The sequence below is a fragment of the Pseudomonas chaetocerotis genome, assembly GCF_015712105.2.
Taxonomy (GTDB): domain Bacteria; phylum Pseudomonadota; class Gammaproteobacteria; order Pseudomonadales; family Pseudomonadaceae; genus Aquipseudomonas; species Aquipseudomonas chaetocerotis.
In genome coordinates this window covers 1-51,423 of record NZ_JACFYX020000007.1, presented here as the reverse complement: position 1 = coordinate 51,423, position 51,423 = coordinate 1, and the positions used below count along the sequence as shown (strand labels likewise).

Genomic DNA, 51,423 nt, shown 5'->3' with positions numbered 1-51,423 from the left:
TGCCGCCTGAACGTCTGCCGGCGCAAGCCGATATGCAGGTCTGGATGAAGGCTGCCAATGACCTCGAGCAAACCGGCAATGCCCAGACTGCGCGGCGTGCCTATCGCCGTGCCACCGAAGCCTGGCCGGAGCAGGCGCTGCCTTGGTTCGCCCTGAGCAACAGCCGCTATGCCGAGGGTGATCGCAAGGGCGCCGAACAGGCATTGCGTGAGAGCCTGGAGCGCGAGCCGGATTTCGCTGCCGGTTGGTTCAACCTGTCGCAGGTGCTGGGCGAGCAGGGTTGTGCCTCTGAGGCGCACAAGGCACAGGCCTGTGCGCAGCGGTTGGCACCGGATGATGCACGCTTCGCTGCACCGCCAAAGACCCGTGATTCCGGTGGACAGTGCCAGGCCTTGTCGGTCTGCCCATGATGCACATGAAAACGGCGCCCGAGGGCGCCGTTTTCATCGATGTGCAGGCTGATCACACGCCGAGCTTGTCCCGCAGCGTGTAGTACCAGGCGCCGATGGCGCTGAAGGGGACCTGGAACATCCGGCCGCCCGGGAAGGGGTAGTGCGGCAAACCGGCGAAGGCATCGAAACGCTCGGCCTGGCCGCGCAGCGCTTCGGCGAGGACCTTGCCCGCCAGGTGCGTGTAGGTCACGCCATGGCCACTGCAGCCTTGCGAGTAGTAGATGTTGTCGCCGATACGGCCTACCTGTGGCAGGCGCGACAGCGTCAGCAGGAAGTTGCCAGTCCAGGCGAAGTCGATCTTCACGTCCTTCAGTTGCGGGAAGGTCTTGAGCATCTTCGGTCGGATGATCGCCTCGATGTTGGCCGGGTCGCGCGCGCCATAGACAACGCCACCGCCGTAGATCAGGCGCTTGTCGCCGGTCAGACGGTAGTAGTCGAGCAGGTAGTTGCAATCCTCCACGCAGTAGTCCTGCGGCAGCAGGCTGGCAGCGACTTCGTCGGACAGCGGCTCGGTGGTGATCACCTGCGTACCGCACGGCATCGACTTGGAAGCCAGCTCCGGCACCAGATTGCCCAGGTAGGCGTTACCGGCGACCACCACGAACTTGGCCTTGATGCGGCCTTCCGGGGTATGCACCACCGGGTTGGCACCGCGCTCGATACGCGTAGCAGGCGACTGTTCATAGATCACGCCGCCCAGCGACTCCACCGCAGCGGCTTCGCCCAGCGCCAGGTTCAGCGGATGAATGTGACCGCCGCTCATGTCCAGCATGCCGCCGATATAGTTCTCGGTGGCGACGACTTCGCGAATGCGCTTGGCGTCCATCAGCTCCAGCTGGGTGTGGCCGTAGCGCTCCCACAGCTTCTTCTGCGATTCCAGATGGCCCATCTGCTTGCTGGTCAGCGCGGCGAATACACCACCGTCCTTCAGGTCGCACTGGATGTCGTACTTGGCGATGCGCTCACGGATGATGCGGCCACCTTCGAATGCCATCTGCCCGAGCAGTTGTGCCTGCTTGGGGCCGACGGTGCGTTCGATGACGTCGATATCACGGCTGTAGCTGTTGACGATTTGTCCGCCATTACGACCCGATGCGCCGAAGCCGACCTTGGCCGCTTCGACGATGCTCACCTTGAAACCGTTTTCCAGCAGAAACAGTGCAGTGGACAGGCCGGTGTAACCCGCGCCGATGATGCACACATCGGTTTCCACCTCGCCTTGCAGGGTAGGGCGTTGCGGAACGGGGTTGGCTGAAGCGGCGTAATAGGATTGTGGATATGCCGTGTGCGCCATCTTGAACCTCTGTTCTTTATTTTTTACGAATGATTCGATGCTACCTGAGTTGAAAATAGCCGGCTAGTGCCCGTGCAAAATATTCAACGATCCGGTTTCGATAAAAAATTGGCCTATTTCAGTGAGTTAGCGAAAAAACCTGTTGACGGCCAAAAAGATCTGCGTAGAATGCGCACCCATCGAAGGCACATAGCTCAGTTGGTTAGAGCACCACCTTGACATGGTGGGGGTCGTTGGTTCGAGTCCAATTGTGCCTACCAAATCGATAAGAAGGGGTCGCTAAGCGGCCCCTTTTTTATTGCTCGAGTTTTTTTCGGGTGACGCCTCAGGTTTTTGCGTGTTTGTTTCGGGCGGCAGCTTGTCAGGGCTCAGGCTTTCTGAAAGCATCCGCACTCTTTACTTCCAGTGACTCTGGTTCGGACGGGTTGGCCTTCGGGCTCCTGCCATCGTTAGGTGGGTATACCGCTGAATCGCTTCCTGGCTCATCCCAACCCACGTGACCTTTGGTAGGGGTCACCACTAGGAGAGGAGGCGCCATGCCCATCATTACTCTTCCCGACGGCAGTCAGCGTTCGTTCGATCATCCGGTATCCGTGCTCGAGGTCGCTCAATCCATTGGTGCAGGCCTGGCCAAGGCCACCCTGGCTGGCAAGGTAAACGGCAAGCAGGTCGATGCCTGTGACGTGATCGATACCGATGCCACTTTGCAGATCATCACGCCGAAAGACGAAGAGGGGCTGGAAATCATCCGCCACTCCTGTGCTCACCTGGTTGGGCATGCAGTCAAGCAGCTGTATCCGAATGCCAAGATGGTGATCGGCCCGGTCATTGACGAAGGCTTCTATTACGACATCGCCATCGATCGTCCCTTCACGCCGGAAGACATGGCGGCCATCGAGAAGCGCATGGCCGAGCTGATCGAGAAGGACTACGACGTCATCAAGAAGATGACGCCGCGTGCCGAAGTCATCGAACTGTTCAAGTCGCGTGGCGAGGAATACAAGCTGCGTCTGATCGACGACATGCCGGATGAAACGGCGATGGGTCTGTACTTCCATGAAGAGTACGTCGACATGTGCCGTGGCCCGCATGTGCCGAACACGCGCTTCCTCAAGGCGTTCAAGCTGACCCGTATTTCCGGTGCCTACTGGCGCGGCGACTCGAAGAACGAGCAGCTGCAGCGCGTTTACGGCACTGCCTGGGCGGACAAGAAGCAGCTTGCTGCCTATATCCAGCGCATCGAAGAGGCCGAGAAGCGCGATCACCGTCGCATCGGCAAGCAGCTGGATCTGTTCCACCTGCAGGAAGAAGCGCCGGGCATGGTGTTCTGGCACCCCAATGGCTGGACCGTGTATCAGGTGCTGGAGCAATACATGCGCCAGGTGCAGCGTGAGAACGGCTACGTCGAGGTGCGCACGCCGCAGGTGGTCGATCGCATCCTTTGGGAGCGTTCCGGGCACTGGTCCAACTACGCCGAGAACATGTTTACCACGGCTTCGGAAAACCGCGACTACGCGGTCAAGCCGATGAATTGCCCGTGCCACGTACAGATATTCAACCAGGGTCTGAAGTCCTACCGCGACCTGCCGCTGCGTCTCGCCGAGTTCGGCGCCTGCCACCGCAACGAGCCGTCCGGTGCGCTGCACGGCATCATGCGCGTGCGTGGCTTCGTGCAGGACGATGCACACATCTTCTGCACCGAAGATCAGGTGAAGAAGGAGGCGGCCGACTTCATCAAGCTGACCTTGCAGGTCTATGCGGACTTCGGTTTCAGCGATATCGCCATGAAGCTTTCGACTCGTCCCGCCAAGCGCGTAGGTTCCGACGAGCTGTGGGATCGTGCCGAGGGCGCGCTGGCCGAAGCGCTTAACGAGTCTGGTCTGGCCTGGGAATACCAGCCGGGCGAGGGTGCTTTCTACGGTCCAAAGATCGAATTCACTCTGCGTGACTGCCTGGGGCGTAACTGGCAGTGCGGTACGCTGCAGTACGATCCGAACCTGCCTGAGCGTCTGGACGCCAGCTACATCGCCGAAGACAACAACCGCAAGCGCCCGGTCATGCTGCACCGCGCGATCCTTGGTTCGTTCGAGCGTTTCATCGGTATGCTGATCGAGCACTACGCCGGATCTTTTCCTGCCTGGCTTGCTCCGACCCAGGCGGTAATCATGAATATCACCGACAAACAGGCCGATTTTGCCCGTGAAGTCGAGAAAACTCTCAATCAAAGCGGTTTTCGTGCCAAGGTTGACTTGAGAAACGAAAAGATCGGCTTTAAAATCCGCGAGCATACCTTGCTCAAGGTTCCCTATCTCTTGGTTATTGGAGATCGGGAAGTCGAGACTCGATCCGTTGCTGTCCGTACCCGTGAAGGCGTCGATCTGGGCTCTCTGCCCATCGAGCAGTTCGCCGCACAGTTGCAGCAAGCGGTTTCCCGGCGTGGTCGCCAAGATTTGGAGTAATAACTATTAAGCGTGAAATGAGACAGGACAAGCGGGCCGCCCCCAAGGCGCCGATCAACGAAAACATCACCGCTCGTGAAGTGCGCCTGATTGGCGCAGACGGCGAGCAGGTTGGTATTGTTTCGATCGATGAGGCATTGCGCGTGGCTGAAGAAGCCAAGCTGGATCTGGTAGAGATCTCTGCTGACGCACTGCCGCCAGTTTGCCGCATCATGGACTACGGCAAGCACCTGTTCGAGAAGAAGAAGCAGGCTGCTATCGCCAAGAAGAACCAGCACCAGCAGCAGATCAAAGAAATCAAGTTTCGTCCAGGGACGGAAGATGGGGATTACCAGGTAAAACTACGCAACCTGGTACGTTTCCTTGAAGACGGGGACAAGGCCAAGGTATCTCTGAGATTCCGTGGTCGTGAGATGGCTCACCAGGAACTGGGTATGGAGCTGTTGAAGCGGGTCGAAGCCGACCTCGCTGAAATCGGCACCGTAGAACAGCATCCTAAGCTGGAAGGACGCCAGCTGATGATGGTCATCGCACCCAAGAAGCGTAAATAATCTACCGGGCACTGGCAGGCCTGATGGTTATCAGTTGTTAATGAATGCGGAGTACAAAACATGCCAAAAATGAAAACCAAGAGCGGCGCTGCGAAGCGCTTCCTGAAGACTGCTACAGGCTTCAAGCACAAGCACGCTTTCAAGAGCCACATCCTGACCAAGATGTCCACGAAACGTAAGCGCCAGCTGCGTGGCAGCTCGCTGATCGGTCCGTCGGACAAAGCTAAAGTCGAGCGCATGCTGCGCGTTCGTTAATCGGTCAAGATACTTAGAGGTAATTACTCATGGCTCGTGTTAAGCGTGGCGTTATCGCTCGTGCTCGTCACAAAAAGATTCTGAAACTGGCTAAAGGCTATTACGGCGCTCGCTCGCGTGTGTTCCGTGTTGCCAAGCAGGCTGTCATCAAGGCTGGTCAATATGCCTACCGTGACCGTCGTCAGAAGAAACGTCAGTTCCGCGCACTGTGGATCGCTCGTATCAACGCTGGTGCTCGCGTCAACGGTCTGTCCTACAGCCGTCTGATCGCTGGCCTGAAGAAAGCGTCGATCGAAATCGACCGTAAGGTTCTGGCTGATCTGGCAGTGAACGAAAAAGCGGCGTTTGCTGCGATTGTCGAGAAGGCCAAGGCCGTTCTGGCTTAAGTCCCCCGACAATCACCGGGCTCGCCCGGTGGCAACGTCAAAGATAGGGGAAGAGCCTTAACAGCTCTTCCCCTATTTCGTATCTGGAGTCTGTAAATGGAAAATCTGGATGCATTGGTCTCGCAAGCGCTCGAGGCCGTGCAACGAAGTGAAGATGTCAATGCCCTGGAACAGCTCCGGGTTCAGTACCTTGGCAAGAAAGGCGAACTGACCGCCCTGATGCAGACTCTGGGCAAACTGTCGGCCGAAGAGCGTCCGCAGGCTGGCGCCCTGATCAACACTGCCAAGAATCAGGTGCAAGACGCCCTGAATGCCCGCAAATCCGTGCTTGAGCAGGCCCTGCTCGCCGAGAAGCTGGCGTCCGAGCGTATCGACGTGACCCTGCCTGGCCGTGGTCAGGCCTCTGGTGGTCTGCACCCTGTCACCCGCACGCTCGAGCGTGTCGAGCAGTTCTTCACCCATATCGGCTACAACGTGGCCGAGGGTCCGGAAGTCGAAGACGACTACCACAACTTCGAGGCGCTCAACATCCCCGGCCACCACCCGGCACGGGCGATGCATGACACCTTTTATTTCAATGCGAACATGCTGCTGCGCACCCATACCTCGCCGGTCCAGGTGCGTACCATGGAATCGCAGCAGCCGCCGATTCGCATCGTCTGCCCCGGCCGCGTCTATCGCTGCGACTCCGATATCACTCACTCGCCGATGTTCCATCAGGTCGAAGGCCTGCTGATCGACGAGGACATCAGCTTCGCCGACCTCAAGGGCACCATCGAGGAGTTCCTCCGGGTGTTCTTCGAGAAGCCGCTGGGCGTGCGCTTCCGTCCGTCGTTCTTCCCCTTCACCGAGCCGTCGGCCGAAGTCGACATGCAGTGTGTGATGTGCTCCGGCAAAGGCTGCCGCGTGTGCAAGCAGACCGGCTGGCTGGAAGTGATGGGCTGCGGCATGGTGCACCCGAACGTGCTGCGCATGAGCGGCATCGACCCGGAAAAATACTCTGGCTTCGCTTTCGGCATGGGCGTAGAGCGCCTGGCCATGCTGCGTTACGGCGTCAACGACTTGCGCCTGTTCTTCGATAACGACCTGCGGTTCCTGGCGCAATTTCGCTAGCAGCCGCCCCTCGTGATCGAATTCATTTAGCGTGACAGTCGCGTAGCGACGCTTCCTTCAGGCACTTCTCCCTCGGGAGAAGGTGGCGCAAAGCGCCGGATGAGGGTGGGGTATGCCGCGTAGGCTTGCATGATGTGGATGTCTACGCGGCATGCCCGTCAAGGAGAACAGACAACATGAAATTCAGTGAACAGTGGCTGCGCAGCTGGGTGAACCCCGACGTATCCAGAGACGATCTGGTCGCGCGCCTGTCTATGGTCGGCCTTGAAGTCGACGCGGTGCAGCCGGTTGCCGGTGCCTTTAGCGGCGTGGTGGTCGGTGAGATCCTCAGTGCCGAACAGCACCCTGACGCCGACAAGCTGCGCGTATGCCAGGTGAGCAACGGTGCCGAGACCTTCCAGGTCGTTTGTGGCGCGCCCAATGCCCGTGCCGGCATCAAGATTCCGTTCGCCATGATCGGTGCCGAGCTGCCGGGCGACTTCAAGATCAAGAAGGCCAAGCTGCGTGGCGTGGAGTCTCAGGGCATGTTGTGCTCGGCCTCCGAGCTGCAGATCAGCGAAGACAACAGCGGTCTGATGGAGCTGGCGGCCGATGCGCCGGTTGGCAGCGACATTCGCGCCTACCTGCAACTGGACGATGCCAGTATCGAAATCGGTCTGACCCCCAACCGCGGTGACTGCCTGTCGCTCGCTGGCCTGGCCCGCGAAGTGGGTGCCATGTACAGTGCTGTCGTTTCGCCACTGGCTATCGACGCCGTTGCGCCCGTGCATGATGAAGTGCGTCCGGTCGAGGTGCTGGCGCCCAAGGCCTGCCCGCGTTATCTAGGCCGTGTGGTGCGTAACGTCGACCTGTCCCGTCCGACGCCGCTGTGGATGGTCGAGCGCTTGCGTCGTTCCGATATCCGCAGCATCGACGCGGCGGTGGACATCACCAACTACGTGATGCTCGAGCTGGGCCAGCCGATGCACGCCTTCGATCTTGCCGAGATCAACGGTGGCATTCGTGTGCGCATGGCGGAAGAGGGCGAGAAGCTGGTGCTGCTCGATGGCCAGGAAGTCAGCCTGCGTGCCGACACGCTGGTCATTGCTGATCATGGCCGCGCGCTGGCCATTGCCGGCGTGATGGGCGGTGAGCACAGCGGCGTGAGCGACAAGACGCGCGACCTGTTCCTGGAAAGCGCCTTCTTCGACAACATCGCCGTGGCTGGCAAGGCCCGTTCCTATGGCCTGCACACCGACTCTTCGCACCGTTTCGAGCGCGGCGTTGATTCGCAACTGGCGCGCACGGCGATGGAGCGCGCGACTGCGCTGTTGCTGGAAATCGTCGGCGGCGAGGCCGGCCCGATCATCGAAGTCAGCAGTGAAGGCGATCTGCCGAACGTGGCACCGATCACGCTGCGTGCCGAGCGCATCAGCCAGATGCTGGGCATGGACATGGATGGCGCTGAGGTCGAGCGTCTGCTTGCTGCGCTTGGCCTCGGTGTCAGTGCTCAGGGTACCGGCCAGTGGCTGGTCAGCGTGCCGAGTCATCGCTTCGATATCAGCCTGGAAGTGGATCTGATCGAAGAGCTGGGTCGCCTGTATGGCTACAACCGTCTGCCAGTGCGTTATCCGCAAGCCCGCCTGGCACCGCAGGCCAAGGCCGAGGCGCGTGCCGAACTGCCGGCGTTGCGTCGCCTGTTGGTCGCCCGTGGTTATCAGGAAGCGATCACCTACAGCTTCATCGATCCCAAGCTGTTCGAGCTGTTCACCCCTGGCGTAGAGCCGCTGCAGTTGGCCAACCCGATCTCTGCCGACATGGCCGCCATGCGTTCCTCGTTGTGGCCGGGGCTGGTAAAAGCGCTGCAGCACAACCTCAACCGCCAACAGTCGCGCGTGCGCCTGTTCGAGAGCGGCTTGCGTTTTGTCGGTCAGCTGGAAGGTCTGCAGCAGGAAGCGATGCTCGCTGGCGTGATCTCCGGCAGTCGCCTGCCCGAAGGCTGGGCCAACAGTCGCGATAACGTCGACTTTTATGACCTGAAGGCCGATGTCGAAGCGCTGCTGGGTTATGCCGGTGCGGCCGATGCCTTCAGCTTCGTGCCTGGCGAGCATCCTGCTCTGCATCCGGGGCAGACTGCCCGTATCGAGCGGGAAGGGCGCCTGGTCGGTTTCATAGGTGCTCTGCACCCTGAGCTGGCCAAGACGCTGGGGCTGGATCAGCCTGTGTTCCTTTTCGAGCTGGTACTGGCCGAAGTGGCTGCTGGTCGCATGCCGGCATTCAGCGAGTTGTCGCGCTTCCCTGAGGTGCGCCGTGACCTGGCGTTGCTGGTTGACCGCGAGCAGCCGGCCGAGGCTGTGCTGGGCGCAATCCGTGAAACGGCGGGAGAGTGGCTGACGGACCTCAAGCTATTTGACGTCTATCACGGTAAAGGTATTGATCCGCTTAGAAAAAGCCTTGCTGTCGGCTTGACCTGGCAACATCCATCGCGCACTCTTAATGACGATGAGGTGAGTACTACTACGCAAAATATCCTCACCTGCCTCGAACAAAGGTTCAACGCCACGTTAAGGAAGTAGCGTATGGGGGCTCTGACGAAAGCTGAAATGGCGGAACGTCTGTATGAAGAGCTCGGCCTGAACAAACGGGAAGCCAAGGAACTGGTGGAGCTGTTTTTTGAAGAGATCCGCCAGGCTCTTGAGTTGAACGAACAGGTCAAGCTGTCCGGGTTCGGCAATTTCGACTTGCGCGACAAGCGCCAGCGACCGGGCCGTAACCCGAAAACAGGTGAAGAGATTCCAATCACGGCTCGCCGTGTGGTCACTTTTCGTCCAGGGCAAAAATTGAAAGCCAGGGTCGAGGCCTATGCTGGAACCAAGTCATAACGACGAACTACCGGCAATTCCCGGCAAACGCTACTTCACCATTGGTGAGGTCAGTGAACTCTGCGCGGTCAAGCCCCACGTTCTGCGTTACTGGGAACAGGAATTCCCGCAGCTGAACCCGGTAAAGCGGCGGGGTAACCGTCGCTATTACCAGCGTCAGGATGTGCTGATGATTCGGCAGATTCGTGCGCTGCTGTACGATCAAGGCTTCACCATCGGTGGCGCACGCCAGCGTCTTTCTGGTGACGAAGCCAAAGACGATACCACCCAGTATCGTCAACTGATCAAGCAGATGATCGTCGAGCTCGAGGATGTTTTGCACGTCCTGAAGAAGTAAGCCCAAGAAAAAGTTGCCTTATTTCAAAAGCTTAATGTATAGTTCCTCCCGCTTTCGGTCACCCGGAAGCATCGTCGGGGCGTAGCGCAGCCCGGTAGCGCACTTGCATGGGGTGCAAGGGGTCGAGTGTTCGAATCACTCCGTCCCGACCAAAAACTCCAACGAAAACAGCCAGTTGAGCAATCACTGGCTGTTTTTGTTTTTGGGCTGCGCAAAACCGGCGCAAAATGCGCGCAAAACTACCCTGCGATATCGGTGATATCCAGATCGGGTATTGCCTCTGACCACACTACGTCGGCGTGGTCGCGCTGGTAGTTCTTCGTCATCTCCTCGCTGGCATGCCCGGCGATTCTCTGACCGTCTTTCCCGGCCTTCTTGTATAGGTGCAGGGATAGGGCGCGTATCTCGTGGAACCCTGGTTGTTCCTCATCCGTCCAGTTGGCGTAACAGCCAGCAACCTCCCGTGCCTCCTTGAATGCCCTGGTCAAATACCGCTCCTCGATCTTCGTCCAGTGCTCTTTGTGTTCCGCCTGTTTCTGCCGTTTGCGTTCCGGCCGGCGATGGATGAGGAAGGGCGATGGCACGTTGTCTCGGCAGCGGGTCAGCACGGCCTGCAGCTGTGGCGTGACCTTGAAGCGGATCCAGGCGGCGTCGCTGGCCTTGGATGTTTTCTGCTGCACAACATACAGATAGCCGTCGCGCACGTCGTCGAATCGCATGGCCAGGATGTCGGTCCGGCGCTGAGCGGTGATCAGCGCAAGGTCGATCGCGTTCTGCAGCCACGCTGGCGCCTTTTCGCGGATGGCGCGCACGCCTTCGACGGTGTGGCGCTTGCGCTGTTTCTTCTCGATCTTGGCGATGGTGCTGGCGGCCGGGTTATCCGGACACAGGCCTTTCGATGCCGCGTGGTTGAACACGTCGATCAACAGGGCGCGGGCCTGGTTGGATGAACGCGCTGGGAGGCTGTCGAGCATCTCAGCCGCCATGCGGATGTTGATCTGGTCGACCGCCAGGCCTTCGAATGCACGCCGGAATTGGCGAAAGCGCACCGCATACAGATCCAGAGTGCCCTTTGCCAGTTCGCGCGGGGGCAGAATCTCGCGTTCGTAGGTGTCGAGGAAGTCGCTGAACAGGTCAGAGGCCACTCCTTGCACCTTGTGCACCAGGTCGGCGCCGCGCATGAACTCGAGGTTGAGTTGCTTTGCGGCGTCGACAGCCTTGGCCCGGTCGCTGCCGAACGGGAACCACACGCCATCTGTCGGCCGGCGATAGCGGAAGGTACCGCGCCTGGCATCCAGGTAAAGGTTTTGCGGAAGGCCTTTGTTGGCCTTGTTGCGCGGGCGAGGGGACATCAGGCGGCTCCTTTCAGCACCATTGCCACCAGGTCGTTGCGGTTGACGGCCTGGTAGGCGGTCCAGTCCACATACCATAGCTTGCCGATCTGCTCTCCTGGGATGATGCCGTTTTTGATGTAGTTGCGGATGGCCTGGCTGCAGGGCGGCGTACCACCCGGCCCCCAGCGCCGAATCTGGAACTCGCTGATCTTGATCAGCTCGCGGCGCGCTTCAGGCAGTGCTTTGCGCGGCTGGATTGTTTTCTTCATCACACCACCCCCGCCCACTTCTCAAGCGTGATCATCTTGCTCATGGCTTTTTCCACTTTCGTTTGCGCGCGGCGATCACGAGGCTTTTCGAGGCCGTTGTTACGCCGCCCGCCACGTCTTCAGGAAGAATTGCTGTATCGCAGTGAGGGCACAGAGGTGCCATCTGGTGGCTGCGCCAGACCTGATCAAGCACCTTCACGGCCCTGCTGCGAGCGCTGTGCTCCTCTGCATCCTTTACCTGTTGCTCCCTGCGCTTCAGGTTCTTGATGTGGCCGTCCATGACGCCGACAAGGCACATGTAGGCGTCAAATGGCTCAAGCTCTGTCTCGCAGTCCTTGCACCAGATTCGACGCTCCTTGTCGTCGTAGACCTGTTGGCGATGGGCGCAGGTTGAATGTGGCCGGCGCGTCATTCCCCTGGCCACTCGGATATCGCCGATATCCACAACCTTTACGCCGTACAGATACTCTTGCGGTTCAATAGGCGCGTCGCTCATTGGCTCACCTTCTCAAGCGTGATCAGTTTCATGCGGCCTCCGGCTTCTCTTCGAAGCGCTCACCGAACTCAGCAAGTAGAATGCTGGCCAACTCATCGGCTAGCCCCTGGAAGTCATTCAGGGGCGCGGTTCGCATGCGCTGATTCTCCGAGTCCCACCCGCCGGGCACGCCTTTTTCGGCCCACCACGCAGTCGCTCTGTTCCACACTTCAAGACTGCGCTCGCACTCAATCCAGTAGGTGCAGTCATGGGTAATCCATTTCAGGCGCCCAGCATTGATCAGGCTGATGATGCGCTTGCGTAGATGCCCATAGCTCAGCGGCAGCCCAAGGGATTCGCGGCTGATGATGTGGCAGTCCTGCCCATAATGTCGGTGTCCGTCCCCGGCAAGACCATATCGGCCACCGACATAGGTGCTTACGGAGCCTTTCGCAGTGCTCAGCACCATCCGGCGCCAGATCGCGTCGAGCAGTTGTTCGTCAGTGACTTTCATGCCGCACCTCACGCATAGTGATACTTCAGGTACTTGCCTTTCGGCAGCGGGATCCAGACCCAGCCGTAGTAGTCGTCGCCCGACGGGCAGCCGCCACTGCGCTGATCGATGTAGACATAGCGGAACGCAGTGCCGGGCTCGTCCTGCCGCTCGCCGCCATGCTCTTCGGTCAGCTCAAAATCGCAGACCACATCGCCTGGCTCATTGATGAACTGCTCGATACTGGCAAGCTTTCGAGGGCTCACCAGCAAAGCAACCTGGGCCACAACTTCTCGGCGCTGTTCGTCGAGCTTCTTGTAGTGGTCGGCCATCGCTTTTGCGTAATCAGCTTCGATGCTGCAGGTTCTGGCAATCATTCCTTCAGACACAGCAAATCCTCCCGCCCTACGTTGTGGGCAGATAGAAAAGGGGATGGGGTGGGGTAGATCAGGCCTGGCGTTGCGCCTGGCGATGTGCGGCCAGTTCGTGCCGCAGGTTGTGCCGTGCGCGCTTCACGTCATAGTCATGGGCGCCAGAGTCCAGCGCATTGAGATAGGCGCTTGCCGCCTCAATCAGCGACCGCACGTCCGGGCCTGGCTGCTGGTCTGAATCGCCACCCTTGAGCACGTCGAGGATGTCGCGCAGGTAACCTGTGGCCACGCTCGGCTGCGCACCTGCGCACTCGACCATTCGCTGCACCAGCGCGGTTGCGGTGTTCAGACGACAGACCGCCTCCTGCCGCTCTCCCTGCTCGGCCATTTTCGCGGAGTGACGCAAATGGTCTGGCACTTCCGGCGCCTGGGTGGCGGTGAGGAAGGCGGTGATCTTCCAGCCAAGGGCAGAGTACTTCTCGCCCTCAACTTGGGTTTCTGCAAGATCATGCGCCAAACTCACTGTGTCGCGGCACTCACGCAGCAATCCCCGCGCCGACTCCAGCTCGGCGGCGAGTTGATCCGCCAGCTCGTTTGCGACCTGCGCACACGTTTTGTTGTGGTCGCACGCAGATTGCAACCGCCCATTTTCAGCCCGCAGCGCCTCGGCCTCTGCGTGCAGGGCGTCGTAGTCGGTGGCCTCCACATAGGTGCCAGGGCCAACAGGGTGCGTGTGCTGTTCAGCAAACTCGCTCAAGCTGTACCGCTTCACTTGCTCACTCATCTTGACCTCCTGCTGCGCAGGCAGCCTCATTACGCCGGAAGTAAGCCGCCATATCGCCCATCTGCTCGATGATGGCGGCCTCGTTCACCGCATGCGCGGCGATGATTTCGGTTTTGCGTTTCAGGCACAGCCGGCAATCGACGTGAGCCCAGTTGCTGCTGGACTCGCTCCGTTCGCCGAGCCAGGTTCCGCATGGCGCCTGTTCAGCCTCGTAACTGTCCGGGTATGGGTCGAAGTGCGTCGCCATCACACCTCTCCTTCTTCTGTGGCAGCGGAGGGGCGGTCGTCGGCGTCCTTCAGCTCTTCGTCTTCATCCATGCAGCGCCCTGCGCTCCACCCGCAAATCCAACAGTCATTGCCGCCGAGCGAACCCAGGTAAACCCCGCAGCTTGTGTTCTGGCAGTACAAATATCGCCCGCTCATACCTTCCCACCCTCCGCATGGCTGTCCTTTATTTCCCCGGCCAAATATTCACGGCCTTTGTCGGTGATCGAGTACCCGTAGTCGGCCATCCGGATCAGGCGCTCGTCGTGCATGCCGCGGACGGTTCGGCTGATGCACAACGCTGCGCCTTGAGGGGTTCGAAACTTGAAATCTGGAAATGCGTTGTAGGCCATGGATGACATACTCAGGCCACGGACGGGCGGCATAAGCGCCTGAAGAATGCGCAGGCGCTGGACTGCTACCGGCACGGAAGGCTTACCGTGCTGGCGCTCACTGGTCGTCAGCTTCATGCTTCACCCCGCCCATGGCTGGCCAGAAGGGCGCGGTGCAGGCATTCGATATCGTGCTGAGCGTCCCGTATCGCGTGGAAAATTGCCGTACTGCTTCCGGTGGCGACCAGCTTCGCGTCTAGCTTCTGCCACTGCTCGCGGGTTTTATTGAGCACCGGCACGCTCACACCCTGCGCGGACTGCTGGGCGGAAAGGGCGGCGCGAAGCTGCTCAATCTCGCGACCCATTGCGGCAACGATCAGAGCGTCAGGCCAGTAACCCGGCTCGCTCTTCGGGTTCTCGCGAAGTATTTGATCGCGCCACGACTCCACAGCCGATCCAGCAGCCGGCAGGGAGGGGGCTTGCGTTGGCAGCGCATTCCAGATTGCGTCAGTCAGGTAATCGCACTCGTTGATGCCGTCCGATACCGGCTGGCCGTCAGCGGTCATGGCATCAATCAGCGGGTAGCCGTCGCCGTCCTGATCTACGATTGTCGTCAGTCGGTAATTGCGCAGCGTGTCGTGGATGATCTGCCACCACTCTTGCGGCAGGCACTGCACCTGCTCAGCCTTGACGGTTGGGGCGTCATCGGCAAAAGCGCGCAGCTCTTTGACGAAATCGTGCTCAATCTCAGGATCAAACGAGGCGAACCCCTCGTCCATGCCCATGCACACACGGGCATTAAGGCAGTATTCGACCATGCCGCGTAGGGTGGACATTGCTTCGGCTGACATTGCAGGCACGCCAGCAACTGACAAGGATTCCTTGACGGTTGGGGCGGCGGCGAGCATGGCGTGCCAACTGCGGAAAAGTGTCGAGCGATTCAGCGTGTACACGTTACCGGCGTCACGCATCTCGTCTGTAGGCTCAACCGGTACCAGCGCATAGCCATCCGGCACACCCACCGGCAGGCTGGCGAATTCCAGATCATTGACTTGGGAGTACAGAATGGCGAAATTGCCGCGCATTGCTTCGTTGCGATGCTGCCAGTATTTGCAGTGCTCTCCTATGAGCTCAAGAACCTTATCCTTAAACGCTCGGTCGCCCATCTTTATCTCGCTCATGTCGCACTCCAGATATTCGGGTTGTTCCAGGTGCACTGGACCGTGTTGTGGCTATTGCTCCCGCAGTAGCAGCAGCCGGTGACCAGGTGCAGGCGCATGGTTAGGCCTTGGCGGTGTGCAGGCGCGCGGCGCCGGCTTCGTTGGCGGAGAGCCATTCGATGAAGGCGCGGGCGCTGGGGAGAGTGTCGAGGGTGCGGAACACGGGGATGCGCAGAGCGTCGGCCCGCGCCATCTCGGCTTTGGTGCCGGCGCTGTTCTCCCAGCCTGGCACGAGCACGACGGCGTCGCAGCGCTCCATCATTTCCATGGTGCCGCGCAGCCAGAAGTCGTCCCCGAGGTCTGGCAGGTCGAGCTCCATGTGGGCGGTGTTGGCGTGGGGGATGACGGGGAACCAGCCCAGGGCCGCGGCGCTGATGCCGACCACGCGGGCGGCGTCGATGTTCTGGGCAATGGTGTCCCGAGTAGCCGCCCGGTAGGGGCCGGCCACGTAGATGAGTGGCTGCATGGTTTAGTCCTCGACGGTGTAGGTGGCCGGGCCTTTTTCGCCCTGGTCGGAGTCGTTGGCGATGGTGATGAGCTGGCGCGCGATCGAGCGGAGCTGGAAGGCGGTGCAGTAACCGCTGATGGTGATGAGCGGTGTTTCCCCGGTGATGGAGATAACCGGGATGCGCCATACCTGGTGCTCCGGGCTATGCCAGGTGTTCAGGGTGAGGGGCATGGCGCTGGCTCCTGTATCGGTTTGCAGCGCAGGCAATGGCATACGGCAACGCGCAGGCCAGTGGTGCGGCAGTAGGTGGGTGCGTTCATGGGTGGTGACCTATTGGGATGACGGGCGGCGGTGACGGGCGTCGCGATGCATGGAAGAATACTGTTTTTATATACAGTAAATTGCCATGAGCTACCGACTACCTGACTTTCGCCCGGTGACGCAGGGAGAGCTGCGCCGGATATGGGCTGAACATCCTGAGATGCGCCGGCTGGTTCTCGAGGTTGAGCGATACCGGCGGGTGCTGGCCGAGGTGGATAGCATCTACCGCAACGCGCATGAGGCTTGGCGCGCTAAAGGCGGCGGGCACCTGGTCGCGTTTCACCGCTTCAAGATCCTGTTGAGCGAAGAGCGCTACCGGGGTCGGGATGATTAGCGTCAGGCGCTTGCCCGTTGCGGGATGCCCCAGGCGCTGACTCGCTCGTAGATGCGGTGCGCGTGCTGCTCGTCGATGGTGATGCTGTCCGGCACCGCTATCCATGCGTGGCCGATAACGTGCTTCGGGTTGCAGGAGGCGATCACGTCTTGCACCGGCTGTTCGAACAGGTCGGGCAGTTTGGTGATGACGTGGATGCCGGCCAGTTCGTACTCTACGGATTTCGCCCAGCGCTCGGGACCGTTCTGGCAGATGGCAGAGATGTATACCGTCCAGTGGTGGGCGAAATCGCACAGGGCGTTGGCAACGGTGCGGCTGATGATCTGGCCCAGGTTGTTGTAATTGAGCATGACCTGCACCTCGGGCACGCTGGCGTCGACGATGCATGCGTGGTGCTGGCGCAGCAGGCCGCCCGCTGCGCGCTCCATGCGGGCGCGCATGTTGTTGGGCTTGCGGCGGCTCATCGGGCACGCTCCAACTCGCGCTGAATGCGCCGGCCGATCCATCGAACCACCGGGACGGCCTTGCTGTTGCCGATCGCTTTGTAGCGCGGGCCGTCCGGGCAATCCTCGGCGGGTTTGCCGCGCCAGGGGATCAGCGTGTAGTCGTCAGGGAAGCCCTGCAGGCGCTCGCACTCGCGCGGTGTGAGTCGGCGGACGGCGGAGCCATCCACCACGCCATTGTGTCGGCGAGGCCCGTTATTAGCGTCGAGGGTTGCGTGAGTTTCGCCGATACGCACACCAGACTGACTGGACTGAAAGGCAACAATGGGCTGGCCCCGGCCGGTACCGTCCTCGCTGCCATCGAAACCGTCGGCTTTCAGCGTGTGAGTGATATCGCCAGTGACGCACACTGCCACTTGGCCACCAGCATTGGCGTGGCTTTCGCCGTGGCCCATGGCGCGCAGAGTTGGCGATAGTTCGCTGGTCGCGTCGTTGCCGTAGTCCTTGCAGCTGAAGGCGATGCATGGAGTGCCTTGGCCAGCCTTGCCACCGCCAGTGGACAGCGCTCCGACTATCTGACCGTCACCATTCTCTAAGCGAACCTCTGCGCGGCTGTTTTCTGCGAAAGCCAGTATGGCGTTCTCCTGGCCATGGTTTCGGCCAAGAGCATGGGCAATATGTTCATCGACGCATGGATCTTGCGTGCCGTGCACTACCAGCAGGCCGCTTTCCGCATCCTGCTGTGTGGCGCTGCCGGCTGCTTTGCCGTTGGCCTGAAGCGTACCGGCGACGATGAATGTCTCGGTTTCTGCGTCCATCCGAGTTCCCCCAGGATGGGCGCTCAGCGCTGTGGCAACGTCAGTCTGCTGGCAATTTGCGCCGCCGCCGAATGCCACAGGGATAAACGTCTCCGAGTCCTCGCGGTGGCTGCTCTGCGCTTGAGCCCTGAGCGAGCCAGCAGTCAGGGGGATATCGTCGGTGCTGTATCCGCCGTTTCTGCGAGCGCCGCCAGCAATTGTGCCGGTAGGGTTTTCCCCCTCGCCTCGGCGCGGCGGATGATCCCGGCGCACGCCTTCGCGCTCAAAAAGTACCGCAGCGGGATCGAACCCTGCTCGAGCACTTGCGACAACGAACACACGGCGGCGTCGTTGGGCCAGGCCGAAATATTGGACATCCAGCACCCGCCATGCGGCTGATCGGCGGGGGCCATACACACAACCAGCGTCCGTCCATTTTCCCCCTGACGGCTGGAGCGCATCGGATTCGCCCACCAGGGCGCCGAGGAAGCAGCCGAACGCATTGCCTTTGTCGGAGAGGACACCGGGGACGTTTTCCCAGACGATGACGCACTCGTCGCCTGCTGGTCGAACATGGTCAACTGCATCTGCAAGCTCCACATATTTGATGGTTAGTTGGCCGCGAGGGTCGTCGAGGCCCGCGCGCATGCCGGCGACAGAGAACGCTTGGCAGGGCGTGCCGCCCACCAGCACCTCCGGCGCGGCGATACTGCCGGCCAGCACCTGGCGGGCCAGCTTGGTCATATCGCCCAGGTTGGATACCTCGGGCCAGCGGTACGCGAGCACCGCCGAGGGGAACGGCTCGATCTCTGCGAACCATTCCGCCCGCCAGCCCAGCGGATGCCAGGCGACAGTCGCGGCCTCGATGCCGCTGCAGATTGAGCCGTAGGTTATGGTCATGAGTTCAACCGCCTGCAATCGCCGCTGAAGTCGGCGTACTGATCTTCGATCTGCAGCGTGTGCTCGACGCTGAAGAATGGATTGCACTCGCTGCAGTGGCCGGCGATGCGAACGGCGAACGCCATCAGATTACCGGCGCCGTGGTCACGCTGGCAGTTCGGGCAGCGCACCAACTGCTCACAGCAGGCGTGTGCTTCGTGTTCTTCGTCGTGCACCTTCTTGCACTCTGGGCATCGCCATAGCTCGTAGATGCTCGGCATGCAGCATTCACGGGCGCCGTCTTCGTCGTCGTGTATTTCCCGACATTCGCCGCACTGCCAAAGCGGCGTTGCATTGAGCTTTTGCATGACTTTCTCCAGAACGAACGATCCCGTGCCGCTGCTGCGGCCGGTGTGGGTTGGGGTGGTTACTGCTCTTGCCGATCGAGGCGGCCGGCTTGTTCGGCGCCTTGCTGGTAGAGTTGACGCGCCACGGTTGGCGAGATGCGGATTTCGTGGCGCGGCGGTTGGAGTAGGGCGGCCGCCCGTTCGCGGCCGAGGGCGTGGACGTTGAGCCGCAGCGTTTGCAGGCACTCGGTGCGCTCGGTGTGTTCGCCCCATTCCATCAGTTCGGCCAGGATGGTGAGGATGCCCGGGCGGACGCGGTGGCGCAGTTCGACCTCGCCGGCTTTATTGCGCCGCTCAGCGGTGGCCTGGTCACGGTCCTTTTGGGTCTGAGCCATAGGGCACTCCAGGTTCTATGCCGTATTCCTTGCAGAGCTTGTACGTGTGTGAGTACGACAGCTCTGCCGCTGCGGCGAGTTCGTGCATGGTCGGGTTTGCGCCGGCCAGGCGCTTGAGGCGACCTGATGCGTTCTCGCGAGAGGGTGCGAACTCCAGGCCGTAGTCATCGCGCAACCGGGTGAGGACGCTACGACTGATACCGAGCTCCCTGGCTGCCTCATTGACGCGCAGGTGGGTGAAGGCGCAGGCCTTCTCGAGCAGCTCTGGTGTGCGTGACTCGCTGGCCGGCTGGTGGCAGCGCTTTGGCGGGATGAACTTCTCGCGCGCCTGCTGAATTGCGTAGCGGCGAGGGTGCTTTACCGGGTCCAACTCTGCGGCGCAGCCAAGGGCGGCCTGTTGTTCTGCGTGGCTGCTGTAGTGCGGGTTCTGGAGCATGCTGGCGCCCTCACTGTTGCAGGTGCAGGCCACGCTCAAGGTGGCTGGCCAACCAGCGCGCCTCGCGCATGGTGCGACGGAAGCCGAGCACCTTGCCGGTGTCGACGTCTACGACGCGGATCATGGCGTTGCCGCTGCATACCAGGTGGGTGGCGCGCGGTGCTGGCGCTGGCTGGCGGCGGCGAGCCTGGGCGGCCATGCGGGCCTGGCTGGTTTGGCGCATGGCGTCGATGAGCTCGGCGATAGCCTCGCGGGCTTTGGTGATTGCGTTCATGGTGGGCACCTGTGTTGGATGCGGGGTAGGGGTTGGCCTCTCTGTCGCCCGCGGCGAGGCCCGCCGCTTGCAGGGCTGCCGGCGTTCACCGGCCACCTGGCTACCGCTTTATTCACCCGTGCGCGCTTTGATCCGGGCGGCCTAGGAGCGCCTGATCTGCCGGCTGAGATGGACCGGCGCTAACGCATGGGCATACCTAAGCGGCATGGGCACCACCCGCCCGCCGGGTTTGCCCCAGGCTTAGCGGGTGGTGCTGGGTATCTGCTGTTGCATCAGCTTTCTGCGTGAACGATCAAACTCACGGTCGCGCTTCCGCTCCTCTGGGGATCTGGCCGGAAATCCAAACCAGACGCGCCGCTTGCCGGTGTAGCCGCATTCGTGGCAGCCGAAGCCGATATCGCCGCAACTGCAACCGCCTTCACAGCCGCAACTGCAGCCAGAGCAGCGCATGGTGCAGACGCCTTGCTCCTCCACCTCGCCTTCCTGGGTGATGTAGTAGTTCAGGCGACGATCAAGAGAGAAACCGGCCAAAGCCTCAGCCGCTTCATACGTTGAAACCTCGCAGTCATCGCCGTTGAACTTGAAGACGTTTGGCATACCGGGTTCTCCCAATGCTTAGCGGGTAGTGCGGGATAGTTACCGACTGGTGGCGTCGCGCTTCAGTTGATCAATCAGTTGGCGCGGCAAGTCTCGAATGACCAGTTGCGAGCGCCCTTGGTCAAACTCGACCTTGTTGCCTAGCAGATGCGCTTCAAAGCTGATCGACAGGCCTTCGGTGCGGGCGGTGAAGCGCTTGAAGTGGTTGAGGGTGCGCTTGTCCGCAGGAAACTCAGGCGACAGGCCGTAGTCCTTGCTGCGGATGTGGTCGAAGAAGGCCTTGGGCCGGTCTTCGTCAATCAGCCCAGACAGTTCTTCCAGGGAGATCGGTTCGCCCAGCTTGGATTGGCTGCTGGCGTAGCTCACCAAGGCGTTCGTCTTCTCGCGTGCCGCTTCCTCGGCCAGGTCCTCGCTTTCAACGAAGTCGCTGAACGCTTTGAGCAGGGTGCGGGTTTCGCCGGGGCCGTCGATGCCCTCCTGGCAGCCGATGAAGTCGCGGAACGCCAGGCCAGCGCGGCTCCCGCCTTTCGGCTTGATCAGCGAGATGTACTGCCGTGACGCCGGGTTGTTCTGCCATTCGCTGAGGTTGATGCGGGCGGCGAAGTGCAGCGTACCGGCGTCGACGTTGCGCACCACGCTGGCGCGCAGGTCGTCCTCGATGACCACCGACTCGGTTTCATGCAGCAGGGCGATGAACACGTAGTCAGTCATGCCCTGGGTGTAGTGAGCGATCAGCACCGGGGCGCCGGTGGCGAGGTTCGACTCGTCGAGCAGCCTCTTCAAGTGCTCCGTGGCGATGGTGGTGAATGCCGTGAAGTCGAGCTCACTCGCCAGGTACTCACGCAGCCAGCGGCTGAACGGATAGGCGCCGGACTCTTCATGAAAGAGACCCCAGACCTTGCCTTGCTTCGCGTTGTAGGTCTCATTCAGGCCCTGGTGCAGTGCCTCTTGGCCTGGTGTGGACACAAGGGGGGCAGCGGCGAGGTGCAGGATGGACGGCGAGCCATCGGGCTTCTTGTCTATGCGATGGATGATGCTGTGACGGATTGGCATTGGATGGCTCTCCCGTAGTAACTAGACGCCGGCCGGCTGTGCGACTGCGCGCACCAGGGCCATGATTCCGGTTTGGATGTCGGCCTTGCCGATCTCGGCCCAGCGCTGCGGCTCGGCCGCCTGGAAGCGGCGGAACTCGATGCACTCTGGCGTGGCGCCGGTGTGCACGGTTGCGGGATAGCCGTTGATCTCCTGGCCATCGACCGAGCGGCGGGCGGCTTCGCGCAGTGTTTCTCGATCGGTATCAAGACGGCCGTAGAGTTCTGCCTGCAGTTGCAGGAGGTTGGCGCCGGCTGCCTTGATGCGGTTCATCAGGTCGACTTCCTCCTGGTTCAGTTCGCGATAGCCAGAAATCTTGCGGTGTTGGTTTTCCATCGGTGTGCTCCTGGTTGGTTTCCCGTCTGGCCCTCGTTGGAAGGCCAGCCGGTGAAACCTGGTGCCGTTGCCGCTTGCCGATGGCAGCGCTGGCGTCATGTGTTTGGCCTTGGGCTTCCCTCGCAGCGCCTTCAATCGACATACGGCGCTGGTCGTGGGGTATCTGTGTTGCTCCGCGCTTGAGTGCAGCTCGGCGGCCCGGTGGGTAGTGGGCACGTATGCGCGGATTGCCGACCCGTGCTGTCGGCTGGGCTTAGTGGTGCATGGGCTGGATGCTCCTGATGTGTTTATTCATCGTGTTGGCCGGCGTAACATCCGGTGATCAACCATGGACGGGAGCCCTTATGGCCACCGATTGGGTTACCGAGCAGTTGCGCCTTGCATTCAAGAAGATCAATGCGAAGGCAGATATGGAATCGAAGAAGGCGAGTAAGAAGGAGCGTCGTAAGCTCGGTGTTAAGGACCGATCGAAGGCGATCGCACGCGCCGAACACGCCTCGGCCGAGCTGGCTAAAGCCATGAAAACCAGACCATGTAGCGAATGTGGCAAGCCAACCAAGGCTGACCCTGAGTTCTTCTTGAACCCAGTCATGTGCCAGCGCTGCAAAGATCAGTCGCAGGACATTGATCTGGGCATACATCCGCGCAAGCGCGATGACTTTTCGGAGATAACCGTCTTCAAGGGCGGATCGCCCGGCCTTGGAAAACGTAAGTAGCCAGGCCCGCTACTGGCGACGGCCTGGGTTATTCCTCTGCATGTCAATCAGCTCACCGCGCCGCCGATTACCGTTCGGCGCAGCTCGCTGATCGCGTTCCCAGCGCGATCCGAGATAGATACGGCGTCAACCAGGGAGGCTCCTGCCTATGGCTGCGCTAACTACCTTTCCCACGCGCTGGTTTGCATCATTCGTTGTTAAAGAGCGGTGGCCTTGCGGCCTGGCCGTCGTTTCCGGCGGCTTGTGGATTAAGTTAACCGCCGGTTTTCTTGTCGTCAATACCGGCGGTTAATTTAATTTTCGAATCGAGCCCTACCAAAGGAGGCTTGCTTGCTGGCTATGTGCTCGCTTACTGTATGGATATACAGCAAAGGAGAGGCGTAGACCGATGCCGAAAACCGAACAGAACACGCCGATGAACGCCATTGATCGCCTGGGCCTGCGGGTATCCGCCATGATTCAGGGCCCGATGGCGCAGCTAAACCGGCGGGTGAAGATCTTCCAGTTGGATACAGACCCGGACTACGCCTGGCAGGCGATTCTGGAACTGCTGCAGGAGACTGACGGGCTGAAACTGGAGCGCCATGAGGACGGCACGGTGACGGTCAGCTGGGATGCTGCTACGGATGGCGATGCGCGGATCGAGGGGGAGGAGGGGGACTTGATGCGGGTGGAGGTGAACTCGGCAGTGGCGCCGTTCTGAGCTTTCCGCTCAGGCGCGCTCGCCCTGGCAGTGGAAATGAAAAGCCCCGCGATTGCGGGGCTAATTTATGCGCATTGGGCTTTCTGGATGGGCTCAGGCTCTGCCTTGGATACATCCCAATGAATCCAGTGAGCGGTTAGCTTTACCCACCAGGGAAGCGGGATGTAGTAGATGCTTCGGTCCTCGTACTCGTACATCGATACGATGACTTCATTGCGAACCATGAGCTCAAGCGCCTCCATTGTTGGAGGCTCATCCGCTTCAATACGCCTTATGCAGGCCTTTAGCTCGTTAATTGAGCGCATCGGCATCAATGGATTCGCCTGCATCTTTTCTTCGATATCCAGGAAGCGGCGGCGAAGGTCGTTGTGGAGCCAGGCTCGCTGGGTAACACCAACGACAAGCTCAATCGCCGAGACCAAAGCAACTATCGCTGCCAGCAAGGCCGCAATCTTCTCAGAGTTCTCGACCATCGCTACGAAAAACGTAACTGCGGCCGCCGAGCCAAAAAACACGCCGACGAAAGAAGAGACCCTGCTCCAGCGGGTGAAGAAAGCAGACCGTCGCATGTGGTAGCGGATATTGCGCTGCACATAGAAGGTTAGCTTATGGAACTCGTCGTCTCTTAGGTCGGCGTCAGTCATCTAGGCGGTCTCGGTGGTACTGGCCTGCTTTCAGATATGGTGTTTGGACCAGTGCTGCCACTGTCCTGCCTTCCGCCATCCCTGAATGGTTTCGGCTGATCATTGTTTGGTGTCGGCCTGTTTGGCTGCGGCCTTGGTGGCTGGCGTTCTTTGTCGCTCATCAGCATAGCTCCTTTTATGTTGGCACTACAGGATTAGCGCTGCGCATCCATGCTGATCAACGGCGCGAGGCGCTAAAGCTTTTGTCCTTTCCAGACATAGAGAACGCGCGCATGAATGGTCACGTCGTCGACGCCCACCACGCGATCCTTATGCTTCTCGTTGTCGGAGATCATGTCGAAGTGATCGGCGTCTGCCTTTTGCAGGCGCTTGATGTAGAGCATGCCGTCCCAGGTGAGCACATAGACGCCGTCACCGTTGAACTCGGTGATGCCGCGGTCGACGATCACAGGGTCCTTGTCGTCGATGGTGCCGGCCATGGACTGGCCCCAGCCGGTGATGATGCTGAGGTTGGCGGGGGAGGTGTACTCCAGGCCGAGCTTCTCAAGCTGCAGGCCATTGACCACGACGTTGCGCACGAACTCGACATAGTCGGCCGGCACCTGGCCATGGCCCATCGAGGCGCGGACGTCGTATTGCGGGATGAGGATGTCACCGTCCTGCATGCGAGCAGCCCGGGAGAAGTTGCCAGGGATGACGTTGCCTGACTTCACCTCTGTCAGCGTTTCGCTGACGGCATCCAATAGGCGCTGCTGGGCTTGCTCGGTGAGGTTCTTGCCGTGCTTGCTGAGCATCTCCATAACCTTGGCAGCAGCGCCGTAGGTACCGCCCTGCTCGGAGACGGCCAATCCAGTCGACTCACTCTTGCTTTCCACAGCGATCGGCCCGGCCATCTGGGAGATCTCTTTAGCCAAGCGAGGGCTGAAGCGCTCAACCGGCTCTTCTATCAATCGTGCGAGCACTGCAGCGAACTTCGCGTTGAGCGGGTTGGTGCCGTTTAGGTACATGGCGACCGCTGCTGGCGAAATTTCCGCAGACTCGGCGAGCTTGGCCTGCGTGAGGCCAAGACTGTTTTTCTTCGAGATGAACAGGGCCTTCGCCGCTTCGCATTCTGCGCGCAGCTCCGGGGAGAGCTCTTTTTTCTTCGTCATGGCTCGCAATCTAAACCGGAGGTTAATTCTATTCCTCAACCGCCGGTGTTGATGTAATGCTAACCGGCGGTTAATATCTCAAGGAGGCAGTTACTTCGAGGCACAAAGATGAAGAGAACCAAGCTGGCGGATCTGGTTGCCGAGCGTGGCCAGGCCGCAATCGCCAAGGCTCTTGGTGTCAGCGCTCCAGCTATCGCTAAGGCGCTTACCGCGGAGCGAACCATTTTCGTTACCGAGCACGCTGACGGCACTTTCACTGCCGAGGAACTGCGCCCGTTTCCTTCGCAGCCTGGCAAGACGCAGGCGGCCTGAGCCGCACCCCAGTGGCTACCCCATGGCCACCACGATAAGAGGCAGAGCAGAACATGACTACGTCCAACACAGGACACCCCCCGCAAACCCGTGACCAGGTGCTGGTGGCGCATGCCGCCGGAATGATCGCGCGCACTTCCCTGAGTACTGCTGACTTCGCCCAGGCCCTGGCCGCCGAGCTGCATGCGCTGGCGCCGGTGAAGGCTGAGGCCGAAGGGGTGCCGAACTTCGCGGCCCTGGCGGAGGTGGGCGCTGCCGATCCGTTCATCAAGGCAACGGCCTCCTGGCTGAAGCGGGTGCAGCGCTGGCTTGCCGGTGATGTGGACCTGCCGTCCTGGCTGGAGGAGGGCTGGGTGCTGGCGCTGGCGCCTGATTGGCGCGAGGCCTGCGTGAATGAGCTGGCGGCACGTCACGGGCTGATCGGCGCGCGGGACCTCGGCCTGCAAGGTTGCCCGGTGACGGCGTTCGGGCAGCTGGTCAGCCGCCTGGGTGCTGCTGTGGAGGCGACGGGCACGGTGCTGGCCGATGGGCGCATCTGCGAGGCCGACCTTCCGGAGTTGCCGCGGATGATCGAGGCGCTGCTGGCGGTGGAAAGCCGCTCCTGCGAGCTGCGCCGCGCTGCGGAGAACGTGCTGGCGGCGGCGGGCAAGGCTCAGGCGCTGCGGGTGGTGAGCTGATTTTTCCGCGCATGCGCGGAATCAGGGGAAAGCGGCAACCCATTGTCAGGTAGCCGGGCACAAAAAAGCCGGGATTGCGGCCCGGCTTCTTCAACAACACCTTGAGAGGTGATCCGAGTATGAACCAACTGATTCAGTGCGACAAGGCGGTGACCATGTCGTCACGCGAAATCGCCAGCCTCACGGGCAAGCAGCACAAGGACGTCATCCGCGATGTGCGCGTGATGCGCCAGGCGCTGGAGAAAGATGGCGCAGATCTGCGCCATCTGGTCGAGCACAAAGATGGCCGAGGCTACACGGCCGAGTTCCTGCTGGACCGCACACTTACTGAAACGCTCTTGACCGGCTACAGCATTCCGCTGCGCCACCGAGTGATTGTGCGCTTGGCAGAACTGGAGCAGCGCGCAGCGCCTCCCGCGTTACCCCAGACCCTCCCCGAAGCCCTGCGCCTTGCGGCTGACCTGGCCGAGCAGAACAACCGCCTGCAGATGGTGGTGAGTGAGCAAGCACCGAAGGTGGAGGCGCTGGCGCGGATCGCCGAGGCCGGTGGTTCCATGTGCCTGACCGACGCTGCCAAGCACCTGGGCATCCAGCGTTGCCGCTTGATCGAGTGGATGCGCGAGAACCGCTGGATCTACCGTCGCGAGGGCAGCATGCGCCTGCTGGCGTATCAGCCGCGCCTGCAGGCCGGCCTTCTGGATCACAAGGTGTCAGTGGTCGAGCCACGAGTCGGAGAGACCCGTCTTGCCAGCCAGGTGCTGGTGACCGCCAAGGGCCTGGCCCTGCTGGCGCAGAAACTCAACGCCGCGCCACGTTTTGCGAGTGGTGAAAACGTGGCGCGCACTGAGGGTGGCAGCCATGGCCGGTGAGTGGATCAAGATGCGCACCAACCTGTGGGATGACCCGCGTGTGTCGCACCTGTGCGACCTGGTGGACCAGCCCGAGGCGATGGTGGTAGGCGCGCTGTACTGGCTGTGGTCGATGGCCGATGAGCATTCCGAGGATGGGCTGCTGCCTGGCCTGACGCTGCGTGCGATTGACCGCAAGACGGGCGTTGCCGGTATCGGTGCCGCCCTGGTGCAGATCGGCTGGTTGGCCGAGGTGGACGGCGGTGTCGAGGTGGTGAAGTTCGCCGAGCACAACGGCGCGTCCGCGAAACGGCGCTGTCAGGACGCACAGCGTAAAGCCTCTGTCCGCAGCGCGTCCGCTTCCGATGCGGACAAAAAGCCGACGGGCACCGGAGCTAGAGAAGAGAAGAGAAGAGAAGATCTAAAACCCTCTCACACTGCGCGCGATGACGCAGCGCCCGAGGGTGACCCGAAGCCGGCCGACCCTGACGCCCCGTTTGCGATGACGCTGGAGTGGGAGCCAGACCCTGGGCGACTCAAGACCCTGGCGTTTCGTGCTGGCTTGCCGCAGCAGGCCGTTGCTGATGCCCTGGGTGCGTTCGTGATTCACCATGAGGCCAAGGGGCTGGCGCTGACGGCGGCCGAGTGGCACGCCAAGTTGATCACGTGGGCGAAGAGTGACCATGTGCGGGGTGCGGCGCAGGGCGGGAAGGTGACGGCGTTGCGGCCTGACCAGAAGCCAGCCGGCCCCAGGGTGGTGAACGTATGAGCGCCCCTCGTAACGCTGGCCAGGTGGCTGCCAGCCTGAAACCGCAAGCCCCGATTTGCGCCCCTGCACCCCAGCAGGTGGTGGTGGATGAGACTACCGAGGCCTTCCTGGCCGACCTGATGCGGCGCCTGAAGGGCGACTTCACCGGCTGGCGCCAGGTTTGGCCGACCCAGCAGGAGGAGCATGCGTGGCAGGACGAGTTCCTGGGCGAGTGCATCCGCTCCGGCTTGCAGAACCAGGACTTGATCAACCACGCCATGCGCATCGCTGCGCGTGATCGCCGCCCGTGGCCGCCACCCGTGGGTGAGTTCGTGGCCTGGTGCCTTGCGCCCGAGGCGTTCGGCCTGCCGAGCGAGGAGAAGGCCTACAAGATCGCCATGCGCAACACGCACCCCGCTCAAGCGGGCATGGCGCGCTGGCCGCACCCGTCGCTGTACCACGCCGCGGTGGCCTGCGGTTACCTGGCCCTGCAGAACCTCGACCGCAAGCTGGGTTTCAAGCTGTTCAGCGACAAGTACCTGGAGCAGCGCCGACGGATGGCGCGCGGTGAAGAGCTGGCGCCGGCACCGGTTGCGGCTTTGCCTTCGCCGATGCGCAAGGGCGCGCCTGAGGTGGCCAATGCTCACCTGGCGAAGATTCGGGGGATGTTGGGGAGGATGCGGGGATGACGCCGAAGAAACGGGACATCCTAATTCGCGGGCAGACCGGAATCGCGCAGAAGGTCTACGAGTGTGTGCCGGTGCAGGAACCTTGGGCTTCGTTCCAGGTGCTGGCGGCGATGCGGAACATGACCGGTAGCACGCCTGACACGCGGATCGTTTCCGGCTGTTTGGCCAGCCTGGTCGATGCGGGACTCATCAAGAAAGTTGGCCGTGACCAATACCAGCGCATTGTCGTTGAGCGCCTCGATGCTGAGCCGAATTCGAAAACGAAGGACCCGCAGATGGCTGAAGCAGTTCAGAGCGTTGAACCCAAGCATGTCGAGCAGAAGCGCGGTGTTTCGCCGCTGGAGATGCTTAGCGATCTGGCAACCGAGATTGTCGGCATGGCCGAGCACATGAAGCGCCTCGCGGCGCGCGTAGAGGACGTCGCGTTGGCCGTGGAGCAGGAGCGCGAAGTAACTGCGAAGTCTGTCGAGCAGTACCGCCAGTTGAAAGCGTTGCTGAAGAACCTGCAAGGGGAGGTCGATCAGTGAGGCATTTGGTCGAGCTGGTACTGATCGTCTGGTGGGTGCATGGCGTCGCTGTCGCGCAGGGCTTTTGGATGACGGTTGGCTGCGTGTGCCTGCCGCCTATGGCGTTCGTGGTTTCGATGATGGAGGTGATCAAGTGGGCGAACTGAAAGAAACCAATCCGAAAGATGCGATCGGCAGCAAGAAGTTGCCCCTGCACCTGTGGCCAACCACCGCGACCGCCATGGGCTGCTTGGGCCTGATGGATGGTGCGATGAAGTATGGCCGCGCCAACTGGCGTAAGGCTGGTGTACGCGCATCGATCTACTTCGACGCGGCCAACCGTCATCTGGCCGCTTGGTTCGAGGGAGAAGAGGCCGACCCGGATAGTGGGTTGCCTCACCTGGCGCATGCGCTGGCGTGCCTGGCCATCATCGTCGATGCCGACGCCGCTGGGTTGCTAGTGGATGACCGGCAGACGAAGGGCGGCCACCGTGCGCTGATCAATGCTCTGACGCAGCATGTGCCGCGCCTGCAGGGCGTGCATGCAGACCGCTCGCCGAAGCATTTCACCATTGCGGATAACGAGCAGCCATGAACATCGGCTGGGTACCGAAGAAGGACCGCGACAACCGGGAGATTCCCGGCTGCTGGATCACGGATGCCGGCTACACCGTTGCGGAGTTCCTGGTTGATGACCAGCAGGTTTACACGGTCACCGCTCCCGGCGAGTCGGTGGCGATGGCCTACCGCTCAGGCCGTGACGGCGTGGTGCAGGCGATCACCGATCGCATGGCTGGGCTGGCTGTGGCGAAGTTCGAAGGGGAGGGCGCGTAGTGGCGAGCAAGAAGGCAGGCATGCGCTCGGTGGGCGAGGTGGTGGAGTGGTGGCTGTCGCGCATCGAGGGCGACCGCACGCGCAGCGAGAAGTATCGCGGCAGCATGGGTTCGCTGATGCGCCGGCATGTGATCCCGCGCGTGGGCAAGGTGCTGCTGCGCAAGCTGGATCGGGTACTGCTCGACGACAAGCTGGTTTTTCCGATGCATCAGGAGCTGGCCCCGCGCACGGTGCAGAAGGCACTGCAGGGCATGCGCCAGGCATTCCGTATGGCCGAGACACAGGGCCGCATTGAGTCAAACCCGCTGGCCGGCACCACCTTCCGCGACTTCTACAAGGGTAAGTTGCGGCCGAAGCCGGCGGCGCTGTCTCGCGTCGACCTGCAGGACCTGGTGCAACACCTGGTCGAGGTGTTCAACCGTGATCCGGCCAAGGGGATGCTGCCGCTGATGATGTTGGCGCACGGCACGCGCATCGCGGAGACGCTGGCGGCTCGCTGGTCGCATATCTCGCTGGACGAACGGGTGTGGGTGATCCCCGAGGCGAACACCAAGAGCCGGCGCGAGCATGTGCTTCCGCTGACAGCTCAGGTGCTGGGCCTGCTGGCCAAGTATCGGCAGGCGCTGCCCGATGCCCGCATGAAGGCGGCCTGGCTGTTCCCGGTGCGCGGCGGTGCTGCCGTGGCGCTCACCAGTGGGCATGCGCTGATGCGTGAAGTCAGCGGTCGGCAGTGGACAAGCCACGACCTGCGCAAGCTGATGCGATCGAGCCTGGCGGATATCGGCGTTGACCACATGGTTGGTGAGCTGCTGATCAACCACGCGCTGGGCGTGACCACTGAAACCTACCTGACCCGTGACGCGATGGAGCGTCGGCGCGAGGCGCTGGAGCGCTGGCATGCCCGTCTCGATGAGTGCGGTTTTGCGGGTGCGCACGGAGTGAAAACGGAATGAAGGTGGCTGTTCCTGCATTTCTGCAATTGGGAGCAGCGCCAGTAATGGCGGGCGCTACAGCCGAAAACAGTATTTCTACGTGGGGAGGGTGAAGAATGGCCTGTGACCGCTGCTTTATGACCCAAGGCCGTGAGGGAGAGAAAGGATCGTGGTGCACCACCTGCGGCGTGAAAGTGTTTGAGGTTGATGAGCGTCAATGCGGCCAGTGCCTGCACTACAGCTCTCACGGCAGGACGGGCATCTGCCGCCGGCATTTGATGTGGGTAAGCCCCGAGATGCATGTGACTTACAAGGCTGTGGAGGGGAGCTGCCACACCCCTATCGAGGTGCAGGCATGACCTGCCAGCAGATCCTTCTGCCCTGGCCAGCCAAGGCGCTGAGCCCGAACGCGCGCGGCCACTGGTCGCAGAAGAGCAGGGCGGCGAAGGCCTACCGGATGCAGTGCTTCCTGTTTGCCAAGAAGGCGGGCTTGGTCGCTCCGGCCGGTCGCATCCTGCTGCAACTGGAGTTCCTGCCGCCGACTGCGCGCCGTCGTGACGATGACAATCTGCTGGCGTCTTTCAAGGCAGGCCGCGATGGCCTGGCTGATGCGCTGGGTATCGATGACAGCCTGTTCGTCAGCCAGGTGCAGATCGGCGAGGTTCACCCTGGCGGCGCGGTGCGGGTGACGCTCTCGCCGTTTCAGTCAGGCGCGCAGCAGTGAAGGCGCGTCTGATGCCGCTGGAGCGCTGCGAGGTGTGCCGGGGCGCTGGCCGCATCCGGGGCATCTTCCATCTGATGGAGTGCGCCGGCTGCAACGGTGGGGGCTTCGTGAGGCCGGACGGCGCCGCGCTGGAGTATCCCGAGTTGGTCGAGCAGTTGCGGCTGCGCCTGGCCATGTCGGGCGATGAGCGCAAGCGGATGCAGCGCGCTCTGCAGCAGGCCGGCTTGATGCCGGAGCAGGGCGCGGCGGTGGGTTATCAAGGCAATAACAGGAAGGGCGCCGGCGGGGCGCACTTCACCGGGGATTGAGGGGAAGGGCATGGTTTATTCGAGCGTATTGAGTGCAGTGGTGTCGGCCCTGGCGGCTGAGTGCAAGGACAGCACGTCTCGCCAGGCCTGGCAGAAGCTTATCGACCTGGACACGGCGATGGTGGGGCGGGGCGGCGTGCCTGACCGCGACCTGATCGACTGCTGGGTGTTCGCCCGCCTGCATAGCGAGTTGATCCCGCGGCACTGGCACGCGCTGGCGGCCCGGTATGGCACGCACAAGGGGCGCAAGGTGAGCGCCATCAGTGCGCTGGCCCCGCTGATCGCCTCACCAGCGCCGAAGCTGTTCGTCTATAAGGCCGTGACAGCTTGGGCCATCCCGCCGCTCAAGGGCGCAGACGGCAAGCGGTCGTCAGATATGATCGTGTTGCCGGCCTCGTTCTACGATATGAACACTTGGGATCTGGCGGCCAATCCTGAGTCGACTCGACGCCGTTGGAGAAGAGGCGTTTGTTCTGTTCTGGATGAGATGGTTGGCGAGGCGCTTAATGCTGCAGAGCAAATACTGATCGCCGAGGGCGTACTTATTGGGAGGGCTGCATGAGGCTGTCACAAGCCAGGATAAAGGAGGTGCTGCGATACAGCCCAATCGTAGGTGTATTTGAGTGGCGTGTAGCTGGGCGGCGAATCAGGCCCGGCCTCTTAGCTGGAGGTCCGATTGGTGACGGATACATCGGAATCACAGTGGATGGGAACCGCTATCCAGTTCATGTGCTGGCCTGGCTGTATATGACCGGTGAAATGCCATCTGTATTGATCGATCACATTGACGGGGATAAATCGAACAATGCATTTGGCAATCTCCGGCTGGCGACTCACTCTCAGAACTCTTGCAACGCCAAAGTAAATGCCGCCAACAAGTCGGGCGTAAAAGGGGTCTTCTATATGAAGTCATCAGGAAAGTGGAGGGCGCGCCTCAGGAAGGCCGGCGCGGTAGTGTTCGATAAATGCTTCGACTCCATTGAAGAGGCTCAGGATGCGATTACTGCTGCTCGTTCAGTTGTTCATGGCGAGTTTGCCAACCACGGTCTCCATGGTTATCTCTCTGAGGATATTGACAGCGAGTGATCAAGTGATCATTATTTATCCCATCCTGTCGATCTTGCGCGTTCAGGATTGAGAATCCCGAAAGCCCGGCCATTGCGCTGGGCTTTTTCGTTTCCGCTTCGCGCCAAGCCACTATTTGGGCATTTTGATGCCTTTAATCGTTGGTTGTGGCTGCTTATTCGGCAATCTGATGCCGATTTACTCTGATGCTCCGCGGCGGCTTCCCTAGCCCGTCGCTCTGCCCGCCATGTGCGGGCTTTTTATTTTGGAGGCGTGTATGGCTGAGCCAAGCACTGCGACTGTGGTGGCAGTGAGTGCTGCCGGCGCCGGTTTGGCTGGTGTCCTCGCTGGAATCAACGGTGATGCAGCTGTCGGCGCTCTTTGCGGGGCGGTCATCTTCTTCATCGCCGCCAGCGAGTTCGCTGTGCGCACGCGACTGGTGCTCTTTCTGATCTCTTTCATCATGGGCTATCTGTTTGCTCCCGCAGTAGCAAAGGCAAAGATCGAATGGCTCGGCGTTGGGCCGATCGATCTGCCAGGCCCAGCGGCATTCATGGCTTCGGCAATGGTCGTGACTGTCACCCTTGCAGCGATCCGCAGCCGAAGTCGATCGGCGCCGACTGGGGGCTGATCATGCTCAACATCATCGTCATCGTTCTTTGTGTCTCGATCTTCGTCCGCTTGTTTACCTACCAGCGTGAGGGGGCGAGGTTCAGCCGCATGAAGTCAGGTTTGGCGGCCATGGCCATGGTCTGCTGTGGCTCTGCAGTCATCCATATCGCTACTGGTGAACTGGTTGTCCCGACAGAGGCGTGGCCTCTAGTTGCGCTTCTTGCTTTTCTGGCTGCGGCCACTATGCGCTGCGGTGGAAATATCGCTGCAGTGTTGCGCGGGCCTGATGCGTGGGATGGTCGCCGGGATCGGCGTGATGCCACTGCGCGCAGTTCTGGTGCGCCAGGGACCCTGGGCACCCCCCGGCCCCCACGGGGAAGGCGTTGAGCCGCGCGGTAGCCGACAATTTTTCATTTTTCTAATGCTCCACCACACCCCCTAAGCGCGCGCGGTTATAAGCCGCGCCGTTGTTGGGCTGCGTAGGAGTCAACATGGTTGCGACCCTTGTACATTCCGGGGCGCGATTGTGGTCCATCAATGCACTAGCTGAGGAGTTCGGCATTGACCGCCGAACCGTCAAGAAGCGACTGGAGGGTATCCCGTCATCTGGTGAGGTGAATGGTCATCCGGCCTGGCGTCTGCGTGACGTAGCTATCGCTGTGATGGGGCCGCAAGCCGCCAGCTCCACTCTTGGCTTCGAGCCAGACGACTTAGCGCCAAAGGATCGTCTCGACCACTACCGAGCCGAGCGTGAAAAGATCAAGTGGGAGGCTGAGCAGCGCCTCAGCATTCCGGCGCCAGAGGTTGAGCAGGTAGTGGCGACGGCCTTCAAGGCTTTGTCGCAAGGCCTGGACACCCTGCCTGACGTACTTGAGAACGATTGCGCCCTGGGCGCTGAAGAGGTTGAGCGCGTGATCGTCGTGGTCGATGGCGTGCGCGAAGCGCTCTACCAGCAACTGCTTGATGTCTGCGGATCGATGGATGACAGCGATGCACGTTAATCCTGCAGACATCATCCGCAACACGGCCGAGCTGATCCGTCCGCCGCGCCGGATATCGGTAAGCGCTGCTGCTGAAGACTATCTGAAGCTGAACGAGCCGGGCGGCTATCAGGGCGACTTCACACTTGATGTCGCGCCCTACATGCGCGAGCCGATGGACTTGCTGTCCAGCCGGCGATTCGAGGGTGTTGTTTTCGTCGGCCCGGCCCGTTCTCTGAAGACGCAGGCGCTGGTCGATGGCGGCTTGGCCTACACCGTGACCAGCGACCCAGGCGATGCGCTGTTGGTGCAAATGAGCCAGGAAGCGGCGCGCGACTTCTCGCGCACCCGTATTGATCGCGCAATTCGTTACAGCCCGGAACTGAACGCCCGCATGGCGCGCGGTCGCTCAGACGACAACATCCATGACAAGTTCTTCAAGAACGGCATGGTTCTCAAGATCGGTTGGCCGGCAGTTTCGCAACTGTCGTCGAAGTCGATCCGCTGGGTGTGGATCACCGACTATGACCGCATCCCTGACGATATCGACGGCGAGGGTGACGTCTGGTCGCTGGGGCGCAAGAGGACGCAGACCTACAAGTCGCGCGGCATGTGCTGCGCGGAGTCTTCGCCTGGCCGAGAAATCACCGAGCCAGCCTGGCGCAAGGTAACGCCACACGAGGCACCGCCCTGCACAGGGATCATCGGGCTGTACAACATGGGCGACCGCCGCCGCTGGTACTGGCAGTGTCCGAGCTGTCACGAGTACAGCGAGCCAGAGCCCGGCATCGGCTGCTTTGCGCTGCCATCTTTCGACGAGCTCAAGGAGAGCATTCGCGGTGCGGATCTGGTCAAGCTGGCCGCCCGGAGCGCCTTCTACGCCTGCCCGCACTGCGGTGAACTGATTCAGGAGAAGCACAAGCGCGGCATGAACCGCTCAGGTCGCTGGGTGATTGAGGGCCAGCGCATCGATACGGCTGGCCAGATCCACGGCGAAGCCAGAGAAAGCAAGATCGCCAGCTTCTGGCTCGGCGGCATGGCGGCAGCCTTCCAGAGTTGGCAATCGATCTGTCTGAACTACCTGCAGGGCGTGCATGCCTACGTCACGACCGGCGACGAAGAGAAGCTCAAGACCACCACCAACCTCGACCAAGGCGCACCCTACATGCCGCAGCGCGCTGAGTCGGTGCGCTCTGCTGATGTGCTGATCAATCGCCGCGAAGAGGTGATCAAGCACCAGGTGCCAGAGGGCGTCCGCTTCATGGTCGCTGCTGTCGACGTGCAGGCAGGTGGCAAGCCGCGTTTCGTGGTGCAGGTGCATGGTTACGGCCAGCACGGTGAAGAATGGCTGATTGATCGCTACAACATCCGCCAGAGCCGGCGCGTGAATGACGACGGAGAGCAACTGCAGCTTGATCCTGCGGCCTACCTTGAGGACTGGGAGCTGCTCACCACGGACGTGATGCAGAAAGCCTACCCGCTGTCCGACGGCAGCGGCCGAGCCATGTTGCCGGCGCTGGTGGTATGCGACTCAGGCGGCAAGGCCGGCGTAACCGAGAAGGCCTACGACTACTACCGCAAGCTGAAGCGCAAGGGCATGCATCGGCAGCTCATGCTGATCAAGGGTGGCAGCCAGGCTAACGCGCCGCGTATTCGTGAGAGCTACCCGGACAGCAACCGAAAAGATCGCAAGGCCAAGGCCCGAGGGGAAATCCCCGTCTGGCTGCTGAACACCAACCAGCTCAAGGATGCCGTCAACGCCGCGCTGCAGCGTGAGACGCCAGGGCCAGGTTTCGTGCATCTGCCAGAGTGGCTCGGCGAATGGTGGTTCGAAGAACTGACCTTCGAGGTTCGTACCCAGCGTGGCTGGGACAAGCCCGGCAAAGGCGCGAACGAAGCGTTTGACCTGTTCTGCTATGCCAGGGCCGGCGCAATCAAGCTGGGGCTGGAGGAGATCGACTGGTCAAGGCCGAAGCCTTTTGCTCGAGCCTGGCAAGAGAATCCGCATGTGCATCAGGTCGCTGAGGTTGCAGTTGTGCAGCCAAAGCCGGTCGAGCCACCCAACCAACCAATCAAGAAAGCCGCCACCCGGCGGGTACGCATGCAGGTGAATCGCTGATGGCCTACACACAGTCCGATCTCGAGAAGGTCGAGAGAGCCATTATCGATCTCGCGGCAGGTGAGCGTGTAGTTGAGGTGCAATTCGGCTCCGGCGAGTCAACCAGGTATGACGGTAGCGTTGGGCTGATGCAGTTGGTCAACTTGCGCGACCGCATCCGTGGCGAGATCGCAGCAAGCCAGAATGGCAAGCGCATGCGCGGCTACCGCCTAAACCACCGGAGGGGCTTGTGATGGACTTCGAGACCCTCAACAGCCGAGGCTTTGTGATTGACGGCATGCCGCTGGCGCAGGCCAGCTACGATGCCGCCAGCCAGGGCCGCCGACTGAAAGGCTGGGCGCCTGGCACTGCAGGGCCAACGCGCTCTGTCGTTGGTCAGCTCAGCACCGTGCGCGCCCGGTCGCGTGACGCTGCTCGCAACAATGGCTGGATCGCCAACGGCATCGGCAACTGGGTAGGCAACGAAGTCGGCACTGGCATCAAGCCGCGCAGCAAGGCCAAGGACAAAGCGTTTGCTGCAGCCGCCAATGCCCTGTGGGAAGAGGAGTTCGCCAAAGCCGCCGACCATGACGGTGTGCTGGACGTATACGGGCTGATGGCCCTGGCCGTGCGCTCGCGTAAGGAGGCCGGTGAAGTATTCGTGCGCATCCACCACATGCCGCTGGATGCTGACCTGCCGGTGCCGCTGCAGTTCCAGCTGATCGAGGCCGACCAGTGCCCGCACAGCCACAACGAGCTGCGCGCGGATTACGAGGTCATCGCCGGCATCGAGTTTGCCAAAGGCAAGCGCACGCACTACTGGATGTACCCGCGTCACCCGGGCGAGCAAGGCGTCGGCAACACGCAGCTTGTGCCCATCGCCGCCCGCGACATCATCCACCACTTCGCACCGCTGCGGCCTGGCCAGGTGCGCGGCATGGCTGAAACCGTGCAGGCCCTGGTCAAGGCTCGCGACTTCGACGAATACGACGACGCAGAGCTGACCCGCAAGAAAACGCGAGCCAACTACACCGGCGCTATCAAGCGCCAGGGCTACGACGAAGAAGACTTCAAGTTTGATCCGTTCACCGGCGACCCGATTGACTCCAGCAGCGGCGTGCCAGTCGTCAGCCTGGAGCCGGGCACCTTCCCGGCGTTGCTGCCGGGCGAAGAGATCCAGTTGTTCGACGGTGATCAAGGCGGCGGCTACGGCGACTTCATGCGACAGCAACTGATGGGCGTCGCCGCGGCGCTGGGCATTCCCTACGAACTGCTGTCGGGGGACATGCGCAACGTAAATGACCGCATCCTGCGAGCGCTGCTCAACGAGTACCGCCGTCGCATCGAGCAGTACCAGTGGCTGTACACCATTCCGCAGCTCTGTCAGCGGATGTGGGAGGCGTTCATTGATGCTGCTGTGCTGGCTGGCCGCCTGCGCGCGCCGGACTACGCAACGCGCCGCCGTGAATACCTGGCCTGCGACTGGCGCCCGCAAGCCTGGCGCTACCTGCACCCAGTGCAGGACGCCCAGGGCGAGCTGATGTTGATCAAGGGCGGCCTGAGTTCCCGTGCCGACGCCGCCGCCGAGCGCGGCTACGACGTCGAGGAGATCGACCAGAAGAACCAGGCGGATGCAGCAAGGGCCAAGGAGCTTGGCCTCAGCTACAGCCACGACCCGGTACCGGACCAATCGTTGCGAGACGAGCAGTAAACCTTCCAGGCCCGCCAAGTGCGGGCCTTCTTATTTCTGGAGCACACCATGCCCAAACCGACCAACATTCTGGCGCGGCTGTTCAGCCGCGGCCAAGGTGGCCCGCTGGTGCCGCAAATCTACTCCCGCGTCATCAACCGCCCGCTGCTGGTCGAGCCAGGTATGGCAGAGGCCTTGATCGAAGGGTGGCTGCGGGGTGGCCTTGATGCCGGCGAAGGCGGCCAGCCGCGTCATGTGATGGAGAAGGTCGGCCATGTTGCCGTGCTGGAAGTCTCCGGCCCGCTGGTATCGCGCGAAGTCGAGCCGACCCTGTGCGGCGCCACGCCGGTCAGTTACGAAGGGTTGATGCTCGCCTTCGATGACCTCGAAGCGGACGCCAATATCACCCACGTCGTCCTGCGCTTGGAGACGCCCGGCGGTGAAGCCGCTCAGCTGTTCGACCTGACTGACCGCATGGCACAGCTGCGCACCAGCAAAACTCTGATTGCCATGGTCGACGACTACGCCTACTCGGGCGGCTACGGCCTGGCCGCTGCCTGCTCTGAAATCTGGCTGACCCGCACTGGCGGTGTAGGCAGCGTCGGTGTGGTGATCGGTCATCGCGACGTATCAGAGAAGAACGCCAAGGAAGGCGTGAAGTGGACCTACATCCACTCCGGCGCCATGAAGGTCGCCGGCAACCCCAACGAGCCGCTTTCGGATGCTGCTCGCACCTTCATGCAGAGCGAGTCCGACCGCCTCTACGAGATGTTCACCACTAGCGTCGCAACCTATCGCGGCCTGAGTGTTGAGGCGGTCAAGGCCACCGAGGCATCTCTGTTGTTCGGGCAGAACGCCATTGATGCCGGAATGGCCGACCACCTGGGCACCTTCCGCGAGCTGATGGCGGAACTGCAGGGCGGTACCTACACCCGCAAGCGCACGGTCGCCGCCATGCCCGAGGTCGTCGAGCAGGAGCAGCCAGTGCTTCAGCCTGAAGACGAAGAGCTTGAGCAGGCGCCGGAGGATGAAGAGCAGCCACAAGCAGGCACCACCGCTCCATTGGCCCAGAACCTGCCTGCCGCGCCGGTCGATGAGCCTGCGTTGGATGCTGGCGATCTGGCCGAGCGCTGCATGGCCAGCGGCCTTACTGCCTTCACCGCCACCGCCATTCGTGAACGCTGGTCTGCCACCAAGCTGGCGGCCATGGCCGACCAGGCCAGCGAAATTCGCAACCTCTGCACCGCAGCAGGCATGCCGCAGCTTGCCGCCGGCTACATCAATGCCGCCACTGGCGTCGAGGTGGTGCGGCAGGAACTGGCGTCGCGCCTGAGCAAGGGGCCGCAACTGAGCAACCGCCAGCCGGCGGGCAATCCACGTGAGGCCAAGGGCCGCACTTCCAACTATGCGTCCGTCTACGCGCGGCGCAACGCGAGGTAATTCACATGAGCGTCAAGACCGAAACCCGCCGCGCCGGCGACTTCATCCTCTCCGAAGCCAACGGCACGCTGTCGCGCGAGAACGGCGTAATCGCCCTTGGCACCCTGGTGCCCGGCACCGTGCTCGGCAAGATCACCGCCAGCGGCAAATACGTCGAGCTGGATCCGGATGCAACCGACGGCAGCGAAGACGCCGCCGGCGTGCTCTATGGCCATGCCAGCGGCACCGACGTGCCGGCTGTTGTGGTCAAGCGTTTGGCCGAAGTGCGCGCCGACATGCTCGTCTGGCCCACCGGCATTTCCACCCCAAATCAAACCGCTGCGCTTCTGGCCCTGGCCGGCAGCCACGTCGTAGCGCGCTAAGCGCTGCCCGCCACCAAGGAGAAAGCTATGCATCTCGATATCTTCAACGATGACGCCTTCAGCGTTTCCAGCCTGACCGCCGCCATCAACGAGCAGCCGCATCAGCCCGGCCGTATCGGCGCCCTCGGACTGTTCCAGGAAGAGGGCGTTACCACTACCTCCGTGACCATCGAGTACAACCAGGGCGGTTTGAGCCTGGTGCCGGTCGGTGAGCGCGGCAAGCCGGTGAGCCCGCAAGAGCGCGACCAGCGCAACCTGCGCTCGTTCGTTGTGCCGCACCTGAAAAAGGATGACACCCTGCTGGCTGATGCCATCCAGAACCTGCGCGCCTTCGGCAGTGAGACCGATGTCGAAACTGTGCAGAACGTCGTCAACCAGCGCCTGGGCCGCATGAACCGCGACCTGGATGCCACCATCGAGTTCCACCGCGTCGGCGCCATCAAGGGCCTGATCCTCGATGCCGATGGCAGCTCGGTGATCTACGACCTGTACGACGAGTTTGGCATTGTCCAGGAAGAGGTCAGCCTCGCCCTGGGCAACGCCGCCACCAACGTGCGCAACAAGATCCTCGAGGCGGTGCGTAAGTCCGAGGACAAACTCGGCGCTACCGTAGTCAGCGGTTACCGCATCTTCTTCGGTCGTGCCCTGTTCGATGCCTTCACCGGCCACGCCAAAGTCGAGAAAGCCTGGGAGCGCTGGAACGAAGGCGAAATGCTGCGCAATGACCCGCGCGGCGGCTTCATGTTCGGCGGTGCCTTCTGTGAGGAGTACCGCGGCAAGGTCGGCACCCAAGCCTTCATCGGCGACAACGAGGCCTACCTCGTACCCGAAGGCGTGGCGGACCTGTTCATCACTCGCTTCGCCCCGGCGGACTACATGGAAACCGCCAACACCCTCGGCCTGCCGAAGTATGCCAAGCAGGAAATGCTGCGCATGAATCGCGGTGTCGAGTTCGAAGCGCAGTCCAACCCGCTCAACCTCTGCACCCGTCCGGGCGCCATCATCAAGCTGACCGCCTGATGAACCGGCATCAACTCAAGGCCAGGGCCGCTCGGGCGATCTTCCAGCGCATGCGCGAGGAGAACTGCTCGGGCGAGCCTGTGCTGGGCAGCTATCAGGATGCCAGCCGCCAGCCAGTCACAGGCCTTGAGTTGATCATCCTGCGCGACATCGAGCGCGTTGGGCCAGACGGTGTGCTGGTGGTCGACCAAGTGCAGATCAGCGTGCTGGCGTGCCAACTTGATCGGGTGCGCCGCGACGGCATCTTCACCAGCGGCAACAACCGCTGGAAGGTGCTGGCGCCGGTGCGCAATGACGGCGTCATCGTCACTGCAGCGGTCACGCCGGAATGAGCGGGGTCAAGGTCAAGCTCACCGGCGGGCGTGAGGCTGTCGAGCGCCTTGGCGCCATTCCGGAGAAATCCAAGGCCGTGCTGGTCATGGCCCTGAACGACACCGTGGAAACGCTCCGCGCGCAGTTCCTGCGCGAGATTGGCAGTGATGTGAACATCAAGCGCAATCTCCTGCGCGAGCGGGTGCGGATCACCCGAGCAACACGCGGCAGGCTGGTTGCCAGGCTGTGGGCAGTCAAGCGCGGCCTGGTGCTGAGTCACTTCCCACATAAGCAGATGTGGACCAAGGGCAAGAACGGCAAGCGCAAACGCGCCGGTGTGCGTGTCAATGTGGGCGGCACCGCCAAGGTGCTCAAGAACGCCTTCATCGTCAGCACGCTGGGGTCTGGCAGCACCAAAGGCCTGATCTTCATTCGCTACGGCCCGAAGCGCACAGCAGCCGAGCGTAAAGGGCAGGGCGCTTATGGTGCCGACTTGCTGCAGCAACGCATCCGCGCGCTGTACGGCCCATCGCCGTCGCAGATCCTCGAAACACGCAAACCGGACTTTCAGGCAGAAGGCCAACGCATCCTGGTGGATGAAGTTGAGCGCCAACTGAAGCGAGCAGCCCTGTGACCAACCCGCTCAACATCGCCGATCAGGCTCTGATCGATCGGCTGGGCACCATCGTGCCCGCCAACGGCTACCTCACCGACATCGGCACCCGCGTGCATGAGAAGTGGATCGGCTCGCTGCTAGATGATGAAAACCTCGTCTATCCCTGCCTGACGGTCATCCCCGACGAGTGCCCACCGCCCCTGAAGGGCGCTGGCGCCTGGCGCTTCAACCAGGGCCGCAAGATCGTTGCCTTGGTCAAGCCGAGCGACACCAACAGTTGCCTGGAGCAGCTCAACGACATCACCGCCGACCTCGCGCGCTGCCTGCACGTGGAGGACGGCGTACCCAACCCGTGGGGGCCGCAAGGCCCGCGAAACGTGGTCATCAAGACCATCAACCAGTTCCTGCCGGATCAAGAAGTGCCGGTCGGCACCGTGTCCATCCCCGTGCTGATGCACGTCGTACTCCCCGGAGAATGAAGCCATGACCACCAAGAAAGCCACCAAGGCCGAAACCAACAAGCCGGATCTGGTCGAGGTCACCCTCGCCAAGCCGCACACCCATGGCCGCCAGCGCCTGCAGGCCGGCGCCAAGATCGAGGTAACCGCCCAACAGAAAGCCTGGCTGGAAAAGCAGGGCGTAGTTGGCGGCCAGCAGGAGGAAGTGAGCAATGGCTGATCTCCGTGGCGCGTTCCTCGGCGCCGGTAAGCAATACATCGAGGATCTCGACGACCCGAAGGGCCTGATCTTCATCGGTAACTGCAACAGCCTCAACTACGAGGCTCAGGTTCAGGACATCGAAGAGCAGGACTACACCACCCCTGGCGGCGGGCTGGACGCATCGGTGCAGCGTATTCAATCGCTGACCGTCTCCTACAACGCGCGTCACTTCAAGGCCGCCAACATGGCCCGTGCCATGTTCGGCAGCGCCGCCGACGTAGCCGCCGGCACCGTGACCGCTGAACCGCACACCGCCTACCCCGGTGCGCTGCTGATGCTGGCCAACCCCGGGGCAACCAACGTGGTGATCACCCCAGAAGCAGGCGGCGCGGCGCTGGTTCTGGACACCGACTACACCCTCGACCCGGCCGGCTTCCCGGTCATCACCGAGGGTGGCGTGGTCACCGATGCTGGCCTCGACGTTGAGGTGGACTATTCGTTCGCCAAGCACGCCACCATCCAGGCGCTGGTACGCTCGGGCAAGCGTTACCGCCACGTGTTTGTTGGCCTCAACGAAGCGCGCAGCGGCAAACCGGTGGTGATCGAGTGCTACCGCGTCAACCACTCGCCGGCCAGTCTCAGCTTTATCGGCGACGAGTTCCAGGGCATGGAGTTCACCGCCAAGGTGGAGAAGGATGCCACTAAGGTCGGCACCGGCTTGTCGCAGTACATGGTGATCAAGGACGTGGAGTGATCTTGCCTGGCCAGGGATGGCCGTTAGAGCAACGCATCATGAACAGCCAGTTTGGCTGGCTATTCCCGGTACCATCGCGGTACCGGCCCAAAAAGCAAAACCCCCGGAGCTGGCCGGCTCGCGGGGGTTTTTGTTTCAACCCCATGAGATGGCATGAGGAGAAAGTGATTGGATGATAACCGATCAAGAGTAGAGATTCATCCGAAGGAGGGCCTGAAGATGGATTTGGTCACAGACCGTTGGATTCGTATCTGCATCGGCGCATCGCTGCTGATGGTCGCGTTTGGCGGCCTGCTACTGGCCGCCACGCCGCTGGTTAAAGTGCTGGTTGGGTAGCCGGGTTTCGTCTAGTTCTTCTTCGGCTTGGTTTGGCGCTCTACCCAAACGTCTTGGTCCACGCCAAGCGGGCGGGGGCCGCTTTTCTTCGGTGGCACGGATGCTGGCTCTTGTAGCCGCTCCGCCATCTTCGCCTTGGCCCACGCGATCTGCTCTTCGGTGGGCGGCTCGCGCAAGATTTCAAGCATCTCCTGGAACAGCGAGAACTGCTTTTTGATATCCGAGACTTCCTGGCGAATGGTGGGGTCGCTCGTTTCGTCCGGCTGAAGATTCGCCGCTAGGTCAACGAAAGCGTTCGGGTCGAAGCTGGCTTCTAGGCGTGCGACCAGCTCAGCATTAACTGATCTGTGATTCGCGTCAGCAGAAGCTTTCAGCTTCTCGTACAAGGGGTGCGGAAGTCTGAATTGAGAGCGGTATATTTCGTCCATGTCACTAGCTTGACACTACGGTTAGTGGTTCGTATAGTGACACCAAGTCACTAAAAGGGGGGTTTCATGAAACAGGTTGCGCGCACCCAAGTTCGCATTCCCGTTGACCTCATGGATTGGCTGAAGCAGCAGGCGCAAGAGCACAACCGATCCATGAACAGTGAGCTGGTTCAGCTCATATCGGAAATGAAGAAGAAAGCAGCATAGGTAAAAACGAAGAAGCCCCGGCGAGGTGAGAGTCGCCAGGGCTTCGGATGTGAAAACATTGGAAGGAGTTCACGAGATGAATACTACCGCAATTGACGCTGTTGGCAATGTCCAAGAACAGACAGCCCAGGTGTTCCAGTTCAAACAGCAGCAAGACGTGCGCGCGGTCATGATTGATGGCGAGCCTTGGTTCTATGCAATGGACGTTTGCAGCGCCGTTGGGTTGAGCGACACGAACAAGGCATTGCTTGGCTTGGATGACGACGAAAAACGTGAACACGAACAGTATTCGGGTTCAGGACGGAAGCCTCTGCTGATCAATGAATCCGGGCTTTATTCCTTAATCTTGCGCAGTCGCAAGCCGGAGGCCAAAGCCTTCAAGAAGTGGGTGACTGCCGAGGTTCTACCAGCGATCCGCAAGTACGGCATGTACCTGCACGCGCCGGCCATGCGCCCGGCTCTTACCAAAGAGCAATGGCGCCAGATCGACATGAAGATTCACATGATGACGGCCAGCTGGGCTTTCGGTAACCACTCCAAGAACTGGATTTACAACCACATGCGCGTGGCGTTCCAGGTGGCTCGGTTCGAGGATGTGCCGGCCGATCAGTTCGACGTTGTGATGCAGATGATCAACAGCAAGTACAGCGCTTGCTCCGACTTCACGGATGCGCTGATGCAACTGCGCGACTGGTTCGAAAAAGAGGTCTTGGGTGGCGGCCACCCTTGGACGCCAACGATTAAGGCCAAGCTGACCAAGCAGCTCAAGCGCCAGGTGATCCTGCCGCCGAAGACGGACTGGCTGGCGCTGGCGAAGATGGTGGATGACGCCGCCGAGGGGAGGACTGCCGCATGAGCGCGCTCACCATCGCCGGTATCGAGATTCACCAGGATCAGGATGGGCGCTTCAGCCTGAACGATTTTCACCGGGCGGCTGGTGGCGAGGATCGGCACAGCCCGTGGCGCTGGACAAGGACAGACGGTTATCAGGGCCTCATGGAAGTGCTAACACCAGAAATGGAGTTTGCTCCGGCGCGGGTTAGAAAGGGTGGAGTCGCGCCTGGAACCTACGCCTGCAAGGAGTTGGTGTACGCCTATGCGATGTGGATATCGCCGGTGTTCAGCCTGCACGTGATCCGCACCTTCGACGCGGTCGCTGCCAACGACAACGCGATACCGCAGGATCGGCGCCTGCTGGTGGCCGCTGACAACCTGGATGCGGCCAAACGCATTGCCGAGAGCTTCGGGCTGGAGGGCAATCAGGCACTGCTGAGCGCGAACAGCATGGTGCGCTCAACAATCGGCGTCGATTTGTTGCAGCTGGCGGGTGTGCCTGGCTTGGTCAATGAAGCCCAGGAGCTTAACTACACGCCCACCGAGCTGGGCGCCAAGTTCGGCATGAGCGCGCGCGAGATGAACACCTTGCTGGCCAAGTGCGGGCTGCAACGAAACTTCGAATATTCGAAGGGCAAGCGACGCTGGGAGCTACTACCGGACGGCAAAGACTTCGCGGTAATCGTGGACACAGCCAAGAAGCATGGCGACGGCAAACCTGTGCAGCAGATCCTATGGAAGGAGTCTGTGCTTGAGCTGTTGAGGCGCCTGGCCACCCAGCTGCAGGCCGGGCTGTCCAAGGTGATCGCGAAGGGGCCTGATTCGTAGATTCAAAGGCCGCTCGCTGAACCCGGCCCGCGCCGGGTTTCAGTGCTGGCGCTGATCGGCTAGAGTCCCTTCCATACCCAAAGGGAGGGAGACCTGATGTTGAGATTTTTGTTTCTTGTTCTGGCCGCTACCATGATGGCCGGATGTGGAAAGCCTGAATTCACATGCAGTGAGTCTCGCGCATATGGTGCCGCTCAGAGGATCATCGAGCGCCACCTTAAGTCTCCGGCATCTGCCAAGTTCCCATTGTCGAGCGCCTCTTCTGTAAAGATCAGTCCGCTTGGCAAGTGCAAATATAGAGTCGAGAGTTATGTTGACTCGCAGAACTCTTTTGGCGCGATTATTCGGACGCCATTCTCTATAACCGTCGAGGGTGTCCCGGCTAAGGATGAGTGGCAGGGATCTGCACTATCGATGTAACCAGTACCTGTTTTTTGAACCCGCTACGGCGGGTTTTTTATTACCTGGAGAAACACATGAGCGATGCATCTGGAAAGGCGGTGGTAACAGTCGGAAAGGGTGATGCTGCCTTTGATGTGGTGGTGTCCGAGCTGACGGTTGCCCAGATGCGCCAGGTGATCATGAGTAACCCATGGCCGGGTGACGGCGCGTCAGAGGAAGACCTGGTGCACTACCAGTTGGACAACTACCTGTTTGAAGACTGCCGCCTGTGCGACCTGTCTGTTATTGCCGGCCTCGACAAGGCCAAGCTGAGCAGCCTGACGGCAAGCGAGCTGCGCAAGATTCTGGCCAAGGCAAAGGAGCTGAACCCGGATTTTTTCGCCGCAGTGGGGCGCATGCGAGCGGCCCGCGCGAGTTCCTGAGCGAGCTTGAGAGCTGTATCGCTGCCCTGTGCCGGCTCGGCCACCCCAACGTTCTTGATTACCCGTGGCGCTTGTTCAAGCGCTGCTTGAAGGAGTAGCCCATGACTGAAGTCGAGCTGAGGCTGACGGCGGATACGGCCGACGCAACCAGCGCAGTGGGCGGGTTCCGCAAGGAATACCAGGAGCTGGTAAAAGCCATCCAGAAGCCGCTGCGGCAGATTGATGCGCTGCAGAAGACCGCCGAGAACGCCAAGGTAGCCAGCTCGGCCTACTTCGATGCGAAGCGCCGCGTTGACGAACTGAAGCGTGCCATTGAGCAGGCCGGCCAGCCGGTGCGCGATCTCGACCGCGCCTACAGTCAGGCGCAGCGCACGCTGGCCAGTGCCACGCGCGAGTTTGACCGGCAGAAAGCCAAGGTGCGCGAGCAGCGCGCCGAGCTTAAGGCGGCCGGCGTGGACGTGCGCAACCTGGCTACCGAACAGCAGCGCCTGCAGGCCACGCTTGTGGGGGCGATGGGTAAGGGTCAGGCTGACGCCGCCGTCACTCGGGCTCTCGATACCTTTGGCATCAACCGCCTGCGGGCGCTGCGTGAGCAACTGGTCACGCTGCGCAGCGACTATCAGCGGCTTTCCCAGTCCGGCCAGATGGCCGCAACTGAGCGTATCGCGGCAGAGAATCGCTACCAGGCCGCGCTGAACCGCACCCAGCAACAGATCCGCGAACTGACCTCAGCGGATGGCGAGGCGGGTGGCGGTGGAATCGCTGCCATCACCGCGCGCATTGCGGCGATCACCGCCGCCGCCTACAGCCTGCAGCGCGTTGCTGGCTTCTATTTCAACGCCGCCGACGCGATGGGCGAACTCGAAGACCGCATGCGCAACGCGCTGCCAGTGCAAGAGCAGTACGAGCGCGCCCAGGCACGCCTTGAGGATGTATCGCGCCGCGTGCGCATTCCCATCGCTCAAGTGAGCGAGTTGTTCCTGCGCTCGGTTGGCCCGCTTCAAGAGCTTGGCTTCTCCGCGGCCCAAACCACTGACCTGGTTGGCGCCCTGTCTGCCGGCCTTGTCGCAAACAGCGTGAAGGGCGAGCAGGCTGCGGCGGTTATCAACCAGTTCACCAAGGGCCTGCAGACTGGCGTCATTCGTGGTGATGCCTTTAACGCCGTGCTGGAGAACTCGCCGGCGCTGATTGATGCCCTACAAAAGGGCTTGGGTGTTACCCGCGCCGAACTGATTCGGATGGCGAACGCCGGCGAGTTGACAGCCGATAGGGTTGTTACCGCTTTCGCATCGCAAGCTGATGCACTGCTCGGCCTCGCCGACGCAATGCGGGTAACCGGTGCCGATGCTGCTGGGACCTTCTCGCAATCGATCGACAAGCTAATTGGTTCGATCGACAAGATTACAGGCGCTTCCGCAGCTGCTACCGAGCAACTCGACAAGGTATCCGATGCAATTAATGACATTGCTGACGGCAAGAAGCAGCGCGCCCTGGAACTGCTCGGTAATGCGCTGATCGCTGGAGGGCGGGGGCTTGGCACGCTGCTGCCAGGTGCTCGGGCGCTGGCCGATGTTGCGGATGGTTATCGACAGTTCAGCGATGATTCGGCAGCGGCGCTGGAAGACCTGACAGATGCCGAAGGGCTCGCCCGTACTGATGCGGAGCGCATTGAAGAGCAGCGCCTTGCCGACTTCCGCGCCTATGCGGGTGAGTTCGGCAAAGAGCAGGAGAGGCTTACCAACGCCTTCAAGACCGCCGTCAATGATCAGGTGGCCGCCCAGAATCGGGCAAACGCCAAGCTGAAGAAGGCGCAGGACGCCCAGCTTGAGACGTCAAAACGCTACCGTGAGGCGCTTCAGAAACTGGGCGCCGGTTCTGCTGGGCCTGACAGCTTCAGCAATGCATCGTCGCTTCGCGTTGCTGCTCGCCAGGCTTTGCAGGCTGGTGATGCGGAGAAAGCCAAGAAGCTGGCGCAGCAGTCGCTGGATATGCTGATGAAGCTGGCTGAAGCTGGCGAGAACACCTACGGCTTCGAGGGCTTCATCAAGGGCCTGCAAGGCATCGAAGAGGCTGCAGACAAGGCAATCCTCGCCAGCGCAGAAGCTGCTAGAAAGGCCGAGATCGAGAAAGTCAGAGAGCTCAAGAAAGAGCTCGAAGACCTGAAGAACTTCAAGCTGACGCCGAACATTGACGACGACGCTCTGGCCAAGGAAGCCGAGAAGATGAAGCGCTGGGCGGCAATGATCGGCGAGTCGTTCGTCATCCGCCCGCGCACCACGGCAGGCGCTGATACCGGTACCGGTGAATGGCGCGCACCAATGGTGCTACCAGGAGCTGGCGCCACTGGCTCCAGTGCAGTTCCGGTGAGCGCCCCCGTAAAGCCAAGCGGGATTGTGCAGGACGCTGCCACCGAAGCAGCTCTGCCACCGGTCAATGCGCCGATCAAACCTGCCGGCATCCGCCAGGATGGCGCCAATAGCTGGACAAACCTGCCGGCTGCCGAGGTAGCCATCACGCCGAAAGGTGTTCGGCAGGATGGCGTGAACAGCTTCACCAACCTTCCCGTTGTCGAAGTTGATGTGCTGCCGAAAGGCATCCGCAAGGATGGCCAGAACAGCTTTACCAACCTGCCGGTTGATGCGGACATCGTTGTTCAAAGCGTGTCCGCCCCGGAAGGCGAGATGCCTGTTGTGCCGGCGCTGCTGCGTCCTGTAGGCCCTGCGCCAGATGTACCGCCTGTGCCAGTCGAAAGCGTGGTTGATGAGGTGTCCAAGGCTGGCGTGCTTCAGGAGTTTGGCGCCTTCATCGACCAGCTCCGCAAGTCATCTATTGTGCCGATCACTCTGTCAATGGGGCAGCCGCCATCAGCTGGCGCTGTTCCGGGCTTCGCCGGCGGCGGTTACACCGGCCCAGGTGGCCGGCTGGAACCTGCAGGCGTGGTGCACCGCGGTGAGGTGGTGTGGTCGCAGCTGGACGTTGCCCGTGCGGGCGGTGTTGCGGTGGTCGAGGCCATGCGGCGCGGTCTGCGCGGCTACGACATGGGCGGCATCGTTGCGCCGCGCGCTATGCCCTCCATCCCTTCGCTGGCCCCAGCGCTGCAGGAGCAACTCGCCGGCCCCGTGTTCCCCGACTTGGGGCGCGTGGTATTCGAGGCTGGTGGTCAGGAGACCACGCTGTATGCATCGGCGCAGGACGCACTGAATCTCAGACGCCTGGCCTTGAAGTTCAGCGGCAGCAGCCGCCGCAAATAGCCCGCCCCGCGCGTGCTTCGTTCTATCTGGAGCCCATGAATGTCTCTACCACGGATCATGCTCGGCGGTGTCGAGCTCGTGCTGCACTCGGGCGCGCCAGTCGAAACGCTGGAGCCGCTCGGCGCGGGTAGCAACGTGCTGCGCATGAGTGACGGCGCGGGCGTGAAGCAAACGCACTGGACGAAGATGCAGGGCACCATCAGCGGCCAGGGCTGGATGCCGCCTGGGTTGGCTGGGCTGGATTACAGCCTGCCGCTGGAGCTACGCAGCACGAAGGTTGAGGCCATTGGCGGTACCGGCCTGGTCTACACGCTCACCAGCACACCCCGTACGGACTTCGCACCGTGGGGCCTGGCCCTGGTTGGCCGTGACTGGGTGCGCACCACCTGCAGCGTTGCCGCCGGCGTTGCCACGCTCACCGCTGTTGCTGGCGCCACGCAGTACCGCGCCTGCTGGTTGCCGGTGTTCTCGGTGTTCTGCGAGCGCCCCAGCGAGAACCAGGATTCATCCGGCAATACCCACAGTTGGCAAACCACCTGGCAAGAGGCCTAACCCATGCTGATCGGAGCTCAGCCGCTGGCCAGCGGCCCGCTTGCTGTCGCCCTGGGTTCGACCTACGACCCTGTATACGTGGTGCGCGGCCAGGCGTTCAATTGGCGTGTGCGTCTGCTGGTGGATGGGGTTGACCTCACCAGCCAGGTAACCGGCATGATCGACGTCGACCTCGAGGAGGGCGCCGCCGGCGTCGGGGGCTTCGTGCTTTATCTGCCGCCAGGGCCCGTGGTACCGGATGACTGGAAGGGCAAGCCGGTGCTGATCGACTTCATCAGTCGCAATCGCGACGGCGTGATTACTGAACAGCGGCTGTTCACCGGCAAAATCGAAATGCCCGAGTGGGACCCAACCTGGCGCCTGCTGGCGTGCGATTGCAGCGACCAGCTGCAGCAGCGCGTTGAAGGCATGACCATCGAGGCCATCGACGCGCTGACCGGCGGCCATTGGTCCGCCGATCTGTTCGAGCCGGTGACCGGCCGCAGTCGCTGGGATTATGCGCAGGAGCGCATGGAGAGCCGGGCGGCCAGCCTGGATTGCTCACCGACCGGGCAGGTGCGCGTGACCAACTGGGCAGCCGCTGCAGCGCCGCACTTCGTGTTCGGCCCTGGCACCACCCTGTTCGAGAGTGTGCAGATTGACCTGCAACCGCTCGGCGCAGCCACCAATCGCCTCGAGATCGACGCCGGCTACCGCTTCCCCCGACTCTGGCAGCACATCCAGGGCTTCGGCTGGACGCACCCGGAGGCCAGCAGCGTTGGCATTCCTGGCTTCTGCCAATGGCGGGTATGGACCAGCGACCTGCCCACCACC

General features: G+C 61.5%; 70 protein-coding genes, 2 tRNA genes and 1 pseudogene (1 of these 73 only partly in view). 49 read left to right on the top strand and 24 right to left on the bottom strand.

Going from position 1 to position 51,423, the window contains the following annotated elements:
- Positions 1–410: the end of a PA2778 family cysteine peptidase gene (locus H3221_RS13695; RefSeq protein ID WP_263482778.1), read on the top strand. It extends 544 nt beyond the left edge of the window; 410 of the gene's 954 nt are visible here — the last part of the coding sequence; its start codon lies beyond the left edge, outside the window; its stop codon occupies positions 408–410.
- Between the two features lie 52 nt (positions 411–462).
- Here the strand turns inward: H3221_RS13695 and H3221_RS13690 are convergent, their stop codons facing one another.
- A complete protein-coding gene (locus tag H3221_RS13690) occupies positions 463–1,746 on the bottom strand; it encodes an NAD(P)/FAD-dependent oxidoreductase (RefSeq protein ID WP_196474990.1) in 1,284 nt (427 codons plus the stop codon).
- Positions 1,747–1,929: 183 nt separating this feature from the next.
- On the opposite strand from H3221_RS13690, the gene H3221_RS13685 reads away from it, so the two are divergent.
- The 10 genes from H3221_RS13685 (at position 1,930) to H3221_RS13640 (ending at position 9,860) form a co-directional block, all read left to right on the top strand.
- A tRNA-Val gene (locus H3221_RS13685) sits at positions 1,930–2,006 on the top strand.
- Between the two features lie 276 nt (positions 2,007–2,282).
- Entirely contained in the window at positions 2,283–4,205 is a 1,923-nt protein-coding gene (gene thrS / locus H3221_RS13680) for a threonine--tRNA ligase (RefSeq protein WP_108232730.1), read from the top strand.
- Positions 4,205–4,756, top strand: coding sequence for a translation initiation factor IF-3 (gene infC, locus H3221_RS13675; RefSeq protein WP_169886860.1), 552 nt, complete (start codon positions 4,205–4,207; stop codon positions 4,754–4,756). Before thrS ends, infC begins: the two co-directional genes overlap by 1 nt.
- A 60-nt stretch (positions 4,757–4,816) precedes the next feature.
- Entirely contained in the window at positions 4,817–5,011 is a 195-nt protein-coding gene (gene rpmI, locus H3221_RS13670; protein WP_003461222.1) for a 50S ribosomal protein L35, read from the top strand.
- A 29-nt stretch (positions 5,012–5,040) separates the two neighbouring features.
- A complete protein-coding gene (gene rplT, locus H3221_RS13665; protein ID WP_003461224.1) occupies positions 5,041–5,397 on the top strand; it encodes a 50S ribosomal protein L20 in 357 nt (118 codons plus the stop codon).
- 96 nt (positions 5,398–5,493) lie between these two features.
- Complete coding sequence (gene pheS, locus H3221_RS13660) at positions 5,494–6,510, top strand: phenylalanine--tRNA ligase subunit alpha (protein ID WP_196474989.1); 1,017 nt, start codon at positions 5,494–5,496, stop codon at positions 6,508–6,510.
- A gap of 176 nt (positions 6,511–6,686) precedes the next feature.
- Entirely contained in the window at positions 6,687–9,065 is a 2,379-nt protein-coding gene (gene pheT, locus H3221_RS13655; RefSeq protein WP_196474988.1) for a phenylalanine--tRNA ligase subunit beta, read from the top strand.
- A gap of 3 nt (positions 9,066–9,068) precedes the next feature.
- Positions 9,069–9,371 (top strand): integration host factor subunit alpha, encoded by a 303-nt coding sequence (gene ihfA / locus H3221_RS13650; RefSeq protein ID WP_003243414.1) that lies wholly within the window; start codon positions 9,069–9,071, stop codon positions 9,369–9,371.
- Positions 9,352–9,708 (top strand): MerR family transcriptional regulator, encoded by a 357-nt coding sequence (locus H3221_RS13645; RefSeq protein WP_003243416.1) that lies wholly within the window; start codon positions 9,352–9,354, stop codon positions 9,706–9,708. Before ihfA ends, H3221_RS13645 begins: the two co-directional genes overlap by 20 nt.
- A gap of 75 nt (positions 9,709–9,783) precedes the next feature.
- Positions 9,784–9,860, top strand: a tRNA-Pro gene (locus H3221_RS13640).
- An 87-nt stretch (positions 9,861–9,947) separates the two neighbouring features.
- Here H3221_RS13640 and H3221_RS13635 read toward each other — a convergent pair.
- From H3221_RS13635 to H3221_RS13585, 11 genes are all read right to left on the bottom strand, one after another.
- A complete protein-coding gene (locus H3221_RS13635; RefSeq protein ID WP_196474987.1) occupies positions 9,948–11,060 on the bottom strand; it encodes a tyrosine-type recombinase/integrase in 1,113 nt (370 codons plus the stop codon).
- Positions 11,060–11,311, bottom strand: a complete 252-nt coding sequence (locus H3221_RS13630; protein WP_196474986.1) for a hypothetical protein — start codon at positions 11,309–11,311, stop codon at positions 11,060–11,062. The genes H3221_RS13635 and H3221_RS13630 overlap by 1 nt, the downstream gene beginning before the upstream one ends.
- Before the next feature lie 40 nt (positions 11,312–11,351).
- Positions 11,352–11,807 (bottom strand): hypothetical protein, encoded by a 456-nt coding sequence (locus H3221_RS13625; protein ID WP_196474985.1) that lies wholly within the window; start codon positions 11,805–11,807, stop codon positions 11,352–11,354.
- Between the two features lie 28 nt (positions 11,808–11,835).
- Positions 11,836–12,300 (bottom strand): hypothetical protein, encoded by a 465-nt coding sequence (locus H3221_RS13620; RefSeq protein WP_196474984.1) that lies wholly within the window; start codon positions 12,298–12,300, stop codon positions 11,836–11,838.
- Positions 12,301–12,308: 8 nt separating this feature from the next.
- Positions 12,309–12,668 carry a hypothetical protein gene (locus tag H3221_RS13615; RefSeq protein ID WP_196474983.1) on the bottom strand — a complete coding sequence of 120 codons (360 nt, stop codon included), beginning with the start codon at positions 12,666–12,668 and terminating at the stop codon, positions 12,309–12,311.
- A 58-nt stretch (positions 12,669–12,726) separates the two neighbouring features.
- The gene (locus H3221_RS13610) at positions 12,727–13,434 is read right to left on the bottom strand and encodes a hypothetical protein (RefSeq protein ID WP_196474982.1); all 708 of its coding nucleotides are present in this window, start codon (positions 13,432–13,434) and stop codon (positions 12,727–12,729) included.
- Positions 13,427–13,681, bottom strand: a complete 255-nt coding sequence (locus H3221_RS13605; protein WP_196474981.1) for a hypothetical protein — start codon at positions 13,679–13,681, stop codon at positions 13,427–13,429. The genes H3221_RS13610 and H3221_RS13605 overlap by 8 nt, the downstream gene beginning before the upstream one ends.
- 172 nt (positions 13,682–13,853) lie before the next feature.
- On the bottom strand, positions 13,854–14,168 hold the full coding sequence (locus H3221_RS13600) for a hypothetical protein (protein WP_196474980.1): 315 nt from the start codon (positions 14,166–14,168) through the stop codon (positions 13,854–13,856).
- The gene (locus H3221_RS13595; RefSeq protein ID WP_196474979.1) at positions 14,165–15,211 is read right to left on the bottom strand and encodes a hypothetical protein; all 1,047 of its coding nucleotides are present in this window, start codon (positions 15,209–15,211) and stop codon (positions 14,165–14,167) included. The genes H3221_RS13600 and H3221_RS13595 overlap by 4 nt, the downstream gene beginning before the upstream one ends.
- Positions 15,212–15,311: 100 nt before the next feature.
- Positions 15,312–15,716: a DUF1937 family protein gene (locus H3221_RS13590; protein ID WP_196474978.1), complete on the bottom strand. Its 405-nt coding sequence runs from the start codon at positions 15,714–15,716 to the stop codon at positions 15,312–15,314.
- Between the two features lie 3 nt (positions 15,717–15,719).
- Positions 15,720–15,929 (bottom strand): hypothetical protein, encoded by a 210-nt coding sequence (locus H3221_RS13585; RefSeq protein WP_196474977.1) that lies wholly within the window; start codon positions 15,927–15,929, stop codon positions 15,720–15,722.
- A 175-nt stretch (positions 15,930–16,104) separates the two neighbouring features.
- On the opposite strand from H3221_RS13585, the gene H3221_RS13580 reads away from it, so the two are divergent.
- Positions 16,105–16,353: a hypothetical protein gene (locus H3221_RS13580; RefSeq protein ID WP_196474976.1), complete on the top strand. Its 249-nt coding sequence runs from the start codon at positions 16,105–16,107 to the stop codon at positions 16,351–16,353.
- A 2-nt stretch (positions 16,354–16,355) separates the two neighbouring features.
- Here the strand turns inward: H3221_RS13580 and H3221_RS13575 are convergent, their stop codons facing one another.
- The 9 genes from H3221_RS13575 to H3221_RS13535 all read right to left on the bottom strand — a co-directional run bounded on the left by H3221_RS13575 (position 16,356) and on the right by H3221_RS13535 (position 21,949).
- A complete protein-coding gene (locus tag H3221_RS13575) occupies positions 16,356–16,817 on the bottom strand; it encodes a hypothetical protein (RefSeq protein ID WP_196474975.1) in 462 nt (153 codons plus the stop codon).
- A complete protein-coding gene (locus tag H3221_RS13570) occupies positions 16,814–18,493 on the bottom strand; it encodes a DNA cytosine methyltransferase (protein ID WP_196474974.1) in 1,680 nt (559 codons plus the stop codon). The genes H3221_RS13575 and H3221_RS13570 overlap by 4 nt, the downstream gene beginning before the upstream one ends.
- Entirely contained in the window at positions 18,490–18,840 is a 351-nt protein-coding gene (locus H3221_RS13565) for a hypothetical protein (protein WP_196474973.1), read from the bottom strand. Before H3221_RS13565 ends, H3221_RS13570 begins: the two co-directional genes overlap by 4 nt.
- A gap of 59 nt (positions 18,841–18,899) precedes the next feature.
- Positions 18,900–19,214 carry a hypothetical protein gene (locus H3221_RS13560; protein WP_196474972.1) on the bottom strand — a complete coding sequence of 105 codons (315 nt, stop codon included), beginning with the start codon at positions 19,212–19,214 and terminating at the stop codon, positions 18,900–18,902.
- A complete protein-coding gene (locus H3221_RS13555) occupies positions 19,189–19,650 on the bottom strand; it encodes a hypothetical protein (RefSeq protein WP_196474971.1) in 462 nt (153 codons plus the stop codon). The genes H3221_RS13560 and H3221_RS13555 overlap by 26 nt, the downstream gene beginning before the upstream one ends.
- Positions 19,651–19,660: 10 nt before the next feature.
- Complete coding sequence (locus tag H3221_RS13550; protein WP_196474970.1) at positions 19,661–19,924, bottom strand: hypothetical protein; 264 nt, start codon at positions 19,922–19,924, stop codon at positions 19,661–19,663.
- Between the two features lie 240 nt (positions 19,925–20,164).
- Entirely contained in the window at positions 20,165–20,521 is a 357-nt protein-coding gene (locus H3221_RS13545; protein ID WP_196474969.1) for a hypothetical protein, read from the bottom strand.
- Positions 20,522–20,560: 39 nt separating this feature from the next.
- Positions 20,561–21,574: a nucleoid-associated protein YejK gene (gene yejK, locus H3221_RS13540; RefSeq protein ID WP_196474968.1), complete on the bottom strand. Its 1,014-nt coding sequence runs from the start codon at positions 21,572–21,574 to the stop codon at positions 20,561–20,563.
- A gap of 21 nt (positions 21,575–21,595) precedes the next feature.
- Positions 21,596–21,949 (bottom strand): Acb2/Tad1 domain-containing protein, encoded by a 354-nt coding sequence (locus tag H3221_RS13535; RefSeq protein ID WP_196474967.1) that lies wholly within the window; start codon positions 21,947–21,949, stop codon positions 21,596–21,598.
- Positions 21,950–22,293: 344 nt separating this feature from the next.
- Between H3221_RS13535 and H3221_RS13530 the strand changes: the two genes are divergently transcribed.
- Together H3221_RS13530 and H3221_RS13525 are read left to right on the top strand one after the other, a co-directional pair.
- Entirely contained in the window at positions 22,294–22,665 is a 372-nt protein-coding gene (locus H3221_RS13530) for a hypothetical protein (protein ID WP_196474966.1), read from the top strand.
- Between the two features lie 388 nt (positions 22,666–23,053).
- On the top strand, positions 23,054–23,368 hold the full coding sequence (locus H3221_RS13525) for a DUF1654 domain-containing protein (protein WP_196474965.1): 315 nt from the start codon (positions 23,054–23,056) through the stop codon (positions 23,366–23,368).
- A gap of 65 nt (positions 23,369–23,433) precedes the next feature.
- Here the strand turns inward: H3221_RS13525 and H3221_RS13520 are convergent, their stop codons facing one another.
- Together H3221_RS13520 and H3221_RS13515 are read right to left on the bottom strand one after the other, a co-directional pair.
- Positions 23,434–24,012 (bottom strand): hypothetical protein, encoded by a 579-nt coding sequence (locus H3221_RS13520; protein WP_196474964.1) that lies wholly within the window; start codon positions 24,010–24,012, stop codon positions 23,434–23,436.
- Between the two features lie 233 nt (positions 24,013–24,245).
- The gene (locus tag H3221_RS13515; RefSeq protein WP_196474963.1) at positions 24,246–25,163 is read right to left on the bottom strand and encodes a LexA family transcriptional regulator; all 918 of its coding nucleotides are present in this window, start codon (positions 25,161–25,163) and stop codon (positions 24,246–24,248) included.
- Between the two features lie 108 nt (positions 25,164–25,271).
- On the opposite strand from H3221_RS13515, the gene H3221_RS13510 reads away from it, so the two are divergent.
- From H3221_RS13510 to H3221_RS13375, 28 genes are all read left to right on the top strand, one after another.
- Positions 25,272–25,475, top strand: coding sequence for a Cro/CI family transcriptional regulator (locus tag H3221_RS13510; protein ID WP_196474962.1), 204 nt, complete (start codon positions 25,272–25,274; stop codon positions 25,473–25,475).
- Between the two features lie 53 nt (positions 25,476–25,528).
- The gene (locus H3221_RS13505; protein WP_196474961.1) at positions 25,529–26,152 is read left to right on the top strand and encodes a hypothetical protein; all 624 of its coding nucleotides are present in this window, start codon (positions 25,529–25,531) and stop codon (positions 26,150–26,152) included.
- Positions 26,153–26,271: 119 nt separating this feature from the next.
- Complete coding sequence (locus H3221_RS13500; RefSeq protein ID WP_224490602.1) at positions 26,272–27,021, top strand: phage antirepressor KilAC domain-containing protein; 750 nt, start codon at positions 26,272–26,274, stop codon at positions 27,019–27,021.
- Positions 27,011–27,769, top strand: coding sequence for a DnaT-like ssDNA-binding domain-containing protein (locus H3221_RS13495; RefSeq protein ID WP_196474960.1), 759 nt, complete (start codon positions 27,011–27,013; stop codon positions 27,767–27,769). Before H3221_RS13500 ends, H3221_RS13495 begins: the two co-directional genes overlap by 11 nt.
- Entirely contained in the window at positions 27,766–28,437 is a 672-nt protein-coding gene (locus tag H3221_RS13490) for a replication protein P (RefSeq protein WP_196474959.1), read from the top strand. The genes H3221_RS13495 and H3221_RS13490 overlap by 4 nt, the downstream gene beginning before the upstream one ends.
- Positions 28,434–28,964, top strand: a complete 531-nt coding sequence (locus H3221_RS13485; RefSeq protein ID WP_196474958.1) for a hypothetical protein — start codon at positions 28,434–28,436, stop codon at positions 28,962–28,964. Before H3221_RS13490 ends, H3221_RS13485 begins: the two co-directional genes overlap by 4 nt.
- Positions 28,961–29,110 (top strand): hypothetical protein, encoded by a 150-nt coding sequence (locus H3221_RS13480; protein ID WP_196474957.1) that lies wholly within the window; start codon positions 28,961–28,963, stop codon positions 29,108–29,110. The genes H3221_RS13485 and H3221_RS13480 overlap by 4 nt, the downstream gene beginning before the upstream one ends.
- Positions 29,098–29,538 (top strand): dATP/dGTP diphosphohydrolase domain-containing protein, encoded by a 441-nt coding sequence (locus tag H3221_RS13475; RefSeq protein WP_196474956.1) that lies wholly within the window; start codon positions 29,098–29,100, stop codon positions 29,536–29,538. Before H3221_RS13480 ends, H3221_RS13475 begins: the two co-directional genes overlap by 13 nt.
- Positions 29,535–29,777, top strand: coding sequence for a hypothetical protein (locus H3221_RS13470; RefSeq protein ID WP_196474955.1), 243 nt, complete (start codon positions 29,535–29,537; stop codon positions 29,775–29,777). The genes H3221_RS13475 and H3221_RS13470 overlap by 4 nt, the downstream gene beginning before the upstream one ends.
- The gene (locus H3221_RS25680; protein ID WP_196474954.1) at positions 29,777–30,730 is read left to right on the top strand and encodes a tyrosine-type recombinase/integrase; all 954 of its coding nucleotides are present in this window, start codon (positions 29,777–29,779) and stop codon (positions 30,728–30,730) included. The genes H3221_RS13470 and H3221_RS25680 overlap by 1 nt, the downstream gene beginning before the upstream one ends.
- Positions 30,731–31,064: 334 nt before the next feature.
- Positions 31,065–31,433, top strand: a complete 369-nt coding sequence (locus tag H3221_RS13460; protein WP_196474953.1) for a RusA family crossover junction endodeoxyribonuclease — start codon at positions 31,065–31,067, stop codon at positions 31,431–31,433.
- On the top strand, positions 31,430–31,741 hold the full coding sequence (locus H3221_RS13455; protein WP_196474952.1) for a hypothetical protein: 312 nt from the start codon (positions 31,430–31,432) through the stop codon (positions 31,739–31,741). Before H3221_RS13460 ends, H3221_RS13455 begins: the two co-directional genes overlap by 4 nt.
- Positions 31,742–31,751: 10 nt before the next feature.
- On the top strand, positions 31,752–32,303 hold the full coding sequence (locus H3221_RS13450; RefSeq protein ID WP_196474951.1) for a hypothetical protein: 552 nt from the start codon (positions 31,752–31,754) through the stop codon (positions 32,301–32,303).
- Entirely contained in the window at positions 32,300–32,827 is a 528-nt protein-coding gene (locus H3221_RS13445) for an HNH endonuclease (RefSeq protein WP_196474950.1), read from the top strand. The genes H3221_RS13450 and H3221_RS13445 overlap by 4 nt, the downstream gene beginning before the upstream one ends.
- Positions 32,828–33,083: 256 nt before the next feature.
- Positions 33,084–33,437 carry a putative holin gene (locus H3221_RS13440; protein ID WP_196474949.1) on the top strand — a complete coding sequence of 118 codons (354 nt, stop codon included), beginning with the start codon at positions 33,084–33,086 and terminating at the stop codon, positions 33,435–33,437.
- Positions 33,438–33,439: 2 nt separating this feature from the next.
- Positions 33,440–33,805, top strand: coding sequence for a phage holin family protein (locus H3221_RS13435; RefSeq protein WP_196474948.1), 366 nt, complete (start codon positions 33,440–33,442; stop codon positions 33,803–33,805).
- 104 nt (positions 33,806–33,909) lie between these two features.
- The gene (locus H3221_RS13430) at positions 33,910–34,419 is read left to right on the top strand and encodes a DUF1441 family protein (protein ID WP_196474947.1); all 510 of its coding nucleotides are present in this window, start codon (positions 33,910–33,912) and stop codon (positions 34,417–34,419) included.
- The gene (locus H3221_RS13425; protein ID WP_196474946.1) at positions 34,409–36,517 is read left to right on the top strand and encodes a phage terminase large subunit family protein; all 2,109 of its coding nucleotides are present in this window, start codon (positions 34,409–34,411) and stop codon (positions 36,515–36,517) included. Before H3221_RS13430 ends, H3221_RS13425 begins: the two co-directional genes overlap by 11 nt.
- Positions 36,517–36,750: a hypothetical protein gene (locus H3221_RS13420; RefSeq protein WP_196474945.1), complete on the top strand. Its 234-nt coding sequence runs from the start codon at positions 36,517–36,519 to the stop codon at positions 36,748–36,750. Before H3221_RS13425 ends, H3221_RS13420 begins: the two co-directional genes overlap by 1 nt.
- The gene (locus H3221_RS13415; RefSeq protein WP_196474944.1) at positions 36,750–38,207 is read left to right on the top strand and encodes a phage portal protein; all 1,458 of its coding nucleotides are present in this window, start codon (positions 36,750–36,752) and stop codon (positions 38,205–38,207) included. Before H3221_RS13420 ends, H3221_RS13415 begins: the two co-directional genes overlap by 1 nt.
- 48 nt (positions 38,208–38,255) lie before the next feature.
- The gene (locus H3221_RS13410; protein WP_196474943.1) at positions 38,256–39,626 is read left to right on the top strand and encodes a S49 family peptidase; all 1,371 of its coding nucleotides are present in this window, start codon (positions 38,256–38,258) and stop codon (positions 39,624–39,626) included.
- Between the two features lie 5 nt (positions 39,627–39,631).
- On the top strand, positions 39,632–39,988 hold the full coding sequence (locus tag H3221_RS13405) for a head decoration protein (RefSeq protein ID WP_196474942.1): 357 nt from the start codon (positions 39,632–39,634) through the stop codon (positions 39,986–39,988).
- Between the two features lie 27 nt (positions 39,989–40,015).
- A complete protein-coding gene (locus H3221_RS13400) occupies positions 40,016–41,008 on the top strand; it encodes a major capsid protein (protein WP_196474941.1) in 993 nt (330 codons plus the stop codon).
- Positions 41,008–41,340, top strand: coding sequence for a hypothetical protein (locus H3221_RS13395; RefSeq protein ID WP_196474940.1), 333 nt, complete (start codon positions 41,008–41,010; stop codon positions 41,338–41,340). Before H3221_RS13400 ends, H3221_RS13395 begins: the two co-directional genes overlap by 1 nt.
- Positions 41,337–41,954 (top strand): phage tail protein, encoded by a 618-nt coding sequence (locus H3221_RS13390; RefSeq protein ID WP_196474939.1) that lies wholly within the window; start codon positions 41,337–41,339, stop codon positions 41,952–41,954. Before H3221_RS13395 ends, H3221_RS13390 begins: the two co-directional genes overlap by 4 nt.
- Complete coding sequence (locus tag H3221_RS13385; RefSeq protein ID WP_196474938.1) at positions 41,951–42,415, top strand: hypothetical protein; 465 nt, start codon at positions 41,951–41,953, stop codon at positions 42,413–42,415. The genes H3221_RS13390 and H3221_RS13385 overlap by 4 nt, the downstream gene beginning before the upstream one ends.
- A 4-nt stretch (positions 42,416–42,419) precedes the next feature.
- Positions 42,420–42,614: a DUF7210 family protein gene (locus tag H3221_RS13380; RefSeq protein ID WP_196474937.1), complete on the top strand. Its 195-nt coding sequence runs from the start codon at positions 42,420–42,422 to the stop codon at positions 42,612–42,614.
- Complete coding sequence (locus H3221_RS13375) at positions 42,607–43,350, top strand: phage tail tube protein (RefSeq protein ID WP_196474936.1); 744 nt, start codon at positions 42,607–42,609, stop codon at positions 43,348–43,350. Before H3221_RS13380 ends, H3221_RS13375 begins: the two co-directional genes overlap by 8 nt.
- 347 nt (positions 43,351–43,697) lie before the next feature.
- Here the strand turns inward: H3221_RS13375 and H3221_RS13370 are convergent, their stop codons facing one another.
- Positions 43,698–44,114 carry an Arc family DNA-binding protein gene (locus H3221_RS13370; RefSeq protein ID WP_196474935.1) on the bottom strand — a complete coding sequence of 139 codons (417 nt, stop codon included), beginning with the start codon at positions 44,112–44,114 and terminating at the stop codon, positions 43,698–43,700.
- A 66-nt stretch (positions 44,115–44,180) separates the two neighbouring features.
- On the opposite strand from H3221_RS13370, the gene H3221_RS13365 reads away from it, so the two are divergent.
- From H3221_RS13365 to H3221_RS13335, 7 genes and pseudogenes are all read left to right on the top strand, one after another.
- Positions 44,181–44,321, top strand: a complete 141-nt coding sequence (locus tag H3221_RS13365; protein ID WP_196474934.1) for an Arc family DNA-binding protein — start codon at positions 44,181–44,183, stop codon at positions 44,319–44,321.
- 76 nt (positions 44,322–44,397) lie between these two features.
- Complete coding sequence (locus tag H3221_RS13360) at positions 44,398–45,177, top strand: BRO-N domain-containing protein (protein ID WP_196474933.1); 780 nt, start codon at positions 44,398–44,400, stop codon at positions 45,175–45,177.
- A complete protein-coding gene (locus tag H3221_RS13355; protein WP_196474932.1) occupies positions 45,174–45,983 on the top strand; it encodes a KilA-N domain-containing protein in 810 nt (269 codons plus the stop codon). The genes H3221_RS13360 and H3221_RS13355 overlap by 4 nt, the downstream gene beginning before the upstream one ends.
- Positions 45,984–46,459: 476 nt before the next feature.
- Positions 46,460–46,807, top strand: a complete 348-nt coding sequence (locus tag H3221_RS13350) for a hypothetical protein (protein WP_196474931.1) — start codon at positions 46,460–46,462, stop codon at positions 46,805–46,807.
- A gap of 101 nt (positions 46,808–46,908) precedes the next feature.
- Positions 46,909–50,058, top strand: coding sequence for a tape measure protein (locus H3221_RS13345; RefSeq protein WP_196474930.1), 3,150 nt, complete (start codon positions 46,909–46,911; stop codon positions 50,056–50,058).
- Between the two features lie 39 nt (positions 50,059–50,097).
- Positions 50,098–50,610, top strand: coding sequence for a hypothetical protein (locus H3221_RS13340; protein ID WP_196474929.1), 513 nt, complete (start codon positions 50,098–50,100; stop codon positions 50,608–50,610).
- Between the two features lie 3 nt (positions 50,611–50,613).
- Positions 50,614–51,423 (top strand): annotated as a pseudogene (locus H3221_RS13335) (hypothetical protein); the annotation flags it as partial.

What these genes read in the sequence shown, in the direction of transcription:
- H3221_RS13550 (WP_196474970.1), bottom strand. Translation starts at nt 19,924, where the DNA reads ATGAACGCAATCACCAAAGCCCGCGAGGCTATCGCCGAGCTCATCGAC.
- H3221_RS13370 (WP_196474935.1), bottom strand. Translation starts at nt 44,114, where the DNA reads ATGGACGAAATATACCGCTCTCAATTCAGACTTCCGCACCCCTTGTAC.
- H3221_RS13415 (WP_196474944.1), top strand. Translation starts at nt 36,750, where the DNA reads ATGGACTTCGAGACCCTCAACAGCCGAGGCTTTGTGATTGACGGCATG.
- ihfA (WP_003243414.1), top strand. Translation starts at nt 9,069, where the DNA reads ATGGGGGCTCTGACGAAAGCTGAAATGGCGGAACGTCTGTATGAAGAG.
- H3221_RS13500 (WP_224490602.1), top strand. Translation starts at nt 26,272, where the DNA reads ATGAACCAACTGATTCAGTGCGACAAGGCGGTGACCATGTCGTCACGC.
- H3221_RS13570 (WP_196474974.1), bottom strand. Translation starts at nt 18,493, where the DNA reads ATGACCATAACCTACGGCTCAATCTGCAGCGGCATCGAGGCCGCGACT.
- H3221_RS13425 (WP_196474946.1), top strand. Translation starts at nt 34,409, where the DNA reads ATGCACGTTAATCCTGCAGACATCATCCGCAACACGGCCGAGCTGATC.
- H3221_RS13610 (WP_196474982.1), bottom strand. Translation starts at nt 13,434, where the DNA reads ATGAGTGAGCAAGTGAAGCGGTACAGCTTGAGCGAGTTTGCTGAACAG.
- H3221_RS13450 (WP_196474951.1), top strand. Translation starts at nt 31,752, where the DNA reads ATGGTTTATTCGAGCGTATTGAGTGCAGTGGTGTCGGCCCTGGCGGCT.
- H3221_RS13350 (WP_196474931.1), top strand. Translation starts at nt 46,460, where the DNA reads ATGAGCGATGCATCTGGAAAGGCGGTGGTAACAGTCGGAAAGGGTGAT.
- H3221_RS13520 (WP_196474964.1), bottom strand. Translation starts at nt 24,012, where the DNA reads ATGACTGACGCCGACCTAAGAGACGACGAGTTCCATAAGCTAACCTTC.
- H3221_RS13630 (WP_196474986.1), bottom strand. Translation starts at nt 11,311, where the DNA reads ATGAAGAAAACAATCCAGCCGCGCAAAGCACTGCCTGAAGCGCGCCGC.
- H3221_RS13435 (WP_196474948.1), top strand. Translation starts at nt 33,440, where the DNA reads ATGCTCAACATCATCGTCATCGTTCTTTGTGTCTCGATCTTCGTCCGC.
- H3221_RS13645 (WP_003243416.1), top strand. Translation starts at nt 9,352, where the DNA reads ATGCTGGAACCAAGTCATAACGACGAACTACCGGCAATTCCCGGCAAA.
- H3221_RS13690 (WP_196474990.1), bottom strand. Translation starts at nt 1,746, where the DNA reads ATGGCGCACACGGCATATCCACAATCCTATTACGCCGCTTCAGCCAAC.
- thrS (WP_108232730.1), top strand. Translation starts at nt 2,283, where the DNA reads ATGCCCATCATTACTCTTCCCGACGGCAGTCAGCGTTCGTTCGATCAT.
- H3221_RS13525 (WP_196474965.1), top strand. Translation starts at nt 23,054, where the DNA reads ATGCCGAAAACCGAACAGAACACGCCGATGAACGCCATTGATCGCCTG.
- H3221_RS13380 (WP_196474937.1), top strand. Translation starts at nt 42,420, where the DNA reads ATGACCACCAAGAAAGCCACCAAGGCCGAAACCAACAAGCCGGATCTG.
- H3221_RS13495 (WP_196474960.1), top strand. Translation starts at nt 27,011, where the DNA reads ATGGCCGGTGAGTGGATCAAGATGCGCACCAACCTGTGGGATGACCCG.
- H3221_RS13595 (WP_196474979.1), bottom strand. Translation starts at nt 15,211, where the DNA reads ATGAGCGAGATAAAGATGGGCGACCGAGCGTTTAAGGATAAGGTTCTT.
- H3221_RS13395 (WP_196474940.1), top strand. Translation starts at nt 41,008, where the DNA reads ATGAACCGGCATCAACTCAAGGCCAGGGCCGCTCGGGCGATCTTCCAG.
- H3221_RS13345 (WP_196474930.1), top strand. Translation starts at nt 46,909, where the DNA reads ATGACTGAAGTCGAGCTGAGGCTGACGGCGGATACGGCCGACGCAACC.
- H3221_RS13340 (WP_196474929.1), top strand. Translation starts at nt 50,098, where the DNA reads ATGTCTCTACCACGGATCATGCTCGGCGGTGTCGAGCTCGTGCTGCAC.
- rpmI (WP_003461222.1), top strand. Translation starts at nt 4,817, where the DNA reads ATGCCAAAAATGAAAACCAAGAGCGGCGCTGCGAAGCGCTTCCTGAAG.
- H3221_RS13360 (WP_196474933.1), top strand. Translation starts at nt 44,398, where the DNA reads ATGAATACTACCGCAATTGACGCTGTTGGCAATGTCCAAGAACAGACA.
- H3221_RS13410 (WP_196474943.1), top strand. Translation starts at nt 38,256, where the DNA reads ATGCCCAAACCGACCAACATTCTGGCGCGGCTGTTCAGCCGCGGCCAA.
- H3221_RS13580 (WP_196474976.1), top strand. Translation starts at nt 16,105, where the DNA reads ATGAGCTACCGACTACCTGACTTTCGCCCGGTGACGCAGGGAGAGCTG.
- H3221_RS13545 (WP_196474969.1), bottom strand. Translation starts at nt 20,521, where the DNA reads ATGCCAAACGTCTTCAAGTTCAACGGCGATGACTGCGAGGTTTCAACG.
- H3221_RS13535 (WP_196474967.1), bottom strand. Translation starts at nt 21,949, where the DNA reads ATGGAAAACCAACACCGCAAGATTTCTGGCTATCGCGAACTGAACCAG.
- H3221_RS13515 (WP_196474963.1), bottom strand. Translation starts at nt 25,163, where the DNA reads ATGACGAAGAAAAAAGAGCTCTCCCCGGAGCTGCGCGCAGAATGCGAA.
- H3221_RS13440 (WP_196474949.1), top strand. Translation starts at nt 33,084, where the DNA reads ATGGCTGAGCCAAGCACTGCGACTGTGGTGGCAGTGAGTGCTGCCGGC.
- H3221_RS13400 (WP_196474941.1), top strand. Translation starts at nt 40,016, where the DNA reads ATGCATCTCGATATCTTCAACGATGACGCCTTCAGCGTTTCCAGCCTG.
- H3221_RS13530 (WP_196474966.1), top strand. Translation starts at nt 22,294, where the DNA reads ATGGCCACCGATTGGGTTACCGAGCAGTTGCGCCTTGCATTCAAGAAG.
- H3221_RS13365 (WP_196474934.1), top strand. Translation starts at nt 44,181, where the DNA reads ATGAAACAGGTTGCGCGCACCCAAGTTCGCATTCCCGTTGACCTCATG.
- H3221_RS13375 (WP_196474936.1), top strand. Translation starts at nt 42,607, where the DNA reads ATGGCTGATCTCCGTGGCGCGTTCCTCGGCGCCGGTAAGCAATACATC.
- H3221_RS13560 (WP_196474972.1), bottom strand. Translation starts at nt 19,214, where the DNA reads ATGGCTCAGACCCAAAAGGACCGTGACCAGGCCACCGCTGAGCGGCGC.
- H3221_RS13625 (WP_196474985.1), bottom strand. Translation starts at nt 11,807, where the DNA reads ATGAGCGACGCGCCTATTGAACCGCAAGAGTATCTGTACGGCGTAAAG.
- H3221_RS13590 (WP_196474978.1), bottom strand. Translation starts at nt 15,716, where the DNA reads ATGCAGCCACTCATCTACGTGGCCGGCCCCTACCGGGCGGCTACTCGG.
- H3221_RS13575 (WP_196474975.1), bottom strand. Translation starts at nt 16,817, where the DNA reads ATGAGCCGCCGCAAGCCCAACAACATGCGCGCCCGCATGGAGCGCGCA.
- H3221_RS13605 (WP_196474981.1), bottom strand. Translation starts at nt 13,681, where the DNA reads ATGGCGACGCACTTCGACCCATACCCGGACAGTTACGAGGCTGAACAG.
- H3221_RS13420 (WP_196474945.1), top strand. Translation starts at nt 36,517, where the DNA reads ATGGCCTACACACAGTCCGATCTCGAGAAGGTCGAGAGAGCCATTATC.
- yejK (WP_196474968.1), bottom strand. Translation starts at nt 21,574, where the DNA reads ATGCCAATCCGTCACAGCATCATCCATCGCATAGACAAGAAGCCCGAT.
- H3221_RS13510 (WP_196474962.1), top strand. Translation starts at nt 25,272, where the DNA reads ATGAAGAGAACCAAGCTGGCGGATCTGGTTGCCGAGCGTGGCCAGGCC.
- H3221_RS13555 (WP_196474971.1), bottom strand. Translation starts at nt 19,650, where the DNA reads ATGCTCCAGAACCCGCACTACAGCAGCCACGCAGAACAACAGGCCGCC.
- H3221_RS13405 (WP_196474942.1), top strand. Translation starts at nt 39,632, where the DNA reads ATGAGCGTCAAGACCGAAACCCGCCGCGCCGGCGACTTCATCCTCTCC.
- H3221_RS13470 (WP_196474955.1), top strand. Translation starts at nt 29,535, where the DNA reads ATGAACATCGGCTGGGTACCGAAGAAGGACCGCGACAACCGGGAGATT.
- pheS (WP_196474989.1), top strand. Translation starts at nt 5,494, where the DNA reads ATGGAAAATCTGGATGCATTGGTCTCGCAAGCGCTCGAGGCCGTGCAA.
- H3221_RS13485 (WP_196474958.1), top strand. Translation starts at nt 28,434, where the DNA reads ATGACGCCGAAGAAACGGGACATCCTAATTCGCGGGCAGACCGGAATC.
- H3221_RS13600 (WP_196474980.1), bottom strand. Translation starts at nt 14,168, where the DNA reads ATGAAGCTGACGACCAGTGAGCGCCAGCACGGTAAGCCTTCCGTGCCG.
- H3221_RS13505 (WP_196474961.1), top strand. Translation starts at nt 25,529, where the DNA reads ATGACTACGTCCAACACAGGACACCCCCCGCAAACCCGTGACCAGGTG.
- H3221_RS13635 (WP_196474987.1), bottom strand. Translation starts at nt 11,060, where the DNA reads ATGTCCCCTCGCCCGCGCAACAAGGCCAACAAAGGCCTTCCGCAAAAC.
- H3221_RS13460 (WP_196474953.1), top strand. Translation starts at nt 31,065, where the DNA reads ATGACCTGCCAGCAGATCCTTCTGCCCTGGCCAGCCAAGGCGCTGAGC.
- H3221_RS13585 (WP_196474977.1), bottom strand. Translation starts at nt 15,929, where the DNA reads ATGCCCCTCACCCTGAACACCTGGCATAGCCCGGAGCACCAGGTATGG.
- H3221_RS13445 (WP_196474950.1), top strand. Translation starts at nt 32,300, where the DNA reads ATGAGGCTGTCACAAGCCAGGATAAAGGAGGTGCTGCGATACAGCCCA.
- H3221_RS13620 (WP_196474984.1), bottom strand. Translation starts at nt 12,300, where the DNA reads ATGAAAGTCACTGACGAACAACTGCTCGACGCGATCTGGCGCCGGATG.
- H3221_RS13565 (WP_196474973.1), bottom strand. Translation starts at nt 18,840, where the DNA reads ATGCAAAAGCTCAATGCAACGCCGCTTTGGCAGTGCGGCGAATGTCGG.
- H3221_RS13390 (WP_196474939.1), top strand. Translation starts at nt 41,337, where the DNA reads ATGAGCGGGGTCAAGGTCAAGCTCACCGGCGGGCGTGAGGCTGTCGAG.
- H3221_RS13355 (WP_196474932.1), top strand. Translation starts at nt 45,174, where the DNA reads ATGAGCGCGCTCACCATCGCCGGTATCGAGATTCACCAGGATCAGGAT.
- H3221_RS13430 (WP_196474947.1), top strand. Translation starts at nt 33,910, where the DNA reads ATGGTTGCGACCCTTGTACATTCCGGGGCGCGATTGTGGTCCATCAAT.
- rplT (WP_003461224.1), top strand. Translation starts at nt 5,041, where the DNA reads ATGGCTCGTGTTAAGCGTGGCGTTATCGCTCGTGCTCGTCACAAAAAG.
- H3221_RS13490 (WP_196474959.1), top strand. Translation starts at nt 27,766, where the DNA reads ATGAGCGCCCCTCGTAACGCTGGCCAGGTGGCTGCCAGCCTGAAACCG.
- pheT (WP_196474988.1), top strand. Translation starts at nt 6,687, where the DNA reads ATGAAATTCAGTGAACAGTGGCTGCGCAGCTGGGTGAACCCCGACGTA.